Consider the following 57,671-nt stretch of genomic DNA (forward strand, 5'->3'; position numbering starts at 1 on the left):
TTCTCGGCATCGACGTCGGAGACATTGAGCCAGAACTGGTAGAATTTGTACGGCGTGGTCAGCTTCGGATCGAGCCAGACGTTGCCGCTCTCGGTTTTACCGAATTTACCGCCGTCCGCCTTGGTAATGAGTGGGCAGGTCAGGGCAAAAGCCTCACCACCTTCCTTGCGGCGGATAAGCTCTGTCCCTGTGGTGATATTCCCCCATTGGTCCGACCCACCCATCTGCAATTTGCAGTTCTTCTCGCGGTAGAGGTGGAGAAAATCGGTCCCCTGAACTAGCTGATAGGTGAATTCTGTGAAAGACAACCCGGTCTTGGCTTCTTCACTCAGACGTTTTTTTACGCTGTCCTTCGCCATCATGTAATTGACAGTAATATGCTTACCGATGTCACGGATGAAATCCAGAAAAGTGAAATCTTTCATCCAGTCATAATTATTGACCAGCTCAGCCGCATTGGCAGAATCCGATTCAAAATCAAGAAACTTTGCTAGCTGTTTTTTTAAGCAGGCCTCGTTGTGACGGAGGGTCTGTTCATCAAGCAGATTGCGCTCGGCCGATTTCCCCGACGGATCGCCGATCATGCCGGTCGCCCCACCGACAAGCGCTATCGGCTTATGGCCAGCGAGCTGAAGATGCTTGAGCATCATCACGCTGACCAGATGGCCGATGTGCAGTGAATCAGCAGTCGGGTCGATCCCAACGTAAGCCGATGTCATTTCTTTTTGAAGCTGCTCTTCCGTCCCGGGCATGATGTCGTGGATCATGCCACGCCAAGTCAATTCTTCAACAAAGTTCATTTTCAATACTTATCAGTTTAGCCTGTTAGGGTTATCTCTTTATCCGAGCTTCATCCGAGCTTCATCCGCAGCCAGGGAGGTGCCTCTATTAATTCTATGTGTGGCCGCATTAGCTTACGGGCGCTCCTGTATGCGCTCAATCGCCTCACAATGGCCCGTCTCTTCATTAATCGTTATCAAAACCGCGCAGAGCAACGGATCTTTTTTTGCCACTTCAAGCCGCACTGGCAATTGGGTCAAAAACCTTTGCAATGCGGGCTCCTTCTGATTACCGATAATCGCGTCCTGAGCCCCGGTCATCCCGGCATCTGTCAGATAACCGGTGCCACCGATAAGAATTTTTTCATCAGCAGTTTGAACGTGGGTATGGGTGCCGACAACAGCCGAGACACGGCCATCAAGATAATGGCCCAAAGCCTGCTTTTCACTTGTGGCTTCGGCATGAAAATCCACCAGAATCATATCGGCTTTTCCAGAAAGATCTGTGAGAATACGATCGGCCGTTTTAAAAGGGCAATCAAGATTCTTCATAAAAACCCGACCTTCAAGATTAACTACCGCCACCTTCAAGCCGGCTGCAGTCTCATAGATCCCATAACCGCGGCCAGGCAAACCCTCGGGGTAATTATGCGGGCGCAACAGCCGCTTGTCACGATCAAGGACGTCAAGGATCTCCTTCTTGTCCCAGATATGGTTACCAGATGTCAGGACATGAGCTCCCGCCTTATAAAGTTCACCCATCACCGACAGCGTCAAACCATAACCGGCGGCAGCGTTTTCAGCATTTACAACGACCAGATCAACAAAATGTCGATCAATCAACGAAGACAATTTCTGCTCGAGAATTTGCCGCCCGGCCTGACCAACGACATCGCCCACAAAAAGAAGTTTCAAACGTCTCGCCTTTCGAATACCAAACTATTTGGCGTATTCAACCGCACGGGTTTCACGGATAACATTGACACGAATTTGGCCAGGATAAGTCATCTCAGCCTCTATTTTACGCGCAATCTCTTTTGCCAGGGCATGAGATCTGACATCAGAGATTTGATCACTGGCGACCATGACGCGAATCTCGCGACCGGCCTGTATGGCAAAGCAACCCGTTACGCCATCAAAAGAAGTGCCAATCCCCTCCAGTTCGCGCAAGCGTTTAACATAGGTTTCCAGGGTCTCACGGCGTGCGCCAGGCCGAGCGCCCGACAAAGCATCCGCTGCCTGGGCCAGAATCGCCAAAATCGAATTAGGCTTTTCATCTTCGTGGTGTGCCGAAATCGCATGAACAATTTCAGGGGATTCACCATACTTGCGCGCTAACTCACCACCATTAACGGCATGGGAGCCTTCCATTTCGTGACTAACGGCTTTACCGATATCATGTAAGAGTCCAACACGCTTGGCCTGTTTGACATCAACTCCAAGTTCGGCGGCCATCATGCCGCACAAAAATGCGACTTCAATGGAGTGTTGCAACTGGTTTTGTCCGTACGAGGTGCGGTATTTCAGCATTCCGAGCAATTTTATGATCTCTGGATGGATACCATGAACGCCAACATCAAAGGTCGCCTGCTCTCCAGCCTCACGAATAGTTTCATCAACTTCGCTTTGGGCTTTTTCTACCAGCTCTTCAATGCGTGCTGGATGAATCCGGCCATCGGCAATCAACCGTTCGAGAGAAATCCTTGCAACTTCACGTCGTACCGGATTAAATCCCGAGATGACAACAGCTTCTGGCGTATCATCGATAATCAGATCGATCCCGGTAGCAGCTTCAATCGCACGAATGTTCCTTCCCTCGCGGCCGATGATCCGCCCTTTCATTTCATCGTTTGGCAAAGGCACAACGCTTACCGTCTTCTCGGCAACATAATCACCCGCATAACGCTGGATCGCTACCGCCATAATCATTTTTGCTTTTTTGTCGGCAATTTCACGAGCATCATCCTCAATCTGCTTAAGGCTCTTAGCCGCATCATGTCTTGCCTCACCCTGCATTGCTTCGATCAGCTGCTGCTTGGCTTGCTCTGCGCTCATCCCTGAAATAATTTCGAGCTTTTCACGTTGCTCTGCAATGATCTGAGCAGTTTCAATGTCACGTTTACTTAGTTGACCATCAAGGGACTTCAGTTGGTGATCTTTTTTATCCAACTCAGCAACTCGCGCATCCTGAGCGTCGGCCTTGCGCTCAAGATTTTCCTCTTTCTGCTGCAGGCGATGCTCTTGAATTTGAATCTCTTTACGTAGTTCGCGTGCTTCAGCTTCCCAGCCGGTCTTGGCCTGAAGAACAAGATCCTTTGCCTGGATTGTCGCCTCTTTTATAATTGAATCTGCTTCTTTTTTGGCTTCAGCCGCAAGTTGGCCGGCAGCAGCACTGGCATTGGCAAGCTTTGATTCTGATAATTTTCGCCGCAGAATCATACCGATAAAAACCCCTGCCGCTAGTGCAGCAAGGACCATTACAACAATGAGAAATTCCATCTCCACAGCAGATACCTCCTAGTAGAGTCTATGGTTAACCCAGTCATCAAGATGACAACGGGGAGTAAATTCCATTATTTGTCACCAGCAGAGCAACCCCCTGATCGTGCTCTTCGACTGGAAGTGTTTCGACAAGCTGAAAATGAAAGCAGAAACCCACACTCAGCCCCAAAAAACGGTTACTACTCAAAAATCGATCAAAATAACCCCGCCCATACCCAAGACGGTATCCGCGTTGATCAAAGGCTACACCCGGGACCAAAAGCAGTTCAATTTCAACAGGATCAACAACTCTTCCTTCTAACGGTGCGGGTTCACAGACGCCAAAATTACCGATCCCAAGATCTTCTAACGAATGAATTTCATAATAACTAAGTTGATCCCCATTTACACGGGGATAACAAACCTTCTTCCCTGCACTCAACGCCGCTTTATGAAGGAGCGCCGTTGCAACCTCATTGCGAATCGGGCTGTAGAGGGCCAAGACCCTCGCCTGTCGAAAAACAGGCAACCCCAGCAACAGGGTCTGAGCGAAGAGGCTCTTTGCGTCTATCTCAAGCTGAGTGAGTTGTTGACGCTTCTGTAATAAAGTGTTTCTAAGCGATCGTTTGGCGCAGGACTGAGACATTCATACTCCGAACGTCTCCAGGACAGGAAGGAAGCAGGACAGACAGAGGAGGGGTCACCTCCGCAAACATCAGACGATTCAGATTTCCCTCGGGTTAATGCCAAAGATAAGCAAAAAAGCAGAGAACGGGATCGGGCTTAAAAGCGACATATCCTGATCAGGAAACCTGCGGGGGCAGGGTTTATTATGAATGCCCCCAATAAAGCTGCTCGAAAAAAAGCAGTCTGAGGTTGTAAGCCATGCTAATACGACTATCTATCTTCCAGCCCTGAAGAACTCAATCAGGGTTATTTCCTGTGTCAGATTACACTGCTCAAAACTGAAGAGCTTTTTCAATCCGATCAATCAGCACCAACTCAAGCTGTTGTTTCTGTATATCCGCTGAGACGTTCTGCTTTCGGAGTTCGTCCTGCTCCAGCTCGAGCGCTAAGCGTCGGCGCTTTTCATGAAGGTAATCACCTGCTAAATTGAGCATCGCGAGAATCTGCCGGTCACGGGTATCAACTGAGACCGTCGTTGACACAGACGCAAATTTCTCCTCAACCAACTGTGCAGCTTCCTGAAGCGTTTCCACATCCCCTGAGCTACTCAGCACGTAATCACGACCGAGCAGATGCACCTTCACTGTCTCATTCATGTTTACCGCTCCCGGAGCAACTCAAGATCAGCTAGAACTTCCTCAATTTCGGCCAACAATGCCTGTCGTTGATGTTGCCATCCCTGTTGCTCGAGAAGCAGTCGTTCACATTGAGCCTGAAGCTGTTCATTTCGCTGTAACAATCGACCAACCGCACGTTCAAGCGGTTCCATAGAGGATGTCCCCATTTATGATACTCCTCGGCGAAATTTAGGCTTTCGTCCCAAAAAAGTCAAGGTTATCGGTCAGTTTTCAAACAACGCCGCAACAAAATCCTGTGGATCAAATTCTTGCAAATCGTCAACTCCCTCGCCGACCCCTACATAACGAACAGGCAAGCCTAGTTCACAGGCGATGGCAACCACAATCCCTCCTTTGGCCGTTCCATCGAGCTTGGTCAAAGCAATTCCATCAACCCCGACAGCCAGATTAAACTGCTGAGCCTGTGTTAATGCGTTCTGGCCAGTGGTTGCGTCTACGACCAAAAGAGTCTGATGCGGGGCGCCAGGAATTTCACGTTCGAGAATCCGTCGCACTTTTTTAAGTTCTTCCATCAGATTGGCCTTGGTGTGCAAACGTCCAGCAGTATCTAGAATTAGAACATCGGCCTTACGCGCAAGCGCCGCACGCGCAGCATCAAACGCCACCGCACCAGGGTCGGCGCCCTCGGAATGGCGAATTAGGTCGACACCTGCCCGCTCTCCCCAGGCAGCCAGCTGTTCAGCCGCGGCCGCGCGGAATGTGTCTCCAGCGCCGAGCACAACTTTCAACCCCTGGTGTGTAAATTTGCGCGCCAGTTTGCCAATGGTCGTTGTTTTTCCGACGCCATTAACCCCAACCACCATCATCACAAAAGGTCCGGAGGTCTCAACGATCGCCAAAGGTTCAGGTTTAATTAATAGCGTACCCATTTCGGACATCAGCGCCGCGCGTAATTGGGCGCCATCTTTAAGCCCTTCTCCCTTGCGACGTTTATCAAGGGCCGCCATCAAGCGTTGGGTTGTCGGCATCCCGATATCAGAAGTAATCAAGATCTCTTCGAGGTCTTCCAATAACTCATCATCGACCTTTCGACCGACACTGAGGAGTGCATCAAGGCGCCCGATCAACCCCGAACGGGTTTTGGCCACGCCAGCTCGAAAACGTTCAAATAAGCTGACTGACTCGGTTTCGGTTTCGGTTTCGGTTTCGGTTTCGGTTTCGGTTTCGGTTTCGGTTTCGGTTTCGGTTTCGGTTTCGGTTTCGGTTTCGGTTTCGGTTTCGGTTTCGGTTTCGGTTTCGGTTTCGGTTTCGGTTTCGGTTTCGGTTTCGGTTTCGGTTTCGGTTTCGGTTTCGGTTTCGGTTTCGGTTTCGGTTTCGGTTTCGGTTTCGGTTTCGGTTTCGGTTTCGGTTTCGGCTTCGGCTTCGGCTTCGGCTTCGGCTTCGGCTTCGGCTTCTCTGATTATTTTATCTGCTTCTATTTTTCTGGCAACCTCGCCACCCCAACTGCGGGATATTTTCAACAGCAGGAGAATAACCAACAACACACCCAGAATCGCGCCGGCATATATCACGCCCAAAGCGGCCACGTCCAAGCTCTCTGGCGGGACACCAGCCGATTTTAGAAAGCCTGTCAAACTTCTCAACAACTGATCAAACCAGAACATCTCTTTTAAACCTTTCAAACCAACACAGGGCGCACCCCTGCAAAAATTCAGGAGATTTCCAGACGCAACCTTACGGCACAACGACGCAGTTCAAAGGCCGCCTTGCCAACCATCTCATCGGGATCAATAGTCAGAACCAAAAAGTAATCTTCATTTAAGGGAACGATCAATACTTTAGCATTTTCATATTGAATCAATACCTCCTCAAGCTCACCGCCATCCAGCCGATGCAAGGTCTCACGCAGTCGTGTCAGGATTATCCCCTTGTGAGCGCCTAAAACCTTGATTTCAAAATCATCAATTCGAGCGACCTGGTCGACCGCCTCTCCTTCCCAATCGGCGATAATCGCCCCTTGAGCTCCAGGCAATCTGTCAAGCATCTCCTGTAAAAGAATTTTAAACGGCATGGTTTCTTTTACCCCTTTATAAAAAAATTATCAGGACAACGCAGGCGCTGACTCCGGCAGGTAATCGTTAACTCGCACCGACACGAGCTTCGAGACGCCCGGTTCCTGCATGGTTATACCGTGCATAATATCGGCAGCCGCCATCGTTCTTTTGCTGTGGGTAATAATGATAAACTGGGAGTTTGTCGACATCTCCGCCACCATTTCTGCAAAGCGATCGATATTGGCATCGTCCAGCGGAGCGTCCACCTCATCGAGCAAACAGAATGGAGTCGGCTTGATCAAAAAAATTGAAAAAATGATCGCTACCGCGGTCAGGGCCTTCTCCCCCCCCGAGAGCAGATTCACGCTTTGCAAGCGTTTTCCTGGAGGTTGCACGATGATATCGATCCCGGTTTCAAGCAGGTCCTCTTCGTCCGTAAGACGTAACTCAGCCTGACCGCCGCGAAACAGCCGGGGAAACACCAATTTGAACTGTTCATTAACCAGATCAAATGTTTCCTTAAATCGCCGTCGCGTCGTCCGATTGATCTTGCTGATGGCCTTTTGCAGGTCATCAAGAGACTGATTCAGATCATCACGTTGGCGGCCTAAAAATTCATAGCGCGCTTCGAGCTCGCGATATTCGTCAATCGCCGTCAGGTTAACTTCACCGAGCAACGCTATTTTCTGCTGAAGCTGCAGTACCTGAAGTCTCAAGCGCTCGAGTTCCTCATCATCGGCCTCCGCCACCTGATGTTCTGTAAGATCGACATCAAATTTCTCGGCGACACCACCCAACAGATGGTCAATTTCTCCTGTCAGCTCCTTCTGTCGTAACTGTTGTTGACTGACCTCCCGCCGCATTTTTTCGACCTCAGTACGCAAGAGGCGATAGTTTTCGTGCTGTTGCTCCAATATTGCCCGACCATTCTCGAAGAGTTCTCGCGCCCGCCGAACATCCAACTGAATTGCCTCACGCCGAGCGATCAGTAACCCCAACTCCACGCGATATTTTTCTTCGGTCTGCAGTAATTGAGCCGCCTGCGCAACCCCGTCGGTGGTACGCGCGGCCAATAAAGCCAGGCGTTGCTGATACTCTGTACGATTTTCAGCCAACCTTTGGCGTGCAGCTTGACCGCCCTCATGCTGTTGACGGAATTCGGCGAGCCGTACTTTCAAAACAGTCAGGTAGTCACGAATCTCTTCAACCGCATCGCGAGCCTCAACCTGGAGCATCTGGTGCTGTTCGGTTTCACCTTGAAGCTGGGACTGACGCTCTTCAAAATTTTGCCGCCGCTGCGATATCTCCAGTTGCTCGGCCAGAAGCTGCTGCTTTTCATCGTTTAGTTGTGATGCCTCAAAAGCGAGCAATTCAAGCCGCTCACGAATTCTCAACTGCTCATGATTCAAGCGATCTGTGTCTTTTTGCAGTTCCAACCTCGTTAACGCCTGCTGCTGAAGGAGAAGGTCAAGTTGGCGCAGAGCCGCTTCGAGCTCGTCCCTCTGCTGCTGTTGCTCATAAACCTTCTGCTGCTGCAAGGCAAGCTGACGCTCCAACTCGACCACCCGAACCTCAAGCTCGCCAATTTCACGCTTTTTGCGTAGAAGGCCAGCGCCCGCCATGGTTGTTGCACCACCAGACAGATCTCCTCTCCACCCCAGGCAACGCCCAACAGAATCGATCAGCAAAGTTCCCGGCAACAGAGCGTCTTGCAAATGTACCATCACATCATCGACCAGATAACAGCCAGCAAGCAGCGACACAACGAAACCCTCATATCCCGGCAGAGGTTCCACCAGTTCAATCAGGGGGCGTCCGAACCCAAGTGACCCGACCGCAACCTCGGCGACAGGGTACAGCAATGCGGCTCTCGCTTCACAGCGCGTCAAGGCGGCCAGCAGATCGCGGGCCTGAACAAGGTCCTGAACCGGGACGGCTTGAAGCCGTTCTCCCAATGCGATTTCGATCAGGGTTTCGTAAGCAGGATCCGCTTGCAACAGATCCGCAGCCATCCTTTGAGGCAGCTCTGGTTGCGCACCGAATAAGGCCTGTACCCCCTCAGCATAACCGTCGAGATTTCGCTCCAACTCTTCCAGAGACTCAAGTCTTGACCGCTGTTTTTCCAGCACCTGGCGTTTTTCGAGCAATTCCCCCTCTAGGGAAAGCTGTTCCCCTTTGAGTTGCAAAATCGTTTCCGCCAGCTGTTCGCGACTTTCCTGCTGAACCGCTTCTAACTCAGCCAGGTCAATCGCCGCCGCCGAAACGGAGGCCAGTTTTAATTCGAGAGCGGAAAGCTCCTCTTGTTGTCCCAGTGCTTCACGTTGATTGCGAGACTGACGCTCACCTTCGGAAGTCAGGCGCCGCACAATTTCTTCCTGTCGATTTGCCAACCGTCCCGCATCCGACAGCAGCCCCATCAGCTCACGTCGCTGTATCTCGATCCGCGTTGCAAGTTCCTGTTCAGTCGCCAGTCGTTGCTGCAGAACCTCCTGCTGGATTTCAACAGCTTCAGTGGTATTTTCAAGTTCACTGCTGATCTGACGGGACGAGCGCTCAAGCTCTTCGGATTCCGCCTCAAGCTGGGACAGGCGTTCGTCGATTTGATGTTGTTCAGCCTCCATCCCTAACGCTTGTTCACGCAAGCTGGCCGCCTGTCGTCCGGCCAGAACAATCTCTGTCTCGACACGCTGCACTTCAGCGCCTAATGAATAATCTTGCTCCTGCTTACGACTCAGCTCATCCTCGACTCTCAGTAGTTGCAACCGTTTTTCTTCCAGGTTCAACTCCCCCGCTTCGAGGCGCGACTCTGCTCCACCCAGTTGTTCAATCTGGCCCGCGAGCCCTTCTTCGAGTTTGTGCAATTCCGCCTGCAGCACCTTAAAGCGGTTTCCCGCCATACAGATTTCAATCCGCTTGGCCTCACCGCGTAGCTCACGATAACGCTCTGCCTGTTGGGCCTGGCGTTTTAAACTGCCCGTTTGACGGCGAACCTCGGAGATAATATCTCCCAATCGCACCAGGTTCTGCCGGGTCGCGTCCATTTTTCGTTCAGCTGTCTTCTTGCGCGATTTGAACTTGGTTACCCCGGCGGCCTCTTCTATCAATGCGCGACGCTCTTCGGGGCGCGCGCTGACAAGCATACCGATTTTCCCCTGTTCGATGATCGAGTAGGCACGTGCACCTACACCGGTATCCATAAAGAGTTCGGTAATATCGAGCAGACGACAGGGGGTTTTATTGATCAGATATTCGCTCTCACCGTTGCGGTAGAGACGACGGGTGACCATGATTTCGGCGTAATCACGATAATTTTCGGGACAGAGCTTGGCGCTGTTATCAAAAATGATCGACACTTCGGCCATACCATGCGGCCTGCGCGATTCGCTCCCGCCGAAGATGATATCCTCCATCGCACGGCCACGCAGATTCCGCGCATTCTGCTCCCCCATTGCCCAACGGATGGCATCGACAATATTGCTTTTACCACATCCGTTCGGCCCAACAACTCCGGTGACGGGTTGCTGGAAATCGAGCGACACCTTGTCGACAAAAGATTTAAACCCCAGAATGTCAACCCGCTTGATGTTCATACGTTCCAGAATCCGTTTATTCCGTGGAAACCCTCTTCACCAGGATCCGCCAATCAGAGTTTGAGCAAAAGGTTTGCCATGGTATCAGCAGGCGCCGGTGGTGTAAAGAATCTATCCAGGCTACCCAGTCACTATGTTCAGCACTTGTGGCGCCCAGAAATAACCGTTATGATTCTCTTTTTCCCATAATCTCAAGCCGTCTGCTTTTCCACAAGGCAGACCCCCGGAAGCCCAAGATGATCAGACCTGCCCGCCAACACAGAAGCCCTTTAATCAGTCTCCTGATTTTTGTGTTCGTGTTGTCCGCGATCTTGATAGTGGTGGCTTTACTACGGCTTGATCTCGGTTCCTATAAACAACAACTGGCAGAACGTCTCGGGAATGCCCTGAAAATGCCGGTCACGCTAGGTGACGCAAATCTCAGCTTCCATGGCGGTATCGCGCTCGATTTTCGTAATTTGCAGATCGGTAACGATGAAAAATTTCGTCTGGATGTGCCAAAATTCACAGCCCTGGTCAAACCCTGGGAACTGCTTCGTGGCGAAATAATTATCGAGCAGATTCATATCGACGCACCGCGCCTTGCCATCAGCCTGCCCCTCAAGCTCCGCGATTCGGCCTTTAATCTCGACAATCTGGGGCTTAAAACCCTGCAGATTCGCAACGGTACCCTGCAAATCACCCCCGAATCGACCTCGGATCCGTTAAGCCTGAACGATTTCAATCTGGTTTATCATGGCCCCGGCAAAAAAAGAATTAGTCAACTGGCAATTGCTACGACCTTGCAACACAAGGGACAAACCTCTGCATTGAGCGCGTTTTTAGAGCTGTCCCATGACCAACCAGACCAACCCTGGAGGCAAGGAAACCTGAGTGGAAATATAACGCTGCGTAACCTCAGTACCCCCGACTTCGCACCGTTGAAATTCGCCTCACTCCCCCGAATGTTCGACCTGACCCTTGGGGTCAAGGGGATTCCCGCTGACGGCGTTCAACTTGACGCCGCGCTGACTGGCAACCAAAAGACCAAGGCCCTAGCCAACCTTTCTGCGAATTGGCAATCAACGGCAACCACGGACACCCTGAGGAATCTGCGCCTTGAGATGTTGGGGATTCCTCTCACCGGTGACCTTTTATTGAGCAGAAAGGGAGACGAACCTCATCTTAGCGGTCGCCTTGGCGCCAGTAATCTGGACCTGAACCCCATACTCAGCGGCCCCGTACCAAGCCTGACCAATCTTGCGGGACGACTTGAGACCCTTGAAGTAATCCTGAACGGTCCTCTGCATCCCACGGCTGACAACCCCTGGTCCCCGCTATACAGTGGCACTCTGAAACTCGACAAACTGGCCTATCCCCTTGGTACCACCAGCATCTCTAATGCCAGCCTGCTGCTTGAACTACAGAACGCGCGCCTCAGCTTAAAGGCAGGCCATGCCATGCTGGCAAAGACCCCATTCACCTTCAGCGGAACCTCCGGCCCGCTTCAGCAACACCCGCTTGAAATCAGTTTTGCGTTGACCGGCTCGGCGGATCTGGCTCAACTTCAGCAAGAATCACCTTCAACATTCCTCAAACGACAAAAATTGACCGGCAAAATGCCTTTTACGCTAGCTCTTACAGGCTCGTCAGAAAAGCTGGAAACCAACCTGACCCTTGATTTAACCGATACGGATTTAAGCATCTCCAAGCTGCTCGAAAAGAAAGCCGGTACGCCCTTTCATCTCGACCTCAAAGGACAGTTGACCCCACAGCAAATGACCATCTCCCAGGCAAACATCCGCCTGGCACAAAGCCGGATTCAACTCACCGGACAGTTTACCCAATCAGAGCAAAACTGGTCCGGCGCACTGCAACTGGCCCCACTTGAGCTTAAACCTCTACAGGCGGTTTCACCCCTCTTTAAAGACCTGCAACTGCACGGTAAGGCAAACGGTGACCTGGTACTCACTCCGGCAGACTGGCATGGCCGAATCAGCCTGCTTGAGGCGGGCGCCCATCTGACCCATATTATCGGCGATCTTAATCAGACCCAGGGCACGTTCACGCTTAACCGAGAAGGTATTGCCTTTGACAAGATCTCCACCCGACTCGGCGAATCACCGCTCCGTGTCAGTGGCGGCTTGAAAAACTGGGAAGCACCCCTGATCAGCCTGCATGTCACCGGTAAAGAGTTACGGGCACAGGATCTTGTTTTCACCAACCCTGACATGAAGTTACAAAATTTAGACGGTCAACTATGGATCAACGCAGGCGGAATCACCTTTGACCCGGTCGATGTCACAGTTGAAAACCGAACCACCGTCAGGGTTTCCGGCCAGTTGCGTAGCTATCATGACCCACAGACCTATCTCGAGATACAATCTGACGATGCAGACATCCTTGATGTTATTCGCCTTTTTACCGGGCATAAAGCGAATCAGGGTCCCAATCTCAGCGAGAGCCACGCCTCCCTTAAAATTAAAGCCATAGTAAAAAAGGGGCGACTTGGGAGTCTCTACTTCGAAAATGCTGAAGGAACAATTATCGATCGTAACAACATCTTTACCCTGTACCCCCTAAGCGTCCATTTCGGGAAAGGACGGGCAACAGGGCGCGTTGAACTCGACGGGACACGCAATCATTTATTGAAGGTATCTGGTCAAGCCCAACACTGTGATGCCGACCGGGTTTATGAAATGTTGTTCGAAAAGAAAGGAATTTTCCGTGGCACCCTGAGCGGAGACTTTTACCTTGAGGGAGAACAGGTCGGCGAGCAATTCTGGAAAACGTCCCATGGCGGTGGGCATCTACAAATCAAGGATGGTGCCATGCGTGAACTGAATGGCTTCGCCAAAATTTTCAGCCTGCTCAATGTTGCACAACTCTTTAAGTTCAGCCTGCCAGATATGGACAAAGAAGGCCTGCCCCTCTCATTGCTTGAAACCAGCGCGCGCATGACAGACGGAATACTCCACTTTGATGATTTCCACATTACCAGCCCAGCGATCAATATTTCAGCCGTTGGCCAGCTCAACACCCTGACAAAAACCATCGACTGCACTCTGGGGATCAAGCCGTTACGCACGATCGATATTATTCTCAGCAATGTACCCCTTTTCGGCTGGGTTTTGACCGGGGATGAAGAAGCCCTTATCACCGCACTGTTTACCCTAAAGGGCCCAATCGACAACCCCAACGTCAGCGCGGCACCGGCGTCTTCAATAGCAAATACTGCTCTGGGGATCATTGGGCGAACACTGGGATTACCCTTGAGAATGTTACAGAAAACCGGAAAGTTTCTCACCAACCCACCACGGCCAAAAACTGAATCTCCCGCGCCCTTAGACAATGGGGGGCAACAGCAATGAACCGTTCAGGCCTTATCTCCGATATAAACCGTCGCAATCCCGAAAGTCAGGTCAATAAAGGTACTGTCAACAAAACCGGCAGAGGTCATCATCGCACTAAAATTTTCCTGAGAAGGGAACTCAAGGACCGAATCGGGGAGGTACTGATAGGCGCTACGCTGAGAAAACAGACCGCCTATCGTCGGCAACAAGTGACGAAAATAAAAATAATACAGGCGACGAAACATCCGGCTACGTGGATTTGAAAACTCAAGAATTACCGCACGACCACCCGGCTTCAATACCCGGAGCATCTCACGCAATCCCTGTTCCCGCTCCACCACGTTACGGATCCCGAACGCAATAGTGATTGCGTCAAAACTGCAATTCGGATGCGGTATCGCCTCACAGGGAGCATTCACCAGCATAATACGCTTTCCCAGATTTGACTGGTTGAGTTTCTTTTGCCCATGAACCAGCATCCCCTGGGTAAAATCTTCTCCGACAATTCTGACTGAAGCATCGGTGTTTGCGGCGATTTCAAGGGCAACGTCACAGGTGCCGGTCGCGATATCAAGCACCCGGCCATCCACTGGTATATGTAATTGAGATACGGCGAAGCGACGCCAACGACGATCAATGCCGAATGAGAGTAGACGGTTGAGCAGATCATAGCGGGGTGCTATGGTGTCGAACATCTTACGCACACCACGTCCCTTGTCGGACAGTTCAAACATAATTAAGATGTCTCCTGAAAAATCAATCGTACGGCCCGTTTTTTTATCACAGGCTGTCGCAGCAGGCCACAAAAAGATCATGATCAAATCAATGACACATAACCTATCTCCCCTGCTGGTAAGTGCAGCCATAATAATAGTAGATGGAAAAGTTCTCATCACGCGCCGCCCGGAAGAGAAGCCTCATGGCGGATTCTGGGAGTTCCCAGGCGGGAAAATTGAGCCCGGCGAATCACCCGCCAGCGCCCTGCAGCGGGAAATTTTCGAAGAGTTGGGGCTTCAAATTGAAGTTAAACAGATCTTCGACGCCCTGTACCATGTCTATAGCTGGGGCAGTGTCCTAATTCTGGCTTACCATTGCCAGATTCTTGGCGGAACTCCACGCAATATTGAAGTCTCCGAACACCGTTGGGTTTCCCTTCTAGATTTGCACCTATTCAAACTGCTCCCCGCAGATGCCCCCTTGGTCAAAAAACTTCAACATCTAAGCTAAACAAACACAACTTCCATCTTGCAATTGATGTTTCACCTGGTAAACCTATATCTAGCTCACCAAAACGCATAATTTAAATCGATCATCTCGGAAAGATTGTCGGCCGAATCAACCGTATCCAGAAGAGGCGTTTCCTTAAAAGTGAGAATACTTCAATCATGACCTCTATTGTCCTAAATATCTCCCAATTCTACAACCAAAAACACGGTCATCATTTTTATAATGGGCCTGATAAATCTCTTCTATAATACATCAGATAACACTGTTATTTTATAACTTAAAGCTCATCTAGGCCAATAATTCAAAACCTTTAAACTACCCTAACTATTAGGGTTAATAGGTATTTTTACGCCAAACTAAGGTGAACAAAATTTTTATTGACAAAAATAAAACGCTGTATTAGTTTCTATCGGAGTTAAAGGCATGAACGCATGTTCTACATTTGATAAAATTATAATCACAAAAGGAGCCTCCGATTGCCGCCACGCCAAAAAGAGTCCTATTCAATCCAATCGGTTGATAACGCTCTCGACGTGCTCGAAGCTCTTTGTGAAGAGGGTGAAGAAGTTCGTATCTCCCAACTCAGTGAACGCCTCGGCATGAACAAAACCAGCATCTTTCGCCTGCTGGCAACCTTTGAAAACCGCGGTTACGTAGAAAAAGAGCCAAGATCCGGTAAATATAAATTGGGAATTTCGGCCTACGAAATGGGCCAAAAATTTCTTTCATGTATGGGTCTGTTACGCAATGCCAAACCCGTCATTGAACGCTTGGCCCGTGAATGCAATGAAGCACTCTATCTGGCAGTCCCTCGTGGCAACGAAATCCTTATGCTCGATATGGTCGACACCTTGCAGCAGGTCAAAATTATACCTCTGGTCGGCAACCGCTATCCAGTTACCACAGTCTCAGCCGGCCTGGTTATTTTGGCAAACAGCGAAGCACACCGCAGAAACTGCAATTGCGAAGAACTTTCAGCTATCTCCGTCACGCTACCCGAAATACTTAAAAACGGCGGATATATTGACCGGGGCGTCATGGGTGAAGGCATCACGTCACTATCTGTCCCTATCATAGACGCTCAGGGAAATGTCCCGGGTAGCCTGTGCATGGTCGGCCCGGAATTCAGACTGACGCCTAAAAAGATTAAAGAAACTTATCTACCTCAACTAATTGAAGCTGGGGTCGTTATCTCATCCAAGCTAGGTTATGTCGGACATTTTATCAGCAAAGATTCATACAGATAAGATTTTCAACTTGTAACGTGAGGAAAGGAGGCAGCCGAAGAATCAGACTGGCTACCTGGCCCGGCAGGATTCCGGACCAAAGCAGTTCAACCTGTGTTTGTTGTTGAAACTAAATCATGCAAGAAAAAGAGAGAGGAGACTTTATGCAACACGATTCAGCAGGATATTGGAAAGCGACTCTGGGTCTGATCAGAAATGTTTTGATCGTCTGGTTTGTCGTCTCTTATGGCTTCGGCATTCTGTTGGCACCAGCCCTCAACAGTATCCACATCGGTGGATATCCTTTGGGTTTCTGGTTCGCGCAACAGGGTTCAATGTACGTTTTCGTGGCGCTCATCTTCATCTATGCGAAGCTGATGGGTAATATCGACAAAAAATTCGACGTTCACGAAGATTAAGGGAGGATTACTAACATGAGTTTACAGGCAACTACATATCTGTTCGTTGGTTTGAGCTTCGCGCTCTACATCGGCATCGCCGTCTGGGCCCGCGCTGGCAGCACCAAAGAATTCTACGCTGCGGGTGGTAACGTTCACCCGGTTATGAACGGAATGGCGACCGGCGCTGACTGGATGTCTGCCGCTTCCTTTATCTCCATGGCCGGATTGATCTCCAATATGGGCTACGGTGGCGCGCTTTTCCTCATGGGTTGGACAGGTGGCTATGTCCTGCTCGCCATGCTGCTTGCCCCTTATCTGCGTAAGTTTGGTAAGTTTACGGTTCCACAGTTCTTCGGCACCCGTTACTACTCAAAAGGGGCCAGCACGGTCGCCGTTTTCTGTCTGTTGGCAGCGTCATTGACCTACATCATCGGCCAGATGACCGGTGTCGGGGTTGCTTTCTCCCGTTTCCTCGGGGTTTCGAACTCCACCGGGATCTATATCGGCATGGCTATCGTCTTCTGCTACGCCGTTTTCGGCGGCATGAAGGGGATCACCTACACCCAGGTAGCCCAGTACTGCGTTCTGATCCTGGCCTACACGGTTCCGGCGATCTTTATTTCACTGCAACTGACCGGCAACCCGATTCCGCAGCTCGGTCTTGGTTCCGACATGGTCGGTTCCAGTGTCAGCCTGTTGCACAAGCTTGACCTGATTTCAACTGACCTTGGTTTTGCGCAGTACACCACCCACATCCGTATCAGCATGCTGAACACCTTTGTTTACACCGTCTCGCTGATGATCGGTACCGCAGGACTGCCACACGTTATCATGCGCTTCTTTACCGTCCCTAGCGTTAAGGATGCCCGTTCATCTGCTGGCTGGGCGCTGGTCTTCATTGCCATTCTCTATACCACGGCCCCGGCCGTTGCCGCGATGGCACGGATGAACCTGCTCAAGACTGTCAACCCGACCATCATGACTAACGGTGATGTTTTCGCTCCCGACGCTCAGATTGAGCATGCGAAGCGTCCCGACTGGATGACTCGCTGGGAAGTTACCGGTCTCTTGAAATTCAAGGATTTGAACGGTGACGGCCGCATTCAGTATTACAACGACAAGAATACAGACCCCGCGTTCCAGGCCAAGGTTGCTGCTGCAGGCTGGAAGGGAAGCGAACTGTCGGTTAACCAGGACATAATCGTTCTGGCCAACCCTGAGATCGCGCTCTTGCCGAACTGGGTTATTGCGCTGGTCGCAGCTGGTGGTCTGGCTGCAGCGCTCTCAACGGCTGCCGGTCTGCTGCTCGCTATCTCTTCGGCGATCTCACATGACTTGCTTAAAGAAAAATTTATGCCTGACCTGACCGAAAAAGGTGAGCTGATGGCCGGCAAAATTTCCATGGCCGTCGCTATTGTTGTTGCTGGTCTCCTCGGCCTGCATCCCCCGGGATTCGCAGCCGGAACTGTAGCCATCGCTTTCGGTCTGGCTGCCAGTTCAATCTTCCCGGCCCTGATGATGGGTATCTTCAGCAAGACCATGAATAAGCATGGAGCCATCGCCGGGATGATCGCCGGAATCGGTGTGACCATGTTCTACGTCTTCGCTCACAAAGGGATCTTCTTCATCAAAGGGACCGACTTTGTCAGTCACCTTGGTGGGGCCAACTTCTTCTTCGGCATCGAGCCGAATGCTTTTGGTGCCATCGGTGCCGTAGTTAACTTTGCGGTGGCCTTCGCGGTCAAAAACATGACCGAGCCGGTTCCAGCCGATATCGCTGCCATGGTTGAAGCCGTGCGTATCCCTCGCGGTTCAAAAGTTGTTGATGGTACACACTAAGTCCTAGGCTTTAATCCTGATCGGGTTTTATGACCCAACCAACCCCGTCAGTCGTGACTGACGGGGTTTTTTAACAAATTACTGCTTGCCCACGCATGACCATCTCAGGTAAAACCAGTATCTGTTTGCCAAGGGCAACCCGCCCATTTTCAGCTTCAACAGGAGACCTTAATGGTTTTTGATATCAGTATTGCAATCACATGGATTCTCTTTCTGGCCCTCTTCCCCATGGCATTTATCTGGCTGCGCCGTGCGTGGCGAATTTTTATCCAAAAAGATTATTCTGAAGTTGCCCTCAAGCGAGGCTCAGCTCCGCCAAACCCAAAGAAATGGGCCCCCTATACCGGGCTGACCAACCTGGTCGCCGGAGGGGTTGCACTCACGGCAATCCTGGGCGTAGGAGCAGCCATCTTCCCTTATAAGACCTGGAGCGCCATGGCCGGGATAACCCTCTGGGGGAAGATTATCGCGGACTTCATCATCAGTCGCCAGGCTCACCCCTTCACCTCCCCCGTCATGAAAAAGAAACAACCCAAGGGTTAGCCCTGGGGGAAAATTTAATTTATCCTCCCTGTGCCTGATCGATACTTTTTTGATATCATTCAGTTTTAGCAAAATTAATACAAATCGACCTTCGCGATAATAGATCCTCTTCGCTAAGTCGAATATGTTTTCAGCCAGACAAGGGGAATGGCAATGGGACTCAGAAGAACTCTGCGCGATACAGAACCCTTCAATCTGCTCCCTGAAGACAGCTTTAATACTTTAAGCCTGGTTGCAGTCAGCAAAAAATATCCACCGCACACTCACATAATCAGTCAACACGACTCTCCAACCGGCTTTCTCTATGTTATCAGCAAGGGGCTGGTTGAGATCGTCGCGCTCACGCCCGGCGGCTCCGAGATGGTTGTCGACTATCGCCGAGAGGGTTCATTCTTCGGCAGTACTCCGGTTTTCACCAATGAACCCTATACCGCCGGCGCCCGAACGGTTCAGGAAACAGAATGTTTTCTGATCCCGTCCCAGGCCCTGACACAAGTCGCAAACCAGTACCCTCACATCACTGAATATTTTACTAAAGCAATCTTTTCCCGTGTCCGCCGCCTCTATTCAGACATCGTTCGCGATTATGGGGGGAAGGCATTGACGCAGATGGAGGCGTACCCTTTTCAGAAGCGCCTCTCTGAAATCATGTCAGCCCCGGTCGAAATCTGTAACTCAACCGCCTCGGTCAAAAGTATCGCCAAACAGATGGCTGCACACAGCATCGGCGCTATCTTGGTCAGTGATGCTCAGGATGAAATTAAAGGGATCATCACGGAGCACGATCTGGTGAGCAAGGTTCTGGCGAGTGAACATGTTGATTGCCAACAACCGACTGCAGCGGACGTCATGACTCCCCGCCCTTTCACCATGTCCTCTGAAACCTATATGTATGAAGCGACCAGCTTCATGATAGCCCACAAAATTAAACACATGCCGATTGTCGACGCAGAGAAAATTGTCGGAATCGTTTCATTGCGTGATTTGATGCGCTACCGCAGCCAAAAATCAATGTTGCTGGTCGGCAGCATAAAAGAAGCAACGACCATCGCCGAGCTGTCAACAGCCCGAACCGAAGTGGTTAAGGTCGCGCGGGCGCTCTTGAGCGAATCCCGGTCCCCGATTGAGACCATGGAGATTCTTTCCTACATACATCACTGCATCCTCAAAAAGGGTTACGACCTTGCTTTGGAAGGACTGCTCTCAGAAGGGGTAACCCCGCCCAAAATCAAATTCTGCTTCATTATCATGGGGAGCGGCGGGCGCAAAGAGATGCTGCTCGGGCCAGATCAGGACAACGGTTTCATTTACCAGGACTACCCGGATGATCAACATGAAATGGTTGAAAACTTCTTTAATTGGTTCGGGGAAAAACTGGCCGACGCCTATGAAACCATCGGCTATCCACGCTGTAACGGCGGCGTCATGGGGAGCAACCCCTTCTGGCGCGGCCGTTTGAAGGACTGGAAATGGCGAGTGTCAGACTGGATCAACAATCCGGAGCCCAAAAAGGTCATGTATTCAACAATTTTTTTCGATTTCATGCCCCTCGCCGGGGATTCAGTATTGTGCGAGGAACTGCGAGATATCGTTTACCAACAGATCCGCGAATTTCCGCTCTTCCTCTACCATATGATGGAGCAGGATTTTAAACACAAGGTCCCTCTGGGCCTGCTGGGACGATTCAGTGTCGAGCGGAACAAAGAACACAAGGGGATGCTCTCGCTTAAACAGGCAGGCAGCGTCTTCATCGTCGATTGCATCCGGATGTATCTTCTCGAAAATCAGCTGGATGCCTCAACAACCATCGAACGCTTGAAATGCCTGGTCGAAGCCCGCGTCTTTAATCCAGATACGGCCGAGCATATCAAAGCCGCATTTGAAGCCTTCACCTTTTTACGCCTGCGTAACGAAATCAACCTCATCGAGCAGGGAAAGCCCCCCTCCCATTATCTTAATCCCTATGACCTCACGAAGAATGAGCAGGACCTTCTTAAAGAAGGATTTCGGGCCGCAAGTAAGCTCCAGGACTCGGCCCGCCGCCATTTCAATGTGGGTTGACGCCTCCAGTGCCGCATGCTAGAAATCAAGTCAGAAGTTCTTGATTTCGCAGGGGAACAGCTGATTCACTCGCCTCACAACCTGAAGGTTGAGCCATGACGAAAAAATCACGCGTTACCGTCAATTTCTTTGCCCCATCGACACCAGCAATGAAAGCCGAAACCTCGGTCGCAAAAACGATCATCGTCTTCTGGTTTCTGCTCAGCTACGGCATCCCGACTCTAATCTGGCTGGCCGGGCTCTCTGATCCGCAAGGGCTAGGGGAATCGTTCCTCACCAAGGCCCGCTTTCTGGGGTTCCCTCTGCACTACTGGCTGCTGGCTCAGGGATGCACCATCGGGTACCTGCTGTTGTGTAAACTTTATTGCATGCTGTGGGATGCGAAAAATATAAAACTGCGAAAGTCCTGAGTCTTTTACCTCACGCCGTCATGAAGGATTCAACATCATGAACAGATGTTATGCGATCGCAATTCTTACTGCTTCATTGCTACTGCTAAGCTGCGGGTTCGCCATAGGCGCTGCTGGTGAAGAAATCTACCAGCTGAACCAGGGCTTCAAGTTGGTCCCTGCAATCATCATGGTAGCCCTGCTCTGCATCTATGTCGGCGTCGGATTTCTATCGAAGGTCTCAAACACTTCGGGCTATTGGGTCGCTGGCCAGGGGATCGGCAAAATCGGAAATGGTGCGGCTATCGCGTCCGACTGGATGTCCGCCGCGTCATTCATGGGCGTCGCTGGTCTGCTCTATTTAAAAGGCTGGTTCGGTCTAGGCTACATCATCGGCTGGACCGGCGGTTACGTTCTGCTGCTCTGTCTGATCGCCGCTCAGATCCGCCGCTTCGGCAAATACACCATCCCCGAATTTTTGGGGGATCGCTACAACAGCCACGCAGTACGACTGATAGCGGCCAGCGTGACCGTTATTATCGCCATCACCTACTCGACCGCACAGTTTAAAGGCATCGGCCTGATTTGCGGCTGGATTTTCGGCATGAACTATACCGCCAGTGTTTTTTTTGCCGCAGGTGTCGTTCTCACCTACATGCTTATCTCCGGCATGTCAGGCGTCACCCGTAATCAGCAAATTCAGTATGTTGTTCTGATTTCAGCCTTCCTGATTCCGCTTTGGGTGCTGCTGAAAAAAGCCGGCGGCGCCGGAATTTTGCCTCAGCTTGAATACGGCACGATTATTTCCAATCTGATGAAAGGGCAAACGGCTGTAGGCCAGATGAATCCGGAGGTAACCGCCACCCTTAAAAATGCTTACCTCCCCTGGAGTCATGGTGATTTTTATCAATTTATCGCGCTGGTCTTTACCCTGATGGTCGGCACCGCCGGTCTGCCACACATCATGATTCGTTTTTACACCGTTAAAAATGAAGATGTCGCGCGGCGCTCAGTGCTCTGGGGACTATTTTTCATCGGTCTACTCTACTGGTCGTCCCCGGTCTACGCCGCCATGGGGCGATTCTGGGATCCGACTGGTGGCAAAGCGGTCGCCGACGTGATCATCCTTTCGGCCCCCGAACGTGCGGGTCTCGGCAGCGCATTTATTGGATATCTGGCTTCAGGCGCGCTTGCCGCAGGCCTGTCGACGGTGGCCGGGCTTCTGGTCGCGGGAGCTTCCGCAATCGCACACGACTGGTATGCAACAGTTTTCAGACCGGAAAGTTCTGACCGGCAGGCTCTGCTGATCGGCAGAATCTGCACCGCACTGCTCTGTGGTGTAGTTGTCCTCTTTGCCCTCAACCCACCGGCGCTCATCGCCCAAATCGTGGCGATGGCCTTCGCAATCGCGGGGAACACCATCTTTCCCGTCGTTGTCCTCGGTATCTGGTATTCACGCTCTAACAAATATGGTGCCCTGGCCGGGATGAGTTTTGGACTCGGCATGACTCTGCTCGCCATGTTTGGCTGGATGTTGAAAATTCACATGTTTGGCGATCATGGCATTTTACCCGCCACCTCGAGTGCTCTGCTGGTCTGCCCGCTGGCTTTTCTGATCAATATTCTGGTTTCGCACGCCATGGAAGACAAACTGGATGATGAATCTGCCGAACGGGGTGACAACATTTTACGCAAACTGCATAACCTTCCAGGATACGTACCTGAAAAGGATGGACCGAAGAAAACGGCCGTCTCACTTTAGATTAGACGCTGTCACACAGCCGCAGCTGATAAGGATGCTTACATCATGACTCCTCGGACACAGAAACGCGTCGCGCTCAGTTTTGGCATACTGGGTATCGGGCTGATGGGGGTCGACCTGATGATCACGCGAAATATTTTTGTCCATACCGCTGAATTAATGTTTGCCAGCATCGCCTGTTTCATCATTGCACTGATCCTTGACCGCAAGGCCACTTAAGGCCCGACGGAGATTCCTGATGAGCATCACTCAGCTTAAAGAGACAGCCCCTTTCGACATTCTGCCCGAAAAGATCCTGCTTCAACTTCGCGATTCAGCTCTGCAGCAAACCTTCCCGGCCGACACCTATATTTTTAAGCAGAAAGATGAACCGACCGACTTTCTGTACGTCATCCAGGAAGGGATGGTCGAAATCACCGCCGCTGTCCCTGGCGGGCAGGAGATGGTGGTCGACTATCGCAAGGAGGGGAATTTCTTCGGTGGAACCCCGATCTTCTCTGGTCAGCCCTACACCGGCGGAGCGCGTGCCGTCACCGCCACCAGCTGTTTTCTGATCCCGCGTGAAGTCCTGACCAGTGTCTCAAATGACTATCCGCAGATCCGTGAGTTCTTCACCAAGGTTATCCTGACCAGGGTTCGCAGCCTCTATGCCGACATGGTCAAAGAAAATACCAGTAATGCCCTGACCCAGATGGAGGCCTACCCATTTAAAAAGCGCCTCTCTGAAATCATGCAGTCCCCTGTTGAAACCTGTATCGAAGAGACCCCGGTTCGACAGGTTGCACGCACCATCACTCACAAGAAGATTGGTGCACTGATCGTCGTTAATGCCAAGGGGACCCCGATCGGGATCATCAGCCAACGAGATCTGGTGGCCAAAGTTCTGGCTCCAGACACCGCCGACTGTGAAAACGCCCAGGCCAAAGATGTAATGACCCCTCACTGCCACGCGATGCGCCCGGCTACCTACATGTACGAAGCGATGACCTACATGACCGCACATAAGGTCAAGCATCTGCCGATTGTCGATGATGGTGAACTGGTCGGCATTGTTACCCTTCACGACCTGATGCGTTTCCGCAGTCAGAAAGCGATGCTGCTGGTCGGTTCAATCCGGGATGAAAACAGCCTGGCCGGACTCGCCCGCATCAAGCATGAAATTCTGACCATTGCCCGGGCCTTGCTGACCGAGACCCATTCAACCCCCGAAGTGATGGAGATCCTCTCCTATATTCACCAGAACCTCATCAAAAAGACCTACGCCATCTGTTACCAGCAGATGCTCGATGAGGGGCACCAGCCCCCTTCCATCAGGCACGCTTTTTTGCTGATGGGGAGCGGCGGTCGCCGGGAAATGCTGACCAGTCCGGATCAGGATCACGGCTTCGTCTTTGAGAATGTTTCGCCGCAACAGCTGGCGAAAGCCGAAGCCTTCTTTATCCCTTTTGCTGAAAAGCTGGTGACTGCCTTTCAAGAGGTTGGATTTCCTCTCTGCGAAGGGCAGGTCATGGTCAACAATCCGGCCTGGCGCGGACGGCTCGATGACTGGCGAGAACGCATCCACGACTGGATCAACGACCCCGAACCCCAAAAGGTCCGTTACTCGTCGATATTTTTTGATTTCGTCTGCCTTGAGGGTGACCAGGCACTGGCTGATGAGCTCCAGCAGATCGTCTTTTCCGAGGTCCGTGAGTTCAAACGCTTCCTCTACCACATGATGACTCTCGATCAGACCTACCGCGTGCCAATCGGCATGCTGGGCCGTTTTTTACTTGAAAAAGAGGGAACGCACAAAGGGCAACTCTCGCTCAAACAAGGAGGGATTATCTATATCGTTGACTGTATCCGCATGTTCTCCCTTGAACAGGAAACCCCTGAAACCTCAACCCTTAAACGCTTGGAAGCCTTGACCCGGAACCACATCTTCGAACGCGAAACCGCCGAGCATATCAAAGCGGCCTTTGAAGCACTGACCTTTCTGCGGCTACGCAACGAGATCGGTCTGCTTGATCAGGGTCAGGAGCCAGGCCACTATCTTGATCCGAATGAACTGACCAAAGGAGAGCAGGAATTGCTCAAAGAATCATTTAACGCCGTCAGCAAGTTACAGGACGCGACCAAACGGCACTTCTCGAAATCCTTTATTTAAATGTCCAGACGCATCAAACTACTGTTCGTTCTGTTCGGGTTGTTGTTGTTTCTGCTCGGCGCCTGTACCGATAGCGCCTACTATTTGCAGGCAGCAAGGGGGCAATACGCCATTCTCGAGAAGCGCCAGCCGATTGCTGAATTACTGAGCGGAACAACCATTGACTCCCAACGCAAGGCCGAACTTGCGCGAATTCTCCAGATTCGTGATTTTGCCACGACTCAGCTTGCCCTGCCCGACAACGCCAGCTACCGCAGCTATGTTGAGCTGGATCGGCCCTACCCGATCTGGAATGTTGTGGCCGCCCCTGCCCTGTCACTTAAGCCAAAAACCTGGTGTTTCCCGATCGCCGGCTGTGTCAGTTATCGGGGTTATTTTTCAAAGAGCGCGGCAAAATCCTTCGCTCAGAGCCTGCAGGATGAGAATTACGACACCCTGGTCGCGGGCGTTCCGGCCTACTCCACCCTCTCCTGGTTTGACGACCCGGTCCTCAGCAGTTTCAGCCATTGGCCCGCAGCATCGATCGCACGGCTCATTTTTCATGAACTGGCACATCAGCAACTTTATCTGACGGGTGATTCCGCCTTTAACGAAGCCTTTGCCACCAGCGTCGGAATTGCCGGCACACGGTTGTGGCTGAGCCAATACGGGTCTGCCGAGGAACGCCGGCAATTCGCTATCCAGCTGGAGAGGGAAGTGGCTTTTGTTAACTGGACCAACAGTCTGCGTCAACAGCTGGCCGACCTTTACGCTTCATCTTTGTCTGACCAGGAGAAGCTCACCAGAAAAAATAACCTGTTCGCGGCGGCACACCTCCAGTATCAGGCTCTCAAAAACAGCTGGGGCGGCTATGGGGGTTACGACAACTGGGTCAAAACCCTGAACAATGCGCGCCTGGCTTCACTGCAGACCTACCGCCGTCTATTACCGGCTTTCAATCGACTGTTCGAAGAGAACCAGCGAAATTTTTCGCGCTATTATCAGGCCTGCAAAGAACTGTCAAAGAAATCCACTGAACAGCGACGACAATTTCTGGCAAGCCTTCAGCCCACACCCCAACCGACAACACGCGAGAACCCATGAGCATGCAACTGACCATTCTGTGCGACAACAGCGTCGCCTCTCACCCCGGCCTGATCGGCGAACACGGTTTCGCCTGCCATATTGCAACAGCGGGCAAGCAATACCTTTTTGATACCGGCAACGGGTTGGGTCTGTTAAATAATGCAAAGACCTGCGGGATTGACCTGAGCCAAATTGATGCCATCCTGCTTAGTCATGGCCACTGGGACCACTGCGGTGGACTGCTCCCCTTGTTAAAGCTGCGCGCAGGACTCACAACGCCAATCTATGCTCACCCGGCAATTTTTGAGGAAAAGGTCAACGTCACTCAAGGCCGCAAGCGCGATAGCGGTACAGGCTTCACCAGGTCTGAAGCTGAAGCTGCCGGAGCAGTATTTATGTTATCAGCGGATCCCGTAGTGCTGTGTGATGGAATGCTGCTCTCAGGCGAAATCCCGCGACCATTCCCCTTGGAGGCGGACAAACGACTTCGTCACCGGCAACAAGGGGAGCTCGTGCCGGATCCACTTCTTGATGATCAAAGCCTCTATCTGCAAACGACATCAGGATTGACCATCCTCTGCGGCTGCGCGCATGCCGGGGTGAGAAATATCCTCAACCATGCATTTGCTCTAACTGGCGTGACATCCCTTTTCGGTATAGTCGGTGGCTTGCACTTGATGTTTACCGAAAATGAGCATCAAATGCTCATCACCAATGAACTTCAGCAACATAATATTCAGCTGCTTGCCCCCTCTCACTGCACCGGAACTTATGCCACCGGACAATTAATGCACCATTTTGGCCAGCGCGTCTTGCCTGCAACTGTTGGTACCCTGATCCAACTTTAACCTCAGCAGATCTGGTCAGCAATGCCGGAAGCCCAGAGGCAATACCTGTCTAATCGGCGCTGATTAAATCTCGCCGCTGAATCCGGGCTTGCGCGCTCGGGTTCTTACCCCTAAAGCACAGAACGCAGGACCCCTTGAAAACCATCCTCGGTCTGATAGCATTTAATGAGGAAATAGACTCAGCTACCGGGCTTGAACCTCCCCTCAAAACCCTCTGTCTTCGGATGTCCGTGGAGATACTTGTTGGACCAAGTTGCTAAACAAGGACGAGTATGAAAGCACAACCTGCAGGTCTCTACATTGCTCATTTAAGTATTCACGGATTAATCAGGGGTAAAAATTTGGAGCTGGGCCGTGATGCCGACACGGGCGGCCAGACCCTGTACGTCGTTGAACTTGCTCAGGCACTGGCCAGGCAGCCTGGCGTCGGCAAAGTTGACCTGATCACGCGACGCGTGGTGGATGATGCGGTCTCTGCTGACTATGCCGAGCGGATAGAGGCCGTCTCCGACAAATTTCGCATTCTGCGAATCAACGCTGGCCCGGATGGCTATCTCCCTAAAGAGCAGTTGTGGGATCATCTGGACGGTTTTGCCGATAACCTGGCGAATTTCTTTCGCGAGAACAGTCCCCTGCCAGATATTCTTCATAGTCATTATGCTGATGCCGGCTATGTCGGTTCGCGTTTGGCGAATCTCCTCGGAATCCCCCTGATTCATACAGGGCATTCGCTTGGACGGATAAAACGCAGCCGATTCCTGGCGAGTGACTTCACGACTCAGGAGATCGAAGAGCGCTTTAATATGAGTCGGCGCATTGAGGCCGAGGAGATAACCCTCGCCACTGCGCAGCGGGTGATTACCAGTACCTATCAGGAGATTGAGAACCAGTATGAACTTTACGATTATTACCAACCTGAACAGATGCGGGTTATCCCGCCCGGCACCGATTTTAAGCAATTTATGCCTCCGCAAGGGGGCGAATTGGAAACTCCACTATTCGCTAACCTTACCCGGCATCTGAAAGACCCGAAAAAGCCGATTGTGCTCGCCCTGTCGCGGCCGGACAAACGCAAAAACATTGAGGCTCTGGTTGCGGCTTACGGTCAATCAGACGCCTTGCAGAAGCTGGCTAATTTGTTGATTATTGCCGGGAATCGTGAGGATATTGATGATCTGGAAGAGGGCGCTCAGGAGGTCTTTCATGATCTGCTGGTTGCCATCGACCGTTATGATCTTTACGGCAAGGTTGTCATGCCGAAGCACCATCAACGCGATCAGGTCCCGCTGATTTATCGCATTGCGGCCGCGTCAGGGGGGGTATTTGTCAATCCGGCTCTGACCGAACCCTTCGGCTTGACCCTGATCGAGGCCGCTGCTTCCGGCCTGCCGTTGGTGGCCACCGAAGATGGCGGCCCGCGCGATATTATCGACAACTGTCATAACGGTTTTTTGATTAATCCGCTCGAACCGCAATCCATCACCCGGGTCTTATTAAAGCTTCTCGGCGATAAAAAGCTGTGGCAGAGTTATTGTGACAAGGGCCTGCAGGGCGTGCATGAAAACTATTCATGGGATGCACATGCCGAGCGTTATCTGACCGAGGTGAAACCGATCGCACAGCGTTCGGCATTGCTGGTACGCAAGTCGCTTTCGCGGCGCTCAGCGCTTTATCGTGACCGAGCAATCGTGAGTGACCTTGATCAAAATCTGGTTGGCGATCCTGATTCGTTGCTGCGCCTGGTCGAAGCGTTGCGTCAGCATCGACAGAGTACCCAGTTTATTATTGCCACTGGCCGTCGGCTCGACTCGGCGCTGAAGTTGATGAAGAAACACAGGATTCCGGAACCGGATGTATTGGTGACCAGCTGCGGCACCGAAATTTACCATACCCCCGAGTTGAGGCCGGATATCGCCTGGGCGAAGCATATTGATCACCTGTGGTCCCCGAAGCAGGTGAAAATGATTCTGACCGATTACCCGGGATTGAAAGCCCAACCAAAACTGGAGCAAAGTCGTTTCAAGTTGAGTTACTTCATCGATCCGGAACTTGCGGATTTGGATGAGATAAAAACGCGGCTCCATCAGGCGGAGCAAGCGGTTCATGTCCAGTTGGCCTTTGGCCAATTTCTGGACATACTGCCGTTACGAGCTTCAAAGGGGACAGCTTTACGCTATGTTGCTGAGCGCTTGAATATCCCGCTGGAGTCGGTGTTTGTCGCGGGGGGGTCCGGTGCCGACGAGGATATGATGCGTGGCAATCCGTTGGCGGCCGTGGTGGCGAACCGGCACCACGAGGAGTTGTCGCAACTGGTCGATGTCGAACGAATCTTTTTTTCGAGTAAGCCGCATGCCGCCGGAATTATCGAGGCTTTGGAGTTCTACGATTTTTTCGGCAGCTGTAAAGACCCCAGGGAGATTGCCCGTTCTGATGAGCCCTAGACGCTTGCTGCTCTGCACCGACCTGGATAGAACGCTTATCCCCAATGGCGTTCAGCCCGAACACCCAGCTGCACGCAAACTGTTCCGGGAGTTTTGTCGGTTGCCCGAGGTCACCCTGATTTACGTGACCGGGCGGCATCAGCTTTTGGTGGAACAGGCGATCGAGGAGTATGGCTTGCCGGAACCCGACTATGCGATCACCGATGTCGGGACCCAGATTTACCGGATTGAGGCTGCCAAATGGCAGGAGATGAGCGCTTATGGCCCAGATTTCGGAGGACTGGCATGGGCATAGTCGTGAGCAGATTCAGGAATATCTCCGTCCACGGTCTGAGCTCAGGTTGCAGGAAGCCAGCAAGCAGAACACCTTCAAACTCAGTTATTATCTGGCCTTGGAGGGAAACAAGGGGCCTGTGCTAAGCTGGGTCGATAGCTGTCTAAACCAAAAGGGGGTGGAAGCCAGTCTGGTCTGGAGTATTGATGAACGCAAAAGCATCGGTTTGCTCGATGTTTTGCCGCGCAACGCGACAAAGTTGCACGGGATTCAGTTTTTGCAGCAACAGCTCGGATTTCAGCAGGACGAGGTGGTTTTTGCCGGCGATAGTGGCAATGACCTGGCAGTTCTCGGCAGTGCTGTCCCTGCAATTCTGGTCGCCAATGCCGGCTCCGAAGTACAGCGACAGGCCAAGCAACTTGCCGTGCAGAATGGTCAGACCGATTCACTTTATTTGGCGACAGAAGCGGGCTCTGGTCTGGGTGGCCATTATGCCGCCGGGATCCTTGAGGGAGTCTGGCATTTTGTCCCGGAATTTCGCGCCAAGTTGACGCAAATGGAACGTTCACTATGAGTCGATCTTCAGGTCTAACCGTTTTTGGCGAGGTGCTCTTTGACTGTTTCCCGAGCGGGGAACAGATTCTGGGTGGAGCTCCCTTTAATGTCGCCTGGCATTTACAGGCGCTGGGAAATCGACCGCAATTTATTTCGCGGGTTGGAGATGACGAACTCGGCAAAACGATCCTCGCCGCCATGCAGACTTGGGGGATGAGTACCACAGGAGTTCAGTTTGATCCTGTGCATCCGACCGGGCAAGTCGCCGTTAAGGTGGTTGGGAACGAGCCTAGTTACACTATCCTCCAGGACTCGGCCTATGATTTTGTCGATGCCGCTAAAATCGGTCCTGCCGCGAGCGACGGGGTTCTGTATCACGGCACCCTGGGGCTGAGAAATAGCGTTTCTCGCGATGCATTTCAGTGGCTTGTCCAGGCTGCAGATTTAAAAATTTTTCTGGATGTCAATTTGCGTACCCCCTGGTGGCAACAGGCTGAGGTTCACAACTGGCTGGCGCAGGCGCATTGGGTCAAACTGAACCTGGATGAACTCCGTCTGCTCGGCTTCGATTCTCTCGACATCCACCAGGAGATGGCAAGGTTTCAGGTCGAGTTCCAGCTGGAACAGCTGATTCTGACCCGTGGAGAAGCGGGCGCCCTGGTGCGCACGGCTCAAGGGGAATACCACGAAGTTGTGCCCAAACAAGCCCCACTTCTGGTTGACACGGTCGGCGCCGGCGACGCATTTAGTGCGGTGTATATCCATGGGCTGCTCGCCGGCTGGTCGATAACCAAAACACTTCAGGTCGCGCAACAATTTGCCAGTAAAATCATTGGCTTGCGCGGTGCCACCACCAAGGATGCTTCTTTTTATCAGGAGATCATCGATTAGGGCTTTTGCTTCATCAGGCAAGCGGATGCTATAAATACGAAAAACCCACTAGAATCTAGGAACAGCATGTACGAACAGGTCGCCCACTCCCTTTTGAACGATATTCTCAATCAGATTAAACCCGAAATCCACCAGCAGGATCTCCGCCACTTCTATACCCGCCTCGGCGCTAATTTCTATGCCATTCACGCCCTGTTTGAAAAACTGTACGGCGACCGCGACGATTTCGAGCAACAGGCGCAAACCCTGGTCGAAACCATGGCCAGACAGTATATCAAGCGTTCCGACAAACTCCGACAGCTCGATCTGGCCCGCGAGAGGGATTATAACTGGTTTCTCAGCCAGAAATGGGTTGGGATGGCGCTCTACTGCAACGGTTTTGCTGGGGATTTAAATGGTCTGCGCGAGCGGTTGAACTATTTCCAGGAACTGGGCATCAACCTGGTTCACGTCATGCCGATTATGCCCTGCCCGGAGGGGAGCAGCGACGGGGGTTATGCGGTCAGCGATTTTCGCGAGATCGATCCGCAGGTCGGGACCCTTGCCGACTTGAACGCGCTGGCGGCTGAAATGCAGGCCCGGGACATCCTGTTGGTGCTGGATGTAGTGGTGAACCACACCTCGAATCGTCACTATTGGGCGGAACAGGCCAAGGCTGGAAATCCCGTTTATCAGGACTACTACTATACCTTCGAAACCCGCAGCGTCCCGGATATGTTCGAGCAGAGTATGCCGGAGATCTTCCCCGAAAATGCGCCCGGAAATTTTACCTGGGATGAAGAGATGGGGCGCTGGGTCATGACCGTTTTTAATGATTATCAGTGGGATCTCAACTACAGCAACCCGGCCGTCTTTATCGAAATGTTGAACATCATTCTCTTCTGGGCCAATCAGGGTGCCGATATCCTGCGCCTGGATGCGGTGGCTTTTTTGTGGAAGAAGATCGGCAGCACCTGCCAGAACGAGCGCGAAGCGCATTTAATCCTGCAATTACTGAAAGACTGCTGCCAGGTCACGGCACCTGGCGTGCTGTTTATTGCCGAAGCGATTGTGGCGCCGGTCGAGATGATTAAATATTTTGGCGAGGATGCGGTGATCGCCAAGGAATGCGAAATCGCCTACAACGCAACCTTTATGGCGTTGATGTGGGATGCGGTTGCCACCAAGAATGCCCGGTTGTTAAATCAGGGGATTAAAAGCCTGCCGGTCAAGCTGGAGCGCGCAACCTGGCTCAATTACATCCGCTGTCATGACGATATCGGGTTAGGTTTTGACGACCGGGATATCCTGCTGTGTGATTATCAGCCTGCAGAGCACCGCAAATTTCTCATCGATTATTTCACCGGTCAGTTTGCCGATTCCTATGCCCGTGGCCTCCCCTTTGGTCAGAATGATAAGACCGGCGACGCGCGGATTTCAGGTTCATTGGCTTCACTGGTGGGGCTGGAGTATGCGCTGGAAGTTGGGGATGACTCAGCGATTGATGATGCAATCAAACTCATCCTGCTGCTGCATGGCATGATCATGTCCTTTGGCGGGATTCCCCTGCTCTACTATGGTGATGCTCTCGGCACCCTGAACGACGATTCCTATCGCACCGACCCGAACAAAAGGGGAGATACCAGATGGGTTCATCGCCCGGCGATCGATTGGGAAATAGCGGCCCGCAGAAATACGCCTGGTTGCGTCGAGTATAAGATCTTCAGCGCGCTCAAGCGGATGATTGCCGTGCGTAAAGAGATCTCGGTTTTTGCTGATTTCAACAATCGTGAACTGCTTGAGGTGGAAAATCCGCATCTGTTTGTGTTTGGCCGCTACAATCTGAACCATCAATCCGGGCGGGTTTTGGTCGTCGCCAATTTTAACGGCAAGCCCCAGCACCTCAATCTGGATGATCTGGGTACCTGGAGTTCGCAACAGGGCCAGCTGGTTGATCTGTACCGAGGGACGAGTCCCGATCTTTTCAAAAATAGTCTCGTCATCCCTGGGTTTGGTTTTTATTGGCTCGGAGAAAAGTAAATGCTGACAGCTAATATTGTCACTGCTTACCTACGCAATTCTCAATTCACAGCAAGGCTGCTTGCCTTGACAGTATCCCCGCCTATACGGATATACCCGTCATCATGAAACAGACTGTACGATTTTTTAAATCGTTGGCCGATGAAACCAGGCTGCGGATACAAGAGGTATAGCATCACAGTCAAGCGCGTGCTTTTTCTTTGTACCGGCAACTCCTGCCGCAGCCAGATGGCCGACGGTCTGATCAATCATGACTTCGCCGGACAGATCGTCGCCCTCTCAGCCGGGACTGAACCTCACGGGCTTAACCCGAAAGCTGTTCAGGTCATGACCGAGCTTGGCATCGATATCAGCAGGAATAACTCTGAGCATATCAGTCAATATGACGGCCAGAGTTTTGATTACGTTATCACCCTCTGTGATAATGCCAACGAGAAATGTCCGCTCTTCTTTGGCGGGGTTGAACGTTTGCATATGGGCTTCGATGATCCGCCCAGGGCAAGCGGAACAGCAGACGAGGTCATGGATGCTTACCGCCGGGTGCGTGATGAGATCCGTGAGCAACTGGGGATTTATTTCCGTAAAGAATTGAAGCGTTGAAAGGGTTAAAACCATGCCCCAAGGACTGACGAAGAAACTCTCATTTCTCGACCGCTACCTGACCCTGTGGATTTTTCTGGCCATGTTTGTTGGCGTTGGTACCGGATGGCTCTTCCCCGGCGTAAAGAACCTGGTTAACGCCTTCTCAGTAGGCACCACGAATATTCCGATTGCCATCGGCCTGATTTTGATGATGTATCCCCCGCTGGCAAAGGTGCGTTACGAGGAGTTAGGCGAGGTGTTTGCCAACAAGAAGATTCTCGGCATCTCGCTGTTGCAGAACTGGGTCATCGGCCCGGTGTTGATGTTTATCCTGGCCATCGTCTTTCTGCACAATTACCCGGAATACATGGTCGGACTGATCATGATCGGCCTAGCGCGTTGCATCGCCATGGTCATCGTCTGGAACGAGCTGGCGCAAGGAAACACCGAATACTGCGCCGGGCTGGTCGCCTTCAATTCAGTCTTTCAGGTCCTCTTCTATTCGGTCTACGCCTGGTTCTTTATCACCGTGTTGCCGCCGCTCTTCGGACTGGAGGGGGCGGTGGTGCAGGTCTCGATCGGCCAGATCGCCAAGAGCGTGGCGATTTACCTCGGCATTCCCTTTATCGCCGGGATGCTGACCCGCTTCACCCTGCTGAAGGCCAAGGGACGGGACTGGTACGAGCAGAAGTTCATCCCCCGAATCAGTCCGATGACACTCATCGCGCTGCTCTTCACGATTCTGGTGATGTTCAGTCTCAAAGGGGAGTTGATCGTTTCCATTCCACTCGACGTGGTGCGGATCGCCATCCCGCTGCTGATCTATTTCGTCATCATGTTTCTGGTTAGCTTCTGGATGGGGATCAAGGCGGGAGCCGACTATTCCAAAACCGCAACTGTGGCGTTTACTGCATCGGGCAACAACTTTGAACTGGCGATCGCAGTAGCGGTGGCGGTCTTCGGGCTGGATTCTGCGGTCGCGTTTACCGCAGTCATCGGCCCGCTGGTCGAAGTTCCGGCGCTTATCGGGCTGGTGAATGTGTCATTCTGGCTACGGAAGAAGTATTACAGTGCAGGATAAATTGAGATAGCCCTTTGCGAGTCCCGGGCACTGAAATCCAATAACCTGAATTGAACTTGCTAACCTCGTCTAAGCCGTCCTCCGACTACTGACTCTCAGTTTCTCCGATGCAGCGTGTCAGAAGAAATGCCAGCGGAATTGTGCCGATGGCAAACATAACACTCAGCTCATAGGTACGCTCCAGGCCGATCCAGTCCCCCAAGAATCCCAGCGTAAATACGAGTAGGGAACTGACCCCAAAGTTTATAAACATGTACATGCTGTTCATAAAAGTCGGCATGTTCGAATTTGTGTCCTGGATGCAAGCCATAAGCACCGGACCCGAGGCAAACAAGAAAAATCCGAGGATAGCCAGCAAGATAATATTCTGTGTGAGGATAAACATTGCCATGGCGATCACAGAGCCGATACTCGAAATGACCAGGGTATTTTGACGACCGATTTTATCCGAAATATTGCCAGCGCAAAATGTCCCGATGACCCCGAAAAACTGCAGAACAGACAATGAAATACCGGCAAACCATAGCGAGGCGCCTTGATGGGTTAAATAAACCGGCAGATAGAGGGTCAGCGCGCTTTTCATAGCAGACTGAAAACAGAGAAACCCGGCGATCACGCTGAAAAGCGGCCAATAGAGTCGCAACAGCTTGCGGGTATCCCCTTTTTCTTTGGCCTTCTGCACGCGCCGGTTAACATCAAGATCCTTCAGCTTGATATAAAGCACCAGGGAAGCAATCACCCCCAGGGGGATCAAGCGGTATATTCCTTCCAGACCCCACAGCGATACCGCCGAAATAACCAGCAGTGGCCCCAGTGTTCTGGCCAGTTCGCCACCTACCATAAAAAAGCTCATCCCCGTTCCGACCTTGTCACCTGAAGCTTCTTTCACAATCACTGGGGTAGGGACATGAAAAAGTGCTGCTGAAATGCCCGCGACAAACAGGAGAATAAACAACACGGCAAACGAATTCGCCAACCCCACCAACCCCATACTGATGGCGGTTATCGCCGGGGTAAGAATGACAAAATATTTAACCCCGGTTTTTTCTGCCAGCAGCCCAAGAAATGGATTAAACAGGGCCGGAATCCTCCTGCTCACGTCGAGAAGAGCGCTCATCGATAACGACATGCCCAACTTAGCAATCAGCAATGGCAGCAGCGGGGCCAAAAATGAGGAGAAGGTATCGTGAGCAAGATGCGCCAGCGACAAAATAATAACGTCTGGTTTTTTGAATTTCGTGTTCAGTCCCAAAGATTATCCATTCGTAATAAATACAAAGGTTTTAGGTCGTCTGCAGCTTGAGTAGACGGCCCAAGCCGCTCCCCCTGAATACATTGGTCGTTGATTGAGAAGGATCAAAACTCGCGTCACTTCTTACCAGCATATTCAATTTGTTATTGGTACCTCAGGTGCGCCGCGCTCAAGCTCATAAGGCCAGCCCAGCAAACCACCTTCAAGGTAAGCAACCTTCTCAAACCCGGCAGCATGCAGGATTCGCACGGCTTCATACCCGCGCAGGCTGATCTTGCAGAAGGGGACGATCAGTTTATCCTTCGGCAACTCTGCAACTTTGGCGCGCAATTTTCCCAACGGAAGCAACGTTGCTCCGGCCATCCGCACTTCGGCGTGCTCGGCGGGTGAGCGGACATCAAGCAGGAGCAGATCCTCGCCGAGATCAAGGCGTTGTTTAAGTTTCAAAGGAGAGAGACTGTCAGCCAGACCATCCAGCTTATTGCGCAGGGCGTTCGCGGCCTGATGCAGCGGATCCATCGCCGCAGAGAAAGGTGGTGCATAGCCGAGATCAACCTGCGCGAGTTGATCGATATCGGCGCCGAAACTTAGTGCGGTAGCGACCACATCAATCCGTTTGGCGACCTCGCCTGGTCCAACAATCTGGGCACCGAGTAATTTGCGACTTTCGCGGTCGATGGTGAGTCGTGTCAGGATAGGTTTTGCGCCACGCATGGAATGGACACGGTCGGGAGAAGGAGCAAAAATACTGACCGGATCAAAGCCACTTTGCGCCGCTTTTTCGGGGGACAATCCAGTGCGACCAACATTCAGGCCGAAGACCTTGACCAACAAGGTCCCGAGAATTCCAGGGAAATGTGCCGGCCGGCCACATATGGCGTCAGCAACGATGCGGCCATGCTTGTTGGCGGTCGAGCCGAGCGGCAAATGCAGCGGTTGGTGATTGAGCAGATGATAACTTTCGACACAATCGCCAGCAGCCCAGATATTCGGGTCGCTGGTTTGCATCTGTTGATTGACCGCAATCGCGCCGCTCGGCCCAATGTTCAGACCTGCTTCCTGGGCGAGTTCGATATTCGGCTTGGCGCCCAGAGCAAGAATCACCAGATCTGCCGGATAGCTGCCAATGGTCGTTGTGACCTTCTGAACTTGGTCGTTCTGACCGCTGATAGTCTGCAGCGCCTCGCCAAGATGCAGCTTGATCCCCGCGTTGCGTAGCACCCGGTGGATATGCTCGGCCATGTCGCTATCGAGAATCCCGAAAAGCACCTGCTCCTGCATCTCCAGCAGGGTCACATCCATACCGCGTGACCCCAGGGCTTCGGCCATTTCAAGCCCGATCAACCCTCCTCCAACAATAACGGCCCGCGCACCAGGTTCAACAAGCTTGGCAATGCTGGCCGCATCATCCATATTTTTTAACGCACAAACCCCCGCCAGATCTCTCCCGGGGAATGGCGGGACCAAAGGGCGGCTCCCGGTCGCCAACACAAGCACGTCATACGACATGCTCTGATAGCGGTCATCATCGAGGAAATGAACCTCTAACTCTTGTTTTTCACGATCGATGCGGACCGCCTCGCAGCGGGTCAAGACCTCAACGTCCTTGACCATCGAAAAGAAGGCCTCATCGCGCACAGTGCCGTTCGCAGTCTGACGCACCTCGTCAAGGTCTTCGATCTCTTCGCTGATCACGTATGGCAGGGCACAGGCCCCATAAGAAAGATGGATTCCGCGTTCGACTACGGTAATCTGGGCCTTGGGATCGAGGCGACGCAGGCGGGAAGCTGATTTCATCCCGGCGGCAACCCCACCAACAATCAGGATTTTGCGCGGTTCTGTGGACATGAGGTTGTAACTCCTTCTTGATATTTTTTTGGTTGAGGGCCATCAGGAGGGTTGAAAGGATTCTGTCGCCGTTGCTGACTCTTCGGTTGGAAGCAAGACTGCATGCCCTTCGAGAAGAGCATCAATCAACTTCTTGCGCCCGCTTACAACCAAACGTTGCACCGTCCCGCGGGAGATTCCCATCCGCTCACCGGCCTGCTGTTGCGTTAAGCAAAGACCGTCACACAGATGCATGGCTTCAATTTCATCATGATTGATAATGGTCTTTTTCAAGTCTTTTAAAGGGGTGCCCGCTGGCTTATAGATCAGCGTGCAGTTTTCTCTCAGCATGCAACAACATGTGCGTGGTTTTTTTGGACGTGGAGACATCAGCGTTTCTCTCGATGCAGCGCCAACCCTGCTTGTCTCTTAACAAGAAAGACAGACAGGAGCATTCCGCAGTTGAGGATTAGTACAATATTCAGGATCATCATGGATCTTTCCCGATTAAGCCAGGGCAGTCGAAACGGTTGCCCTGGCTTTAGGATTAAAATGGATCTGAATTCAATGACGCATTAGTGGTGGCAACCGCCAGCTTCCGCCCCATGACCATGTCCATGAGCGTGACCGCCACAGGTCTGACCAGGAGTTAAAATCGGTAACTCATTCAGGGCAAAGCAGGTGATGTTGTCGGCAATCGTCAGTCCCTGAGCCTGATAGACCATAAGGCCGGCCCGATTGAGCCCCATCAGAGCTCCACCGCCGATGCCACCGACCACGACAGCATCAACATCTTGCCCGCCGAGGGCCTTGAGTGGTTGACAGGCACCGTGAGCATGGTGCTCGTCGCCATTCTTCAGCGCTTTGATTTCGCGGGTTTCAGTATCAACGACAAGAAATTGTGGCGCCGAACCGAAATGCCCATAGACTTCACTTTCCAAACCTTGATTTTCGGCAACCGGGAAACAGATTTTCATGGTGATTCTCCTTGGCTCAAAGGGTAGCGATCGAGTAGATGTGTGTATATGCACAATAATAAGTCCATATATATAAAAGTCAAGATAATATTTACACCTAAAAGATGTGGAAATAGTGTTGGTTGCATTTTCTCGGCTCCGGAGACGATGCGAACGCTGGGGGCTCCGAACCATGGATGTTTTCGATTTACTCGGTGCGCGGCTCAGCTTTGCGGCCGAACCGTCAGAACTGGGCAGGGGGCGGTTTTTACGACGCTCTCGGCGGTACTGCCAAAAATAAAGTGCTCAAAACCCTGGCGTCCGTGAGTTCCCATGACGATCACCGACGCCGTAACCTCCTGCGCCTGTTTGAGAATCTCTTCCTGCGGTATCCCGGTCACGACACGCGCGATCAGATCGGGAAATTGTCCCTGCCATCTGACGCAAAATTCAGACATCCTCTGTTTTGCTCCGACCTCGACTTGCCGATCGATGTCGTCAAAAGAGATGTGCGGGACGTAAAAGCTGCGCAGATCGGTCTGATGGGCGACTACGTGTAGAACAACCAGGCGCGCGTTATAGGTTGTGGCCAGGGACGCGGCATATTCAAACGCCGAGTCGGAAACTTCCGAAAAATCGGTTGCAAAGAGGATGGTCGTCATTTCGTTCATATCCTGTCCTTTCTTACCGGGGGACACGTTAATTGATCCAGCCTGCCATTATGGCGATACCGCTTGATACCGAGACCAACATCCAGAGCGTTATGCCCTGCGCCAGCGGTTTAACACCGGTCCTGCCCAAAACCTCTCTGGTGAGACCGATGCCGATCAGGAACAGAGTCACAACCAGACTCTGTTTGGCTATGTTGTTCAACGGGTGCCAGAGTTGATCAAACTGAGGGAGCAGGGTCCTGACGGCTGCGGCCGCAATAAAGCCGACAATAAAGAGGGGAATTTTTACCTTGCCCTCAGACTTGGTGACCCAGGTCGCAACCAGAGCCGCAGGCATAATCCATAGGGCCCTGGTCAATTTAACAGTGGTCCCGATAGCTAAGGCCAGCCCGCCATAGGCGGCGGCGGCTCCGACCACACTACTCGTGTCATGGATCGCCAAAGCAGCCCAGAGTCCAAACTGCCGTTGTCCCATCCCCAACAGGTGGCCCACGAAAGGAAAAAGGAGCAGAGCAATGGAATTCAGGGTAAATATGGTCGCCAGGGCGACCCCGGTTTCTTCGGGTTCCGCTTTAATGACCGGCGCCATGGCAGCAATGGCGCTGCCGCCGCAGATGGCGGTGCCGAAGGAAATCAGGGTGGAGGTCCGCTGCGGGGTTTTGAATAACCTGCCGAGCAAATACCCTGCGAGCATGGTAAAGCTGATGCTCACGGCGGTATATACAAAGGCCTCTTTGCCGGTTTTAAGCAGCTCCGGCAGGTTCATGCCGAAGCCGAGCCCCACAACTGAAGCTTGTAGCAGCCGCCTGCTCCAGGTCGATGTCGTTGCCGCCCAGGGATTGCCAATTAGAATCCCGAATGAAATTCCGGCCACCAGCGCGATCGGTGCGGTGATCACCGGCCAGCAACAGCCCAGCAGCAGGATCCAGAACAAGACTTTCAAACCAGGATAATTTTTCACAATGGGCTCCTTTGGTTGCAGCGAATGTTGACACTTTAGTCCGATTAGAATATAAATAAAAATGAATAATATTGAACAAAATCATCAATTGGATTTATGGATATGCAACTGACCTTGAGAAAGCTGGAAATTTTTGAAAAGATCGCCGCGACCTCCAGTGTGACCAGGGCCGGCGAAGAACTACTACTCACCCAATCGGCGGTCAGCATGGCCTTGTCGCAGATTGAGCAACTGAGCCCGACGCCCCTGTTTGAACGCTCAGGGAAGAAACTGCTGCTGAACGACAGCGGACGCCTGTTGCTCAAAGACGCACGTGATATCCTGCAGGCGGTCAGACGCCTGGAGCAACAGCTGCAGGGAGAGAGCGGTGAACTGGTTGGAGAGTTGCTGGTCGGAGGGAGTACCACCATCGGGAATTATCTGCTGCCGGCGCTCCTGGGCAGTTTTGCCCGGCAGTTTCCCAAGACCCGGGTCGAATTACGCGTAGGGAACACCCTGCAGGTTGCGGAATGGCTTGAATCCGGTGAGCTTGATATCGCCTTTGTCGAGGGGCCTTGCCACAGCCGGAGGCTGGTTGCAAATCATTGGCGCGATGACGAACTGGTGGTCGTGGCGGGCCCGCACCACTCCTGGGCTGTTGAGAAACATGCTACGCTCGAGATGCTGGCAGCGGCGCCCTGGATCATCCGCGAGCAAGGCTCAGGAACGCGCGAAATCTTTGAAGATGCCATGGAGAAAGCGGGCGTAAAATATACTATTGCCCTGGAATTTGGCCATACAGAAGCCATCAAAAATGGCGTCGCCGCGGGGCTCGGGGTCAGCTGCCTGTCACGTGCGGCCGTCCACCGTGAACTTGAGCACGGCGAGCTGGTTGAAGTGGAGAGTTCCCTGCTGCTCAGGCGTTCGCTCTCCCTGCTCAAGCGGCGTGACACCAGTTATTCGGCGCTGCTGTCGGCCTTTTTAGAGGTCGCCGGGGCCCAGTGACAGGACATCTGTCAATCGCACCAGAGCTCGCGGCACTAACCAAAAGGGGGATTACTCTTCAGCATGTCACCCCGCGGATCAAACCGCCACTGCCGCAACTCAAGCAAGGCCGGGCAGGAGGATGGCCAAGCCGGAAGTCATCATTTGGACACCAATGGCGACAAGCAGCAGCCCCATAACCCGAGTCGCGATGTTCAGTCCGGTAATCCCCATTTTTTTACCAATAGGCGTTGCCAGGCGTAAGGTCTGCCAGACCGTGCAGGCCACAATGACAATTCCAACACTCAATATCAACCGGCCGCTCCAGCCAGCGGCTTGATGTGCATCAACAATCACCAGGCTGATCGCTCCTGGTCCAGCCATGAGTGGGATTGCCAATGGGACAACGCTGATATTCTCTTTGTTGTCCGCTTCTTCGGCCTCGTCCGGGGTATGGCGTACATGACTCTGCTTGGCATGTAACATATTGATCCCCATCAACAGAACCAACAGGCCACCTCCGCAGCTGAACGCGGAGAGACTAATCCCGAAGAAACCCAGAATCATATCTCCAGCCCAGATCGCGACCATGAGAACCACGGCCACGGAGAAAGCGCTGCCGCGTGCAATTCGCTGGCATTCTACGGGGGTGCGGTCGCTACTGAGAGCCAGAAAAATCGGAATGACCCCCAGAGGATTAACGATGGCCAGAACCCCGATCAGCGATTTGACGAAAAGCATGTATTCAGGTGGAAAAATCATGATGGAATATTTACTCCAGTTTGAACCCCTCGTTAAACAGGATCAGGCAGGCATCAACGACTTCAGGGTCATAATAGCCGTCCCGGTGTGTTTTTATCTCGTCCAGGGCAAAATCAATTCCGTTGGCCGGTCGATAGGGTCGATACGAAGCGGCCGCTTCAACGACATCGGCCACGGTCAGGATTCTCGCCTCCGGCAGTATTTCGTCGTCTTTAAGCCCAAAGGGGTAACCGCTGCCATCCCTCCGTTCGTGGTGCTGTTGGACGATGCGGGCAATCGGCCAGGGGAATTCGATCCCTTCCAATATTTCAAAACCTGATTGAGGATGAATTTCAAGGAAGCTGCGCTCGATATCAGAGAGCCAGCCCGATTTACATAAAATCTCAACCGGGATGGAAATCTTGCCGATATCATGAACAATGGCGGCGGTACGAATACCTTTAACCTGCTCCGTCGGCAAACCCATTTTTTCGGCGATGGCACCAGCCAGCCGTGCGACCCGGTGCTGATGACCGGCGGTATAAGGGTCGCGCTTTTCAACCTCAGCGGCCAGGGCATGAATCGTTTCATCAAATATCCGCTGCGATTTCTGCAGGCTCGCGCGCAGTGCTTCTTCCATCCGTTTGCGTTCGCTGATATCTTTGACCACGGCCATCAAACCGAAAATGACCTCAGCTTCGTCCCTCAGGGGCGCCGTGGAAATGCTGATCTCGACTTGCGAACCATCCTTCCTGAGCACGCGCACGTCCATGTCGGTATAAACCTCTCCAGCCAGGGCGCGATCTCGCAACTGCTGGAACTCTGACTCTCGTCCCTCTGGAATAATCGGGTTGGTTCGACCCAATATCTCCTGCTCTACCCAGCCGAACAGCCGCTCGGAGGCTTGGTTCCAGATCAGAATTGAACCCTCTTTATCGACGGCAAAGACCGCCAAAGGGGACCCCTGTAACAAGGCCCAGAGGGTCTGAAGGCCGATTTGCTCAGCCGTCATTCGCCCCGTTCTGGTCGCTTCATGATGCATGCCGGTGAATTCCCCTGTCGCTATTCTGTTCTACTTTGCCTCAGCTAAGCTTAGCGCTTAAGCATTCACTTTGCATCCTTCTTCTCCACGCTGTAGGCAAACATCGGAATATAGATCAGAGTCAAAATGGTGCCGATCAGCAGCCCGCCGATGGCCACATCGGCCAGCGGGGAGAGCCGCTCAAGACCGACCGCCCATTCAAAGGCGATAGGAATCATGCCGGCGATGGTGCCGAAGGCGGTCATAAGAACCGGGCGGAAACGCACCCGCACCGATTCCATGGCGGACTCGATGGGGGATTCCCCCTTTTTGCGGTGTTGTTGATAGAAGTCGATCAGCAGCACCGAGTTTTTGATGATGATGCCGAACAGCAGCATGATGCCGACCAGGCTCGGCATGCAGCTCGGCTTATTAAAGATCAGCATCCCCCAGGAGGCGCCGATCATCGCCAGCGGCAAAACAAGAATCATGACAATCGACATGCGCACTGACTGGTAGATGGCGATCAAGGCCATCAGCAACAGCACCACGCCGATGCCGATCGCCTTGATCATGCGCCTGAAGGTGTCCCCCATCTGTTTCATGTCGCCTTCCTGATGAATTTCCACCCCCGGAAGATTCAAAGTTTTCAGGGCCTTGTCGGTATCTTCGGTCATGGTCGAGATAGCACGTCGGGCGCGATAACCGCTGATATCTACGGAGTAGAGCAGGTTGTTGCGTTCGATCTTGTTGGCGGTCAGACGGTAGCGAATTTTAGCCAATGACTCCAACGGAACCGGTCCTTTAGCGGTCTGGATCGGGATCAGGCGTAAATCCTGAAGGTTTCGGTCAAAGGGCCGATTGAAATAAAGCCGAACAAACTGGCCCTGCATCGTCACCAGATTGCCGCTCATGGTGACCGGGATGCCGGCCAGCGGCAACTGCGCCGCGAGCTGCACCGGGGTGATGCCGTAAGCCAGCGCGCGGTTGGTGTCGACATCAAGTTCCGCTTCGGTGAAGTCCTTGTCCCAGCTGGTGCTGATCGAGGTCAGCCCCTTGACGGTTTTCATCGCCGCAGCCACCTGATGGCTGGCTGCGGGCAACAGGTTGTAATCTTCGGCCAGCAGCTGCACGTTGACCGGGGCCTTGATACTGGAGAGGGGCGTCGCGCCGAAATCGTAAACATCGACCGCTTTAACGTTCTGCAGCTCAGCGAGTTGCTGGCGGATGCGATCCTCCAGCTGCCAGATGCTCGCTTCGCGCTGGAAGCGATCGACGCAGTTGATGGTCATGATCGTTTCGGTCGGCAAGGATCCCGATCCGAGGGAGAGCACGCCCGGCTCACTGCCGAAGCTGACCGAACTCATCTTGACCTCAGGCTGTGCATGCAACCATTTAAGAAAAGGCGCGATCCGCTTTTCCGTGGTCTCGACCGTTTCATTAGCGCTGAATTTAACGTGGGCCTTAATGATGCCGGTATCCATCGGCGGCATCAGGTCGCGTCCGATAACCGGCATGATCCCGCGCACACTCAGGGCCAGCAGCACCACCACCCCCAGAATCATCAGGCTGCGGCGCAGCCGCGAGCGTCCTCCGGCGGAGAACTTCAGGATCGCCAGGTAATGCTTGACCAGACGTCCGAAACTGTTCTGGTAGAGTCGCTCCAGCCAGAGTTCAACCCGGTTTTTTTTGGTTCCATTGCGATAGAGGTAAAAGGAGATCGCCGGGATAAAGGTAATCGAAAGAAAGTAGGAGACCAAGAGCGCGATAATCAAAGTCGAGATCAACGGGCGAAAGATCTGCTGGGGAAAGTCTCCGGCAAACAAAAAGGGGAACATGATGGCGATCGTCGCGACGGTCCCGGCAAACACCGGCGCGATGACCTCTTTGGTCCCCTGAACGATGGCAGTCTGCAAGTCCTCCTTTAACTCGGTCAGATGGCGTTCAATATTCTCCAGAACCACCACCGCATCGTCGACCAGCATCCCCAGGGCGAGAATGATCGCGGTGTAGATGATCAGATTCAACTCACCGCCGAACATCCAGATAATCGCGATGGTGGCAAAAAAGACCATCGGGATCGAGGCCAGCGCCGCCGCCACTGCGCGCAGATTCCCTAGAAACAGCAGGATCACCAGCAAAGTGAAGATGATCGCATCGCGCAGCGCGTCGAGCATGTTGCTGTTAGCGGTCTGGATCAAATTGTGCTGGGTATCGGTGAGTTCAAAATGAACATTCGGGTAACGCGCCTGGAGCTTGGCAATCTCAGCCCGCGCGGCATTGCTGGTGGAGAGCACCGAGCCTCCGGGTGCGCGTTGGATGACCAGGGCGATCGCCTGCTTGCCGTTTCCCAGGTAACCAGAGAAGCGCCGCTGATGTTCCCAGCGGATCGTCGCGATATCGCTCAGCGTCACATTGGGGGCGACCGGCAGACGTCGCAGATCTTCAATCCGGTCGCGCTCGCCGTAGAAAGTCACCGTAAAAAAGGAATCATCCCCCTTGCTGAAGCCGAGGGGAATGTCGCGATCAAGCGTCCGGATTATCCCCGCTATTTTATCCAGGTCGATCCCTTTAGCCTTGGCGGCGAAGGGGTCGACATTGATGTTGATGGCACTTTGGAAGCCGCCGAAGACCTCGACATTGCCAACCTCGGGATTGCGCAGCAGGGCGGGCTTGAAGTCACTGATCGCCAGCTTGCGGATCGTGTCGATATCAACGTTGGCGTTGGCGGGAGAGAGAGCGAAGACATCTACCGGCAGGACGAAAGATCCGGCAGTGTAGATGGAAGGATTCACCCCTTCCGGAAGCTGGCCTCGCACCTTGTTGATGGCATTGTTGACGTCGACCGCTGCGGCGTCGAGCCCTTTTTTGTACTCAAATTCGGCGCTGACGATGGACATCCCGGCGATATTGGTCGAACTGACCTTGCGGATCAGCGCCAGGGTCGAGACCTCCTGCTCCACCGGTTTGGAGACCGTCGCCGCGACCAGGCTGGCGGTCGCCCCCGGCACCTGACTCATGATGATAATGGTCGGCCGATCGCTGTCGGGAAACAGGTTTTTCGGCATGACGATCAGACCGTAGACCCCGAGCACAAAGAGCCCGGCAATCAGGCTGTAGAGCAGGTACGGGCGTTTATGGAAAAACTCAAACATGATCTAGCTCCTGGGGTCAGACGTTTTTGTTGCTGAGAATTTTTACCGGCACACCGGAAGTCGCGCGCAGCAGGATATCCGGTTTGGCGAGGAGCAGCGTTTTTCCGCTCAGATCTTCAGCAACCATGACCCCTTCGCTCCCCCGACGCACAATGGTCACGGTTGTTTTACTGACCTTGCCAGCGGTATAGACCAGCACGCTGGTCTGCCCGCCCGTGGAGAGCAGCACATCGTTGGGCAGCAGCACGCCGTTCCCCGTATAAAGCACCAGCGCAACATTGAGGAATTCTCCTTCAACCAGAGAGCTGCCAAGAGGTAAGGCTGCGCGATATTCACGCAGGCCGCTGCCCCCCGCCTGATTCTTGGCGACCAGGGGAAACTTTTGCTGGTCAAGCAGGATGGCCGAGGCTTTCAGGTCAGAGGGCAATTTGATATCGAGGTAAAGACCATCGGTCGCGGCAATCTTCAGCAGCGCCTTGCCCGGCACCGCCAGATCTCCCGCCATCACCAGCCGGGCACTCAGCGTCCCGTCAGTCGGCGCGGTGATGCGTGTGTAACTGAGTTGGCTATCGAGCTCTTTTTCGCTCTCGCTCAGTTCATTAATGCCGGAACGCAACATGTCAATGCCGCTTTTGGCGCTTTGCAGTTGCGCTTTCAGCTGGGCGATTCCGGTCTCTTCCTGGTTATATTGCTCAATAGAAGCCCCCTTGACATCGAGCAACTCCTTGGTACGGGCATGACTCTCGTTGGCGTTTTGCAGGGCAGTTTGCAAGGCCTTGAGGTTCCCCTGTTTGGCGGCGATATCATAGCCCAGGCTTTCGCCCTTAAGCTGCAGCCCGGCCTTTTTCGCTTTTAATTCACGATCATCAATTTGCACCAGCAGATCCCCTTTTTTGATGGCATCCCCTTCCCGCTTGTAAAGCTTGAGGATCCGCCCACTGACTTTGGTCGACAGGGTGGTCGAGAGATCCGATGAAACGATCCCCATGGCGGGCAGGGTGAGAGTGACTTCCTGAGGTTGAACGCTGATCGACTCGACCATCACCGGCAGGATGCTGGCCACCGGGGCCTTTGCCAGGTTGGCCTTACGCGTTTTCAGCAGGACGATGGCGCTGCCCACGACCAGCAGGATCACCAGAGCTGTAATGAGTTTCTTTTTCATTGAACGACTCCTGTCAGTTCGTCGCCGTAAAGGACAGCCTGTTGGCTGATGATCTGCCAGCGGTCGACGTAGGTTTTATGCAGGTTGGCTTCGGCATCGAGAACCTGGGCTTCAAAACGTAAGTATTCTTCAGTGGTCATGCGCCCACTGCGATAGGCGACCTTGGCGATCTCCAGCAGCCGCCGGTTGTTATCGAGGCTGGTCTGGGCCAACGCCGTTGAGCGATCGATCACCGGCAGTTGCTCACGCAGGGTTTGCGCTTCCACTCTCAGATCGGACCGCAGTTGCGAAAGTATGCGCTGCTCACGCTCTAGCTGGACTTTTGCCTGGTTAATCGAACCACCGAGGCTGCGGTTAAAGAGGGGCAGTGAGACGGAGATGCCGACATAGTTGTAGCTGCGATCGATGGAACTCCCGGTGTTGTAGGCCTCGCCGGCGTTTTCGGAGACAACTCCTTCGAGTTTGACTGACGGATAATGCTGATCCCAGGCTTGTTGCAGCTCCTTTTCGGCGGCAGCGACATTCGCTTGCTGTTGGGTCTGTCGCAAAAAATCGCCGGTGACGACTTCATGCTTAAGAGAAAGTGGGACGAAGTGATGCAGCCTGATACCGGTCAACTGTTCCAATTGACTGGTCAGGGAGATCGCCTGACGCTGCAGATCGTTGCGCTGTTTCTGCAGATCATTCAGGGTGGTTGCGACCTTCAGGATTTCTGATTCTGGAACCCGGCCATTGTTGACCGCCAGTTGCAGGTCGTCACGGGTTTTGGTTAAGGATTCAAGCCGCGAGGCGATGGCCTCCTCAAGATGACTGGTGAAGGCTAATGAGGCATCAAGTGAAACGACAGCCGCCTGCCGTGTGATTAACCTCAACCTGTGCCCGGCCTTACTCGCCTTTTGCAGCTGTTTGACCTTGTCGGCCAGTGAATAGAGACCCTTGACGAAGAGTGGCATCTCCGCTTTCAGGCCATAGCGGGTAATATTTTTAGAAAAGGGGATTGAGTCGCCGGCGGCAATATTGACTTCGGTCGGCGTCATCGGCCGCAGGTTGGTCGGCGAGCTATAGCTGGTGTAACTGCCGAAGGCCGTCAGGGTGGGATACAGTTCGGCGTGGGCCTGCTCCAGGCGAATTTCGGCTGAGCGCACACCTAAGGCGCTGGCCTCGATATCCGGCTGTTTCGCTACGGCTTCGAGCAGGCTGGTGATACTCGGCTCGGCCGCCAGCACCGGAAGCCCCCAGAGCAGCAGCGCAAGTAAAAATGTCAGATATTTTTTCAAAATCATTCTCCTTATTTTTTCCGTTAAGGGCAGTCGCTGTCATAAAGTTCAGGACAGAACCACAGCGGGGCAGGATGAAATCATGATTTCAAATGGAGGGGACAATTCCACCCTGCTCTCTCCCCTGCTGTGGTTCTGTGCTGAACTCTAGTGTCCCGATTGGTTAATTCCATTCATTAATTCTGGTCCTTTTGACCGCCGGCTGTGTTGCGTCTCCTCGGTTTAACTATGCTAGGCCTGCGTCGACACGCCTTGCCGACGGTCAAAATGCCGCAGAATTATCTAAAAGGACTAACCAAACGGGACACTATCCAAACAGTTGCATCCCCATCTTGAGTGCCAGCAGCAACAACAACCCGCCAAGAAACTTCTTGACGGTGACGGGTTTGAGCTTTGCCTGCATGACCCTGGTACCCAGAACTCCGCCGATAAATGCGGCGACCGCGGCCGGGATCATCAACCGTAAATCGGCATACCCCATGACCAGGTAGGCGATGAGGCCGCTCAGCGAGGAAAAGGGCACGACAAAGGCTGTGATGACCGCGACCTTCTTCGGGTTGAAGCCGAGCATGATCATCAAGGGCGCGATCAAACCACCGCCGCCGACCCCGAGCAGACCGGAGAGATATCCGGCGACAGCACCGATCAGCGCTGGGGCGAGAATCGGCCGGTCTTCACGGAACTGACCTTCAAACTTTCCGGCGCGAAAGAAGATCAGTATCAACCCTGAAAAGAGTAGAAACAGGGTAAAAACCGCCAGCACCATCGGCATAGGAATCCAACGGGTTGACCAGGCACCGAGCGGGGCAAGCAGAAACGAACTGATGATGATCGGCACGCCAAGTCGAAAGTCGAGGCGTTTCGCGCGGATATTACTAACGCTCGCACCCGTCATGCTCAGGGTATTCACCAGCAGCCCGGTCGGTTTGGCGATGAGCAGCGGCACCTCCAACCAACTGAGTGCCGGCACCAACGCAATCGCCGAGCCGACCCCGCCGAGGGCGAAGACAAAGCTCAGACCAAAGGCGAACAGCGGGATGATCAGTTGGTTTAATAATTCAGTGTCCATAAGATTCGCTTGGTTAAAATGCCAAATAGACGGTCAAAAAAATTCCCCACAGAGGTGACGACAATTATCAGTGATTCCCGGTCAAACAACTTCCGGCTTCAAATTGCAGTGTGACATGGTTGATGCCGAAGTCATCATGCAGTATCTGCTCAATCTGCACGGCGATCGGTGCCGTCGCGCTCAGCAGCGCATCATCCACCGCGATGTGCGCTTCGAAGTGAATGTCCCGATCATCGACCTGCCACAGGTGGATATGATGCGCGTCACACACCCCGGGTAGTTCTGCCAGTTTTGACTCTAACTCTTCGAGGGTGATGTTCCCCGGGACCTTGAGCATCAACACGTCAACGGCGGTCTGGATAATTTTCCAGCTCTCCCAACCGACATAGATGGCAATCACAATACTTAGCAGCGGATCGATCCAGGTCAGTCCGAACAGCTTGATCGCCAAGGCGCCGAGAATAACTGCGATACTGGATACCGCATCAGACAGCAGATGCAGATAGGCTGAGCGGATATTCAGATTATTCTTCGAACCACGGTGCAGCAGCCAGGTACCGACCAAATTGGCAATCAGCCCGAAACTGGCGACGATCAGCATCAGACCACCATCGACCGGTTGCGGGTGAAGCAGTTTGTCGAATGCTTCGCGCAGCAGATAAATACAGACCGCCAACAGCACCGCTGAATTGATAACCGCCGCCAAAATCTGGGCGCGTTTGAGACCGAAAGTATACTGGCTGGTGCGCGGCTTCATACTCAGGTGCAGCGCGATGTAGCTGATGATAATCGCAATGCCGTCACTGAAATTGTGCAGCGCATCAGAGATCAGCGACAGACTGCCCGAAAGCAGTCCGCCGATGATCTCAATAACGGTGATAGCAAAATTGAGCAGCATGGTCGCCAGCAGGCGCGCGCCGGAAATATTTTCATCTTGATCGTGATGATGGTGACCGGACATGCTGAAGCTCCTTATTTTGCTTCTGAACAGGGGATACAGACCTGGCCTGCGGCAGTATCCTGCAACTTGTTGATGAAGGTCAACTCGCCACATTTGACACAGGGGTAGGCTTCAAAGACCCCTTTGCCCTGGGGTACCTCAACCTGCTTGATCGTGCTGATATTGAGGAATTTTTCTTCCGGCATCTTCAGAATGTTGTTCACCATCGGATCCGCCACTTCGGCTGGAATATTCTGCGGTGCCACGCCGGCCTTCCGTTGCTGAACAAACGGAGAATTCAGAGCATTGCTGAAGAATTCCGGTTTGAGCGAGACCCGCACAGAGCGGCCGGATTTGGCGTCGATCAGGGTGAAGGCCATCTTATTGTAATAGAGCTTCTTGATATTTGACTTGCCATAGGTGCATCCGGTCGCGGTCATCAGGCCATCAAGAAAACATCCGGCGGCATGCCCTTCTCCTGTTTCAGAGATCAGGCGCAGCTCTTTGTCCTGCGAGCGTTCAACGCCCAATGCCTTCATCGCCGCCAAACCGGCACGCAGCCCCATGGGCATGGCCGGGCATTTGTGTCCGTGAAATTTCATCCCAGTTTCAAACAGTTCATTCAGGTTTTCCATGAAGATCTCCTCGGTTTAGTGTTAAATATAGTCAGCGGTCAAACCCTGAACCATGCTGACCAGAACTTGCGCTTAAGCAAGGCCCTGCAAGTTAGTAAATCCCACCAACAGCACCTCTGAATTGAGCAGCATGGTCACCAGCAGACGCGCGCCTGACATGGTTTCATCCTGTAAGTGACGATGAAGACCGGACGAGCTGAAACTCCTTATTTTTCTGCCGCGCAAGGAATACAGATCAAGCCATCCGCCGAATCTTGCAATTTGTTGACAAACGTCAGCTCCCAGCACCGGGCGCAGGGTTTGACATCGAACATTCCTTCCCCTTCAGGCAAATCGATCTGTTGGATTTCACCTATTTCGAGAAAATTCTCTTCGGCCAGATTAAGGATCTTCTCAACCTGAAAATCAACGTCTTCAGACGGAATATTCTGCGGCAAAACACCCGCCCGGCGCTGTAGAACAAACGGAGAGTTCAGTACCTGATTAAAAAAACTCGGTTTGAGGGAGACCCTTATTGACCGACCGGTCAAGGTGTCAATCAGGGTGAAGGCCATCTTGTTGTAATAGAGCTTCTGGATGTTCGACTTGCCATAGGTGCAACCAGTTGCGGTCATAATACCGTCGACAAAGCAGCCAGCAACATGGCCAGCGCCCGTCTCTGACACCACGTGTAGTTCCTTGTCCCGGGAGTGCTCAACGCCGAGCGCATCCATGGCCGCCAGACCGGCGCGCAGCCCCATCGGCATGGCAGGGCATTTGTGACCGTGAAACTGCATGCCAGCTTCAAATAGATCATGTGCATTCATCACAGATTTTTACCTCCGTTTAGTTTTTCAGATAATCCGCGATCAAGTCGTGGACAAAGCTGACAAATTCCGGCTTCTGGTTCTCACCGAAATCCCAGAATTCCTCGACGTTCTTCCAACGCACCGGCTTGCCATCTTCTTCACGCACCAGCACCAGCGACTTGTCGGCAAGACCATAGTCCTTGATGTAATGCTTGTTCTCCGGCAGATCAAAATTGATTAATTGCCACTGTAGTGAGCCGTTTGCCAGCTCTTTGGGGAAGGACTCCAACGCGGTTTTTGACCAGTCTTCAAAGGCCAGGCAGGTGCTGCAGCGCACATCGCCGTGAAAATAACGAACCAGCACCTGAGCTTGGGCCTGGCTCTGGCCGGGGGTAAAGCCCATCAGCAGTAATGGCAGGATGAAGGTCATGATCAGAAGCTGAGCAATTTTCTTGTGCCGTTGTTGCATGTTGTCGCCTCCCCCAAAAATGGTTTTATGCGGCCGTGTAGAGCAACCAGAAACCGCCGGCAATGACCAGGGTTCCGCAAACCCGTTTAATCCACTGAGTGCCTCTGGAGCCGGAGCTCCAGTTAAGATACTGCTGGACCTTTTCGGTAAAGGTCCCGGCAAAGACAATCACCGAGCAGTGGCCGACGCCGTAGGCGAACATCAAGGACGCGGCGAAGAGCATGCTGTGGTTCGCTTCGGTAAAAGCGACCCCGAGCACCGGGCCCATAAAGGCGAAGGTGCAAGGGCCGAGGGCGACACCAAAGACCAACCCCAAAATCAAGGCGGCAAGCAGCCCCTTACGCCCTATATTGATCTTGCCCGGTCCCGACCAGGGCATGGGAAACAATCCCCAGAGATGCAGCCCGAACAGAAAGAAAATCGCCGCCACCAGCCAGTTGCCATAAACGCCGAGGTCACCGAGCATCCGCCCGGCTAACGCAGTCAGCAGTCCGATCAGGGCGATGGAAAGCAGAATGCCGACCGCAAACAGGTTGGAAATCACAAACGCCCGGCGGACACTCATGCGCCCCTGGCCATCGATGAACCCGACGATCAGCGGAATGCTCGCCAGGTGGCAGGGGGAGAGCAGGATGCTCAGCACGCCCCAACCCACGGCGGCTGTCAGAGCAATGGCCGGGGCAGCGTAAACGCCATGGCTCAGGCTGGTCAGCAGTTGCTCGATCATTCCTTCGGTTCCGTAAAACGGTAGCCAAGCTCCTGCCACTTGTTGAGGATATCCTCGCGAGCAAAGAAGCCAGTATGCCGATAAAGTTCCTGACCTTCGGGGGCGAAAAAGATCTGGGTCGGGATCATCTGCACACCGTAGCTGGCGGCCTCATCCCGATTTTTCCAGGCATCGACAAACTGAACCTCCAGACGTCCGGCGAAGTCGGTTTTGAGGGATTCCAGGATCGGCGCCATCTTGATACAGGGGATGCACTTGTCGGCGCCGACATCGACCAGCTTCGGCAGCGGGTTGGCCCAGGCAGTGCTCACCGGAAGCACCAAGACCAGCGCCAGGATAAGCAGTGTTTTCAATTTAGACATGGTCATTTCCCCAACAGTTTTTCAATCTCAGCTACCGCCGGGACCTTACCGGTCAGCAGTACCTTGCCGTCGACCGCGAGGCCCGGAGTGGTCATAACCCCGAAACTCATGATCTGGTTGATATCGGTGACCTTCTCCATTTGATAATCAAGGCCGAGGTTGTCGGCTGCCTGCTTGGCGCTTTCGGCCAACTTCTGACATTTGGCACAGCCGGTGCCGAGGATCTGAATCGTCTTCATGGTCAATCTCCTTTTAGAAAAATGCGCCAAAAATTAAACCGCTGACGGTCGCCATCACCATCACCAGCAGCACAAAAACCACAGTCTTTTTGGCCCCCATCACGCTGCGGATGACCAGCATATTCGGCAGCGACAGGGCCGGACCAGCGAGCAGCAAGGCCAGAGCGGGCCCCTTCCCCATTCCGGCGCCAATCAACCCCTGCAAAATTGGCACTTCGGTCAGGGTGGCGAAATACATGAAGGCCCCAAAGACCGAGGCGAACAGGTTAGCACCCAAAGAATTGCCGCCGACCAGCGAGGCGACCCAGGCCGAGGGGATAAGCCCTTCGTGCTCCGGACGACCAAGCAAAACCCCGGCGATCAGCACACCGATCAGCAAAAGCGGTAGAATTTTCTTGGCAAAATCCCAGCTCTCCTCGAACCAGGCGCCCATCTCGCCGTCACGGGTGCTCTTTAAATTACTCAGCAGTGAAAGACCGATGACACCGAAGGTGAAGGCCAGTTCCGGGTGTTGCGGCAGAATGACCGCCATCAACAGCGCCGGCAGACCAGCGAGCAGTATCCGACCGAAACCGAGCTTGAACCAGGTGGCGAGCATCACCGCCAGGGCGATGGAGAAGCCGGCAGTGATCCACCATTTGGCAGCGTAGATATCATGCCAGAGGCCGCTAGTCTCAGCGGTCTTGCCCCAGTTGGCAAAGACCAGAATCCCGACCATGCTGGCAAAATAGAGCGCGGTCTGCCACAGCGGTCGACCTGCGTCCTCCTCACCCATAAGTGGTGCGGCGGCGGCTTTTTCGGCCTCCTCATGGCGGAAGAAGAAGTGCATCAGCAGGCCAATAATAACAGCGAAAAGGATGGCTCCAACCGCACGCGCAATGCCCATTTCGGGGCCAAGAATCCTCGCGGTCAAGACAATCGCCAGGATATTGATCGCCGGACCTGAGTAGAGAAAAGCGCAAGCCGGACCGAGACCGGCGCCCATGCGGTAAATACCTGCGAAGAGCGGCAGAATAGTGCAGGAGCAGACCGCGAGAATGGTGCCCGAGACCGCCGCCACGCCATAAGCGAGAAGTTTGTTGGCCTTGGGACCGAGATACTTCATCACCGCCGCCTGGCTGACGAAAACCGCCACCGCACCGGCGATAAAGAAAGCCGGCACCAGACAGAGCAGCACATGCTCACGCGCGTACCAGCGGACCAGATAGAGTGATTCGATCAGCGCCGCCTGCACCCGTGGCATATCAACCGGCAGGAAAAAACAGCCCGTAAAGACGACGATGATCCAGAAGAGTGGTTTCCACTCAGTTTTCCAATTCATGTTAACCCTTATAAGTATTTGGCAATATCGCCAAGAACCTGGTTAATAAAAAGCGCCGCTTAAATGCCAGCAGGACATTTTAGCAGGCGCAGTTGGTTGCTTCAGACTCTCCGTTGATAACGGCTTCGATGCAGCCGAAAAAGTTCAGGATACAAGGTGTGACAAGGCGATAGAAAACCTGGTTGCCACGTTTGTCATCGACCACGATTCCGGCATTTTTCAGCACACTCAGGTGCTTGGATACGGTAGAGATGTCAAAACCGACCATGGCGGTCAACTCACAGACACAACACTCCTGACGCGCGAGCTCCTCAACAAAGAAGAGGCGGACCGGGTGGGCGAGAGCCTTGATAATGCGGGCGCGTTCGGTGAAATGTTTTGGATCATATGACATACAGACCTCCATCTACTTGGCAATATAGCCAAATAGATGGAGGTCTGTCAAGGCAGATGTCAGGAATTTCGTGAAGGTCCAAAACTGCCGCAGCAGGAGATATCGAGGCCAGTTCAGCGGATAGATCTCTTAGTAAGGAGAATCAAGTTCGCCTATCAGATGAATCGAGAGCTCTTCGCCAGCCTCAAACCGGCCACGTTCGGCAGGAAGAACCGCAATTCCATTAGCCCGCAGCATGGTACTCAGAATGCCGGTGTTCTGATCGCCGGAACTTGAAGCCAGCAGATGCTCGCCTGTATCAACCACCCGCACCCGTAAAAACTGGACCCGCCCCGGCTTCTTGCTGAAGTTCTCTTTCAGGCGTGCCTTGACATACGGTTTGATAAGCCGTGAATGTCCCATCATTTTCAGCAACGCCGGCCGCACAAATTCCTCAAAGGTGACCATCGACGAGACTGGATTACCCGGCAGCGAGAAGACTGGCGTGCCATCTTTAAAACTAAAGGCAGTCGGACGGCCGGGTTTGATGTCAATCTTCCAGAACAGCCGTTCGACCTTCAACTCCTGAAGCACCTCACAGACCAGATCACGATCCCCCATCGAGACCCCGGCGGTGGTGATCAACACGTCGGCTTTAAGGCCAGCAGTCAGTTTTTCCTTAAGGCTCTCATGGTCATCGCGGGCGATGCCTAGCAGCAAGGGCTCCGCGCCAACTTCGCGGATCGCAGCCGCCAGAGAATAGGCATTGCTGTTGATAATCTGTCCCGGGCCAAGGGGATCCCCAGGCTCGACAAGTTCGTCTCCGGTGGAGAGGATTGCAACCCGGGGCCGCCGGATTACAGCGACCTGGCTGTAACCGAAGGCCGCAAGGATGTTGATCCCGGCCGGGAGCAGAATACTCCCCGCAGCGAGAACCTCCTCCCCCTGTTTGACATCTTCACCGCGCTTGCGGATGTGATCGCCGACCTGAACTGCCCCCTTGATAAAAACCTGATCGCCGTTCTCCTGTGTCTCCTCAACCGGAACAATCGTATCGCAGCCCATGGGGACCGGGGCACCGGTCATGATCCGCACCGCCGTCCCGGGTTTAACCTGAATACCCTCGGCGCTTGCGCCGGCAGGGATGTAGCCGTCGATCCGGAGCGGTTGATCCGTCCCGCAATCCTGACTGCGCACGGCAAAACCGTCCATGGCTGAATTGTCCCAACTGGGAAGATCGCAGAGCGCACTGAGAGCGGAGGAGAGAATCCTGCCGCCGGCCTCAACCAGCGGTATCGATTCCGCCGGCAGAATCGATACTTTTTCGAGGATCAACGCTCTTGCAGATTCAAAACTTTCAGCCATATTTTTCCTCCTTGGCAGGATTAAATTCAAAAGGTGAGAGGGGCCTGTCGAGAAGGCGTCCGTTTTCGATACACAGCATCTCACCACCCAGGCGCCCCGGTTGTGTCAGGTCGTGAGTTGACAAAATTACTGTGACTCCAAATTCAGGCAAGCGACTGAGCAGGGTTTCAAACGACGCCAGGCTCTTGCTGTCAATATTTGATGTCGGCTCATCCAACAGCAACACTGCTGGTTCTAAAACCAGAGCACGCGCCAGCGCCACCCGTTGAATTTCGCCACCGGAAAGTTCTCTAGTTTTACGCTGTTCAAAGCCCTTAAGTCCAACCCTTTCCAGGGTCGCATTGATACGCCGATGTTGCTCTTTGCCGCGAATACCCCGCAGTTTCAGCCCAAAGGCGAGATTATCCGACACGCTTCCCGCCAGGAGATAAGGGGACTGTTCAACCAGGGTGATCTTCTGCCGCTGCTGAGCCAGGCTTGCGGACTCCATATTGGAAAAAATGATTCTGCCTTTTTGGGGCACGATTAATAACGCCATGATCC

General features: G+C 53.0%; 54 protein-coding genes (2 of these 54 only partly in view). 21 read left to right on the top strand and 33 right to left on the bottom strand.

What is annotated here, in order from left to right:
* The 9 genes from tyrS to smc form a co-directional block, all read right to left on the bottom strand.
* Positions 1–800: the 5' portion of a tyrosine--tRNA ligase gene (gene tyrS / locus D888_RS0111330; protein ID WP_026362355.1), read on the bottom strand. It extends 493 nt beyond the left edge of the window; the window shows 800 of its 1,293 coding nt (coding positions 1–800); its start codon is at positions 798–800; the stop codon falls past the left edge of the window.
* Between the two features lie 114 nt (positions 801–914).
* Complete coding sequence (locus D888_RS0111335) at positions 915–1,694, bottom strand: TIGR00282 family metallophosphoesterase (RefSeq protein WP_020676674.1); 780 nt, start codon at positions 1,692–1,694, stop codon at positions 915–917.
* A 24-nt stretch (positions 1,695–1,718) separates the two neighbouring features.
* Complete coding sequence (gene rny / locus D888_RS0111340; RefSeq protein WP_156826999.1) at positions 1,719–3,278, bottom strand: ribonuclease Y; 1,560 nt, start codon at positions 3,276–3,278, stop codon at positions 1,719–1,721.
* 46 nt (positions 3,279–3,324) lie between these two features.
* Complete coding sequence (locus tag D888_RS0111345; protein ID WP_020676676.1) at positions 3,325–3,906, bottom strand: 5-formyltetrahydrofolate cyclo-ligase; 582 nt, start codon at positions 3,904–3,906, stop codon at positions 3,325–3,327.
* A gap of 313 nt (positions 3,907–4,219) precedes the next feature.
* Positions 4,220–4,543, bottom strand: coding sequence for a cell division protein ZapA (locus tag D888_RS0111350; RefSeq protein ID WP_020676677.1), 324 nt, complete (start codon positions 4,541–4,543; stop codon positions 4,220–4,222).
* 2 nt (positions 4,544–4,545) lie between these two features.
* Positions 4,546–4,731: a hypothetical protein gene (locus tag D888_RS0111355; protein WP_020676678.1), complete on the bottom strand. Its 186-nt coding sequence runs from the start codon at positions 4,729–4,731 to the stop codon at positions 4,546–4,548.
* Between the two features lie 57 nt (positions 4,732–4,788).
* Positions 4,789–6,189 (bottom strand): signal recognition particle-docking protein FtsY, encoded by a 1,401-nt coding sequence (gene ftsY / locus D888_RS23155; protein ID WP_020676679.1) that lies wholly within the window; start codon positions 6,187–6,189, stop codon positions 4,789–4,791.
* A gap of 47 nt (positions 6,190–6,236) precedes the next feature.
* A complete protein-coding gene (locus D888_RS0111365) occupies positions 6,237–6,596 on the bottom strand; it encodes a roadblock/LC7 domain-containing protein (protein WP_020676680.1) in 360 nt (119 codons plus the stop codon).
* A 30-nt stretch (positions 6,597–6,626) separates the two neighbouring features.
* Positions 6,627–10,169, bottom strand: coding sequence for a chromosome segregation protein SMC (gene smc, locus D888_RS21460; protein ID WP_020676681.1), 3,543 nt, complete (start codon positions 10,167–10,169; stop codon positions 6,627–6,629).
* 236 nt (positions 10,170–10,405) lie between these two features.
* On the opposite strand from smc, the gene D888_RS0111375 reads away from it, so the two are divergent.
* On the top strand, positions 10,406–13,519 hold the full coding sequence (locus D888_RS0111375; protein ID WP_020676682.1) for a YhdP family protein: 3,114 nt from the start codon (positions 10,406–10,408) through the stop codon (positions 13,517–13,519).
* Positions 13,520–13,524: 5 nt separating this feature from the next.
* On the opposite strand, the gene ubiE is transcribed toward D888_RS0111375, so the two are convergent.
* The gene (ubiE, locus tag D888_RS0111380) at positions 13,525–14,235 is read right to left on the bottom strand and encodes a bifunctional demethylmenaquinone methyltransferase/2-methoxy-6-polyprenyl-1,4-benzoquinol methylase UbiE (protein ID WP_026362356.1); all 711 of its coding nucleotides are present in this window, start codon (positions 14,233–14,235) and stop codon (positions 13,525–13,527) included.
* A 7-nt stretch (positions 14,236–14,242) separates the two neighbouring features.
* Between ubiE and D888_RS0111385 the strand changes: the two genes are divergently transcribed.
* The 19 genes from D888_RS0111385 to arsB all read left to right on the top strand — a co-directional run bounded on the left by D888_RS0111385 (position 14,243) and on the right by arsB (position 34,854).
* Complete coding sequence (locus tag D888_RS0111385; RefSeq protein WP_245555011.1) at positions 14,243–14,728, top strand: (deoxy)nucleoside triphosphate pyrophosphohydrolase; 486 nt, start codon at positions 14,243–14,245, stop codon at positions 14,726–14,728.
* A gap of 476 nt (positions 14,729–15,204) precedes the next feature.
* Positions 15,205–15,975: an IclR family transcriptional regulator gene (locus D888_RS21465; protein ID WP_020676685.1), complete on the top strand. Its 771-nt coding sequence runs from the start codon at positions 15,205–15,207 to the stop codon at positions 15,973–15,975.
* A gap of 143 nt (positions 15,976–16,118) precedes the next feature.
* Positions 16,119–16,373 carry a DUF4212 domain-containing protein gene (locus D888_RS0111395; protein WP_020676686.1) on the top strand — a complete coding sequence of 85 codons (255 nt, stop codon included), beginning with the start codon at positions 16,119–16,121 and terminating at the stop codon, positions 16,371–16,373.
* A gap of 15 nt (positions 16,374–16,388) precedes the next feature.
* Positions 16,389–18,194 carry a sodium:solute symporter family protein gene (locus D888_RS0111400; RefSeq protein WP_020676687.1) on the top strand — a complete coding sequence of 602 codons (1,806 nt, stop codon included), beginning with the start codon at positions 16,389–16,391 and terminating at the stop codon, positions 18,192–18,194.
* Between the two features lie 171 nt (positions 18,195–18,365).
* Positions 18,366–18,737, top strand: a complete 372-nt coding sequence (locus D888_RS0111405) for a hypothetical protein (protein ID WP_020676688.1) — start codon at positions 18,366–18,368, stop codon at positions 18,735–18,737.
* 153 nt (positions 18,738–18,890) lie between these two features.
* Complete coding sequence (locus D888_RS0111410; protein WP_020676689.1) at positions 18,891–20,798, top strand: putative nucleotidyltransferase substrate binding domain-containing protein; 1,908 nt, start codon at positions 18,891–18,893, stop codon at positions 20,796–20,798.
* Between the two features lie 95 nt (positions 20,799–20,893).
* Positions 20,894–21,208 (top strand): DUF4212 domain-containing protein, encoded by a 315-nt coding sequence (locus D888_RS0111415; RefSeq protein WP_020676690.1) that lies wholly within the window; start codon positions 20,894–20,896, stop codon positions 21,206–21,208.
* 37 nt (positions 21,209–21,245) lie between these two features.
* Positions 21,246–22,949, top strand: coding sequence for a VC_2705 family sodium/solute symporter (locus D888_RS0111420; protein ID WP_020676691.1), 1,704 nt, complete (start codon positions 21,246–21,248; stop codon positions 22,947–22,949).
* A 45-nt stretch (positions 22,950–22,994) separates the two neighbouring features.
* Positions 22,995–23,168 (top strand): hypothetical protein, encoded by a 174-nt coding sequence (locus tag D888_RS24015; protein WP_020676692.1) that lies wholly within the window; start codon positions 22,995–22,997, stop codon positions 23,166–23,168.
* Positions 23,169–23,187: 19 nt separating this feature from the next.
* Positions 23,188–25,098: a putative nucleotidyltransferase substrate binding domain-containing protein gene (locus D888_RS0111430; protein ID WP_020676693.1), complete on the top strand. Its 1,911-nt coding sequence runs from the start codon at positions 23,188–23,190 to the stop codon at positions 25,096–25,098.
* On the top strand, positions 25,099–26,181 hold the full coding sequence (locus tag D888_RS21470) for an aminopeptidase (protein WP_020676694.1): 1,083 nt from the start codon (positions 25,099–25,101) through the stop codon (positions 26,179–26,181).
* Complete coding sequence (locus tag D888_RS21475) at positions 26,178–27,011, top strand: MBL fold metallo-hydrolase (protein ID WP_020676695.1); 834 nt, start codon at positions 26,178–26,180, stop codon at positions 27,009–27,011. The genes D888_RS21470 and D888_RS21475 overlap by 4 nt, the downstream gene beginning before the upstream one ends.
* 272 nt (positions 27,012–27,283) lie before the next feature.
* Positions 27,284–29,452: an HAD family hydrolase gene (locus D888_RS0111445; RefSeq protein ID WP_020676696.1), complete on the top strand. Its 2,169-nt coding sequence runs from the start codon at positions 27,284–27,286 to the stop codon at positions 29,450–29,452.
* The gene (locus D888_RS24770) at positions 29,442–29,747 is read left to right on the top strand and encodes an HAD family hydrolase (protein WP_211215666.1); all 306 of its coding nucleotides are present in this window, start codon (positions 29,442–29,444) and stop codon (positions 29,745–29,747) included. The genes D888_RS0111445 and D888_RS24770 overlap by 11 nt, the downstream gene beginning before the upstream one ends.
* Positions 29,713–30,300: an HAD family hydrolase gene (locus D888_RS22670; protein WP_211215667.1), complete on the top strand. Its 588-nt coding sequence runs from the start codon at positions 29,713–29,715 to the stop codon at positions 30,298–30,300. Before D888_RS24770 ends, D888_RS22670 begins: the two co-directional genes overlap by 35 nt.
* A complete protein-coding gene (locus D888_RS0111455; RefSeq protein ID WP_020676697.1) occupies positions 30,297–31,172 on the top strand; it encodes a carbohydrate kinase family protein in 876 nt (291 codons plus the stop codon). The genes D888_RS22670 and D888_RS0111455 overlap by 4 nt, the downstream gene beginning before the upstream one ends.
* A gap of 66 nt (positions 31,173–31,238) precedes the next feature.
* Positions 31,239–33,191 carry an amylosucrase gene (locus tag D888_RS0111460; protein WP_020676698.1) on the top strand — a complete coding sequence of 651 codons (1,953 nt, stop codon included), beginning with the start codon at positions 31,239–31,241 and terminating at the stop codon, positions 33,189–33,191.
* Between the two features lie 141 nt (positions 33,192–33,332).
* The gene (locus D888_RS0111465; RefSeq protein ID WP_051092376.1) at positions 33,333–33,791 is read left to right on the top strand and encodes an arsenate reductase ArsC; all 459 of its coding nucleotides are present in this window, start codon (positions 33,333–33,335) and stop codon (positions 33,789–33,791) included.
* Between the two features lie 13 nt (positions 33,792–33,804).
* Positions 33,805–34,854: an ACR3 family arsenite efflux transporter gene (gene arsB, locus D888_RS0111470; RefSeq protein ID WP_020676700.1), complete on the top strand. Its 1,050-nt coding sequence runs from the start codon at positions 33,805–33,807 to the stop codon at positions 34,852–34,854.
* Positions 34,855–34,939: 85 nt separating this feature from the next.
* Here the strand turns inward: arsB and D888_RS0111475 are convergent, their stop codons facing one another.
* The 6 genes from D888_RS0111475 to D888_RS0111500 form a co-directional block, all read right to left on the bottom strand.
* Entirely contained in the window at positions 34,940–36,106 is a 1,167-nt protein-coding gene (locus D888_RS0111475; protein ID WP_020676701.1) for an MFS transporter, read from the bottom strand.
* A 135-nt stretch (positions 36,107–36,241) separates the two neighbouring features.
* Positions 36,242–37,954: an FAD-dependent oxidoreductase gene (locus D888_RS0111480; RefSeq protein WP_020676702.1), complete on the bottom strand. Its 1,713-nt coding sequence runs from the start codon at positions 37,952–37,954 to the stop codon at positions 36,242–36,244.
* Positions 37,955–37,996: 42 nt separating this feature from the next.
* Entirely contained in the window at positions 37,997–38,323 is a 327-nt protein-coding gene (locus tag D888_RS0111485) for a DUF134 domain-containing protein (RefSeq protein ID WP_033423246.1), read from the bottom strand.
* Positions 38,324–38,508: 185 nt separating this feature from the next.
* Positions 38,509–38,910, bottom strand: coding sequence for a NifB/NifX family molybdenum-iron cluster-binding protein (locus tag D888_RS0111490; RefSeq protein WP_020676704.1), 402 nt, complete (start codon positions 38,908–38,910; stop codon positions 38,509–38,511).
* A 203-nt stretch (positions 38,911–39,113) separates the two neighbouring features.
* The gene (locus D888_RS0111495) at positions 39,114–39,560 is read right to left on the bottom strand and encodes a universal stress protein (protein WP_020676705.1); all 447 of its coding nucleotides are present in this window, start codon (positions 39,558–39,560) and stop codon (positions 39,114–39,116) included.
* Between the two features lie 28 nt (positions 39,561–39,588).
* Positions 39,589–40,521 (bottom strand): YeiH family protein, encoded by a 933-nt coding sequence (locus D888_RS0111500; protein WP_020676706.1) that lies wholly within the window; start codon positions 40,519–40,521, stop codon positions 39,589–39,591.
* A 102-nt stretch (positions 40,522–40,623) separates the two neighbouring features.
* Here D888_RS0111500 and D888_RS0111505 point away from each other — a divergent pair, with 102 nt between their 5' ends.
* Positions 40,624–41,505, top strand: coding sequence for a LysR substrate-binding domain-containing protein (locus D888_RS0111505; protein ID WP_020676707.1), 882 nt, complete (start codon positions 40,624–40,626; stop codon positions 41,503–41,505).
* Between the two features lie 99 nt (positions 41,506–41,604).
* On the opposite strand, the gene D888_RS0111510 is transcribed toward D888_RS0111505, so the two are convergent.
* The 17 genes from D888_RS0111510 to D888_RS21490 all read right to left on the bottom strand — a co-directional run.
* Positions 41,605–42,246: a MarC family protein gene (locus D888_RS0111510; protein WP_020676708.1), complete on the bottom strand. Its 642-nt coding sequence runs from the start codon at positions 42,244–42,246 to the stop codon at positions 41,605–41,607.
* A 10-nt stretch (positions 42,247–42,256) separates the two neighbouring features.
* Complete coding sequence (locus D888_RS0111515) at positions 42,257–43,267, bottom strand: HD-GYP domain-containing protein (RefSeq protein WP_020676709.1); 1,011 nt, start codon at positions 43,265–43,267, stop codon at positions 42,257–42,259.
* Positions 43,268–43,332: 65 nt separating this feature from the next.
* Positions 43,333–46,401: an efflux RND transporter permease subunit gene (locus D888_RS0111520; protein WP_020676710.1), complete on the bottom strand. Its 3,069-nt coding sequence runs from the start codon at positions 46,399–46,401 to the stop codon at positions 43,333–43,335.
* A 16-nt stretch (positions 46,402–46,417) separates the two neighbouring features.
* On the bottom strand, positions 46,418–47,563 hold the full coding sequence (locus D888_RS0111525; protein WP_020676711.1) for an efflux RND transporter periplasmic adaptor subunit: 1,146 nt from the start codon (positions 47,561–47,563) through the stop codon (positions 46,418–46,420).
* Complete coding sequence (locus D888_RS0111530) at positions 47,560–48,840, bottom strand: TolC family protein (protein WP_169513282.1); 1,281 nt, start codon at positions 48,838–48,840, stop codon at positions 47,560–47,562. The genes D888_RS0111525 and D888_RS0111530 overlap by 4 nt, the downstream gene beginning before the upstream one ends.
* A gap of 307 nt (positions 48,841–49,147) precedes the next feature.
* Complete coding sequence (locus tag D888_RS0111535) at positions 49,148–49,909, bottom strand: sulfite exporter TauE/SafE family protein (RefSeq protein WP_020676713.1); 762 nt, start codon at positions 49,907–49,909, stop codon at positions 49,148–49,150.
* 67 nt (positions 49,910–49,976) lie between these two features.
* Positions 49,977–50,870, bottom strand: coding sequence for a cation diffusion facilitator family transporter (locus D888_RS0111540; protein WP_020676714.1), 894 nt, complete (start codon positions 50,868–50,870; stop codon positions 49,977–49,979).
* Positions 50,871–50,881: 11 nt separating this feature from the next.
* A complete protein-coding gene (locus D888_RS0111545) occupies positions 50,882–51,484 on the bottom strand; it encodes an FmdE family protein (RefSeq protein WP_020676715.1) in 603 nt (200 codons plus the stop codon).
* A gap of 206 nt (positions 51,485–51,690) precedes the next feature.
* Positions 51,691–52,290: an FmdE family protein gene (locus D888_RS0111555; RefSeq protein WP_020676716.1), complete on the bottom strand. Its 600-nt coding sequence runs from the start codon at positions 52,288–52,290 to the stop codon at positions 51,691–51,693.
* Between the two features lie 19 nt (positions 52,291–52,309).
* Positions 52,310–52,741, bottom strand: coding sequence for a nitrophenyl compound nitroreductase subunit ArsF family protein (locus tag D888_RS23160; protein WP_020676717.1), 432 nt, complete (start codon positions 52,739–52,741; stop codon positions 52,310–52,312).
* A 25-nt stretch (positions 52,742–52,766) separates the two neighbouring features.
* A complete protein-coding gene (locus tag D888_RS0111565) occupies positions 52,767–53,468 on the bottom strand; it encodes a cytochrome c biogenesis CcdA family protein (protein WP_020676718.1) in 702 nt (233 codons plus the stop codon).
* A complete protein-coding gene (locus D888_RS0111570; RefSeq protein WP_020676719.1) occupies positions 53,465–53,830 on the bottom strand; it encodes a thioredoxin family protein in 366 nt (121 codons plus the stop codon). The genes D888_RS0111565 and D888_RS0111570 overlap by 4 nt, the downstream gene beginning before the upstream one ends.
* 2 nt (positions 53,831–53,832) lie before the next feature.
* Positions 53,833–54,069, bottom strand: a complete 237-nt coding sequence (locus D888_RS0111575) for a thioredoxin family protein (RefSeq protein WP_020676720.1) — start codon at positions 54,067–54,069, stop codon at positions 53,833–53,835.
* 13 nt (positions 54,070–54,082) lie between these two features.
* The gene (locus tag D888_RS0111580) at positions 54,083–55,390 is read right to left on the bottom strand and encodes a permease (RefSeq protein ID WP_020676721.1); all 1,308 of its coding nucleotides are present in this window, start codon (positions 55,388–55,390) and stop codon (positions 54,083–54,085) included.
* A 79-nt stretch (positions 55,391–55,469) separates the two neighbouring features.
* Positions 55,470–55,784 (bottom strand): ArsR/SmtB family transcription factor, encoded by a 315-nt coding sequence (locus D888_RS0111585; RefSeq protein WP_020676722.1) that lies wholly within the window; start codon positions 55,782–55,784, stop codon positions 55,470–55,472.
* A 129-nt stretch (positions 55,785–55,913) separates the two neighbouring features.
* A complete protein-coding gene (locus tag D888_RS0111590; RefSeq protein ID WP_020676723.1) occupies positions 55,914–57,128 on the bottom strand; it encodes a molybdopterin molybdotransferase MoeA in 1,215 nt (404 codons plus the stop codon).
* A protein-coding gene (locus D888_RS21490; protein WP_020676724.1) for an energy-coupling factor ABC transporter ATP-binding protein crosses the window boundary here: on the bottom strand, positions 57,121–57,671 show its 3' portion. 142 nt of this gene lie beyond the right edge of the window; the window shows 551 of its 693 coding nt (coding positions 143–693); its start codon lies beyond the right edge, outside the window; it ends in the stop codon at positions 57,121–57,123. The genes D888_RS0111590 and D888_RS21490 overlap by 8 nt, the downstream gene beginning before the upstream one ends.

The organism is Geopsychrobacter electrodiphilus DSM 16401, assembly GCF_000384395.1.
GTDB classification, from domain to species: Bacteria; Desulfobacterota; Desulfuromonadia; order Desulfuromonadales; family Geopsychrobacteraceae; genus Geopsychrobacter; species Geopsychrobacter electrodiphilus.

Bases quoted from the DNA above. Each gene is read 5' to 3' on its own strand.
- rny (WP_156826999.1), bottom strand. From the start codon at position 3,278: ATGGAATTTCTCATTGTTGTAATGGTCCTTGCTGCACTAGCGGCAGGG.
- D888_RS0111345 (WP_020676676.1), bottom strand. From the start codon at position 3,906: ATGTCTCAGTCCTGCGCCAAACGATCGCTTAGAAACACTTTATTACAG.
- D888_RS0111350 (WP_020676677.1), bottom strand. From the start codon at position 4,543: ATGAATGAGACAGTGAAGGTGCATCTGCTCGGTCGTGATTACGTGCTG.
- D888_RS0111355 (WP_020676678.1), bottom strand. From the start codon at position 4,731: ATGGGGACATCCTCTATGGAACCGCTTGAACGTGCGGTTGGTCGATTG.
- ftsY (WP_020676679.1), bottom strand. From the start codon at position 6,189: ATGTTCTGGTTTGATCAGTTGTTGAGAAGTTTGACAGGCTTTCTAAAA.
- D888_RS0111365 (WP_020676680.1), bottom strand. From the start codon at position 6,596: ATGCCGTTTAAAATTCTTTTACAGGAGATGCTTGACAGATTGCCTGGA.
- smc (WP_020676681.1), bottom strand. From the start codon at position 10,169: ATGAACATCAAGCGGGTTGACATTCTGGGGTTTAAATCTTTTGTCGAC.
- D888_RS0111375 (WP_020676682.1), top strand. From the start codon at position 10,406: ATGATCAGACCTGCCCGCCAACACAGAAGCCCTTTAATCAGTCTCCTG.
- ubiE (WP_026362356.1), bottom strand. From the start codon at position 14,235: ATGTTTGAACTGTCCGACAAGGGACGTGGTGTGCGTAAGATGTTCGAC.
- D888_RS0111385 (WP_245555011.1), top strand. From the start codon at position 14,243: ATGTCTCCTGAAAAATCAATCGTACGGCCCGTTTTTTTATCACAGGCT.
- D888_RS0111395 (WP_020676686.1), top strand. From the start codon at position 16,119: ATGCAACACGATTCAGCAGGATATTGGAAAGCGACTCTGGGTCTGATC.
- D888_RS0111400 (WP_020676687.1), top strand. From the start codon at position 16,389: ATGAGTTTACAGGCAACTACATATCTGTTCGTTGGTTTGAGCTTCGCG.
- D888_RS0111405 (WP_020676688.1), top strand. From the start codon at position 18,366: ATGGTTTTTGATATCAGTATTGCAATCACATGGATTCTCTTTCTGGCC.
- D888_RS0111410 (WP_020676689.1), top strand. From the start codon at position 18,891: ATGGGACTCAGAAGAACTCTGCGCGATACAGAACCCTTCAATCTGCTC.
- D888_RS0111415 (WP_020676690.1), top strand. From the start codon at position 20,894: ATGACGAAAAAATCACGCGTTACCGTCAATTTCTTTGCCCCATCGACA.
- D888_RS0111420 (WP_020676691.1), top strand. From the start codon at position 21,246: ATGAACAGATGTTATGCGATCGCAATTCTTACTGCTTCATTGCTACTG.
- D888_RS24015 (WP_020676692.1), top strand. From the start codon at position 22,995: ATGACTCCTCGGACACAGAAACGCGTCGCGCTCAGTTTTGGCATACTG.
- D888_RS0111430 (WP_020676693.1), top strand. From the start codon at position 23,188: ATGAGCATCACTCAGCTTAAAGAGACAGCCCCTTTCGACATTCTGCCC.
- D888_RS21470 (WP_020676694.1), top strand. From the start codon at position 25,099: ATGTCCAGACGCATCAAACTACTGTTCGTTCTGTTCGGGTTGTTGTTG.
- D888_RS21475 (WP_020676695.1), top strand. From the start codon at position 26,178: ATGAGCATGCAACTGACCATTCTGTGCGACAACAGCGTCGCCTCTCAC.
- D888_RS0111445 (WP_020676696.1), top strand. From the start codon at position 27,284: ATGAAAGCACAACCTGCAGGTCTCTACATTGCTCATTTAAGTATTCAC.
- D888_RS24770 (WP_211215666.1), top strand. From the start codon at position 29,442: ATGAGCCCTAGACGCTTGCTGCTCTGCACCGACCTGGATAGAACGCTT.
- D888_RS22670 (WP_211215667.1), top strand. From the start codon at position 29,713: ATGGCCCAGATTTCGGAGGACTGGCATGGGCATAGTCGTGAGCAGATT.
- D888_RS0111455 (WP_020676697.1), top strand. From the start codon at position 30,297: ATGAGTCGATCTTCAGGTCTAACCGTTTTTGGCGAGGTGCTCTTTGAC.
- D888_RS0111460 (WP_020676698.1), top strand. From the start codon at position 31,239: ATGTACGAACAGGTCGCCCACTCCCTTTTGAACGATATTCTCAATCAG.
- D888_RS0111465 (WP_051092376.1), top strand. From the start codon at position 33,333: ATGAAACCAGGCTGCGGATACAAGAGGTATAGCATCACAGTCAAGCGC.
- arsB (WP_020676700.1), top strand. From the start codon at position 33,805: ATGCCCCAAGGACTGACGAAGAAACTCTCATTTCTCGACCGCTACCTG.
- D888_RS0111480 (WP_020676702.1), bottom strand. From the start codon at position 37,954: ATGTCCACAGAACCGCGCAAAATCCTGATTGTTGGTGGGGTTGCCGCC.
- D888_RS0111485 (WP_033423246.1), bottom strand. From the start codon at position 38,323: ATGTCTCCACGTCCAAAAAAACCACGCACATGTTGTTGCATGCTGAGA.
- D888_RS0111490 (WP_020676704.1), bottom strand. From the start codon at position 38,910: ATGAAAATCTGTTTCCCGGTTGCCGAAAATCAAGGTTTGGAAAGTGAA.
- D888_RS0111495 (WP_020676705.1), bottom strand. From the start codon at position 39,560: ATGAACGAAATGACGACCATCCTCTTTGCAACCGATTTTTCGGAAGTT.
- D888_RS0111505 (WP_020676707.1), top strand. From the start codon at position 40,624: ATGCAACTGACCTTGAGAAAGCTGGAAATTTTTGAAAAGATCGCCGCG.
- D888_RS0111510 (WP_020676708.1), bottom strand. From the start codon at position 42,246: ATGATTTTTCCACCTGAATACATGCTTTTCGTCAAATCGCTGATCGGG.
- D888_RS0111515 (WP_020676709.1), bottom strand. From the start codon at position 43,267: ATGCATCATGAAGCGACCAGAACGGGGCGAATGACGGCTGAGCAAATC.
- D888_RS0111520 (WP_020676710.1), bottom strand. From the start codon at position 46,401: ATGTTTGAGTTTTTCCATAAACGCCCGTACCTGCTCTACAGCCTGATT.
- D888_RS0111525 (WP_020676711.1), bottom strand. From the start codon at position 47,563: ATGAAAAAGAAACTCATTACAGCTCTGGTGATCCTGCTGGTCGTGGGC.
- D888_RS0111535 (WP_020676713.1), bottom strand. From the start codon at position 49,909: ATGGACACTGAATTATTAAACCAACTGATCATCCCGCTGTTCGCCTTT.
- D888_RS0111540 (WP_020676714.1), bottom strand. From the start codon at position 50,870: ATGTCCGGTCACCATCATCACGATCAAGATGAAAATATTTCCGGCGCG.
- D888_RS0111545 (WP_020676715.1), bottom strand. From the start codon at position 51,484: ATGGAAAACCTGAATGAACTGTTTGAAACTGGGATGAAATTTCACGGA.
- D888_RS0111555 (WP_020676716.1), bottom strand. From the start codon at position 52,290: ATGAATGCACATGATCTATTTGAAGCTGGCATGCAGTTTCACGGTCAC.
- D888_RS23160 (WP_020676717.1), bottom strand. From the start codon at position 52,741: ATGCAACAACGGCACAAGAAAATTGCTCAGCTTCTGATCATGACCTTC.
- D888_RS0111565 (WP_020676718.1), bottom strand. From the start codon at position 53,468: ATGATCGAGCAACTGCTGACCAGCCTGAGCCATGGCGTTTACGCTGCC.
- D888_RS0111570 (WP_020676719.1), bottom strand. From the start codon at position 53,830: ATGTCTAAATTGAAAACACTGCTTATCCTGGCGCTGGTCTTGGTGCTT.
- D888_RS0111575 (WP_020676720.1), bottom strand. From the start codon at position 54,069: ATGAAGACGATTCAGATCCTCGGCACCGGCTGTGCCAAATGTCAGAAG.
- D888_RS0111580 (WP_020676721.1), bottom strand. From the start codon at position 55,390: ATGAATTGGAAAACTGAGTGGAAACCACTCTTCTGGATCATCGTCGTC.
- D888_RS0111585 (WP_020676722.1), bottom strand. From the start codon at position 55,784: ATGTCATATGATCCAAAACATTTCACCGAACGCGCCCGCATTATCAAG.
- D888_RS0111590 (WP_020676723.1), bottom strand. From the start codon at position 57,128: ATGGCTGAAAGTTTTGAATCTGCAAGAGCGTTGATCCTCGAAAAAGTA.